We start from the raw sequence: 54,280 nt of genomic DNA on the forward strand, positions 1-54,280 counted from the left end.
GCCTCGTTCAACTGTTGCTCCTCCTCGGCCGTGACCGCGCCCGGCGGGGGCGGGTCACCCGAGCAGGCGGCAAGCGCCGCCAGCGCGGGGAGCAGCAACAAGGGGAGCGCGAACCGCGCCCCCCTCATGTCTCCTCGCATCAACGCTTGATCGCGTTGCCGGCGTCGGTCAGCGCGTCACCGGTCGCCTCACGGGCGTCTTCGGTGGCGTTGTCAATCGCGCGGCCGGCGCGATCGGCGTCACGCTCTGCCTTCGCACCGGCACGGTCGGCACCGCGCTCGATATCGTCGCCGGCGTTCTCGATCGCACGCTCGGCCGAGCCAAGCGCCTCGTCCGTTGCCCGGTCGACGTCGTTCACCGCATTGCTGGTGGTGGCGCTGACATCGGCGCCGATCGCATTGGCGGCTTCGGCGCTTTCATTCTGCGCCTGCGGGCTGCACGCCGCGAGGGCGGCTGCGGTGGCGATGCCGGCGGTGATGGCGAGAAACTTCATAAACACTCTCCCTGTCATGGACCCTGGCCGACGCGCGGCGTTAGCGGCAGAAACGTGCATAAGGCGTTTTGGCTCCGCAACGATCGCGGTCGTGCTTGGTCGCCCCGCTCCGGCAATCCATCGTTTGACGACATATAAAGATATCTTTATATCTTGTCCTTGTGACCCAGGCGCTCGAGATATTCCGTGCATTGGCCGATTCCTCCCGGCTGCGCATCCTGCGTCTGCTGCGCACGATGGAATTGTCGGTCGGTGAGCTTGCGCTCGTTCTGGGGCAAAGCCAGCCGCGTGTCAGCCGCCATGTGAAGATCCTTTGCGACGCCGGCCTGACCGAGCGGCGCAAGGAAGGCAGCTGGGTGTTCGTCGCGCTGGGTGCCCCCGCGCTGGTCGATCCGGTACTGGCAGCGATCGATTCATGGGAAGGCGACGTTCCGGATCGCGAAGGGGCGACCGACGCGGCGCGCCTTGCCGCGGTACGCGCCGACCGCGCGGCGTCCGCGTCGCAATGGTTCGAGGCGCATGCCACCGAATGGGATGCGATCCGCTCGCTCCACATTGCCGAAACCGATGTGGAAAAGGCGATGCAGCAGATGCTGGGCGATGCACCGCTCGGCCGGTTGATCGATATCGGCACCGGTACGGGGCGGATGATCGAGCTGTTCGCGCCGCGCGCCGACAGCGCGTTGGGGATCGATCGCAGCTCCGAGATGCTGCGTATCGCGCGCGCCAAGATCGGTGAGCGTGGCCTGGCGAATACCGAGTTGCGCCAGGCGGACCTGTATTCGCTGCCGCTGGGCGATGCCGCGGCCGATGTCGCGATCGTCCATCACGTGCTCCATTATGCGCAGCAGCCGGGCGCCGCGATCGTCGAGGCGGCGCGCGTGCTGGCGCCGGGCGGACGACTACTGATCGCGGACTTTGCGCCGCATGATCGCGAGGAATTGCGCACGCGCGACGCACACACGCGGCTCGGCTTTTCCGATGCGCAGATCAGCGGCTGGTTCGACGCGGCCGGGCTGGTCGCGGAACGGATCGAGACGCTGGAAGGCGGCGAACTGACGGTAAAGATCTGGCTGGGGCGAAAGCCGGCCGCGGCCCTCGGCAAGAAGCCGGGCACGACATTGCACGAGGTGAAGGCGGCATGACCCTATCGATCAATCAGCTGGAAGAGGCGCGCCGGGCGCTGGATGCGCCGCTGTTCGCCAATGTCGCCGGCGACGCGGAGGTCAGCTTCGAATTCTTCCCGCCCAAGACGCCGGCGATGGAAGCGACGCTGTGGAAGTCGATGGCGACGCTGGCGCCGCTCGCGCCGCGCTTCGTCTCGGTGACCTATGGCGCCGGCGGATCGACCCGCGAGCGCACCCACAACACGGTCGCGCGGATCGCGCGGGAAACCAGCATTCCCGCCGCCGCGCACCTTACCTGTGTCGAGGCGACGCGCGAGGAGATCGACGCGGTGGCCGAGCAATATTGGGCCGCTGGCGTGCGCCACATCGTCGCGCTGCGCGGCGATCCGCCGCGCGTGGGTGAGCGTTATGCCGCGCATCCGGGCGGCTATGAGAATGCCGCTGCGCTGGTCGAGGGGCTGCGCCGGTTGCACCCGTTCGAGATTTCCGTTGCCTGTTATCCCGAATGCCACCCTGATTCGGGCGATGCGGCGATCGATCTCGACAATCTGAAGCGCAAGATGGACGCTGGCGCCACGCGCGCGATCAGCCAGTTCTTCTTCTCGCCCGACGTCTTCTTCCGCTTTCGCGATGCGGTGGCGGCGGCCGGCATCGATGCGGAGATCGTGCCGGGCATCATGCCGGTCAGCAACTTCGCCGCGGTCCAGCGCATGTCGAAGATGTGCGGTACCGATGTGCCGGGTTGGATGGAGCATCTGTTCGCCGGGCTGGACGACCTGCCCGATGCGCGGCAGCTGGTCTCTGCCACGCTCGCCGCGGAATTGTGCCGCAAGCTGTATGCGGGCGGCGTGAAGCAATTCCATTTCTACACGTTGAACCGCGCGGAACTGAGCTTCGCGATCTGCCACTTGCTGGGCCTGCGCGCCCGGCCCGAGGTGGCGCGCGTCGCGGCCTGACGATGTCCCCCGGCGGCAGCGCCGGGGGCATCATCGGTAATCAGGCCAGTTCGGGCACCCGCATCGCTTCGGCGGCGATGGCGATGCTGCGCTTGCGCGCCTCATGGTCGTAGATGCTGCTGGTCAGCATCACCTCGTCGATCCCCGTCCGCTTGACGAAGGCAGCGATCCCCGCCGCCACATCGTCGCGGTCGCCGACCGCGCTGCACGACAGCACGGAATCGAGGATCCGCGCATGGGTCGGCGGCAGGCTTTCGCGATAGCCGCGCACCGGCGGCTTCATCTTGCCCGGATTGCCGGTGCGCAGCGCGACGAACTGCTGCTGCTGCGAGGTGGCGAGGAATTCCGCCTCGTCGCGCGTATCGGCGGCGAAGACGTTGAAGCCGGCCATCGCATAGGGCCGCTCAAGCTGCGCCGAGGGGCGGAAGTCGCGGCGATAGATTTCCATCGCCTGGTCGAGCGCATCGGGCGCGAAATGCGAGGCAAAGGCATAGGGCAGCCCGAGCATCGCGGCGAGCTGCGCCCCGAACAGCGAGGAGCCGAGGATCCACAGCTGCGGCTTGGCGCCAGCACCCGGGGTCGCGGTGATGCCGGTGCGGCCATCATCGGCAAGGTAGCTTTGCAGCTCCACGACATCGTTGGGGAAGGCGTTGGGATCGCTGTCCAGCGTGCGGCGGATCGCCCGCGCCACGCGCTGGTCGCTGCCCGGCGCCCGGCCCAGCCCCAGGTCGATGCGGCCCGGGAACAGCGCGTCGAGCGTGCCGAACTGTTCGGCGATCTGCAGCGGCGCATGGTTTGGCAGCATGATGCCGCCCGCGCCGACTCGGATCGTGCTGGTCGCCGCGCCGACATGCGCGATCACCACCGCGGTCGCGGCGGAGGCGATGCCCTCCATCCCGTGATGCTCCGCCACCCAATAGCGGTTGTAGCCATGCGCCTCGGCATGGCGGGCCAGATCGGCGGCATTGGCAAGCGCGTCGGCGACGGTACCGCCTTCGACGACCGGGACGAGATCGAGCAGCGAATATTTGGTCATGGCTGATGATGTGGGCGGAAGGGTTGCCGATCGCAACCATCCCCAGCTTCACCGTGCCCAAGCACGGCTTTGGCCGGATTGGCTTGCCCGTGCGCGCCGGCGTCCGTAACGCAGCGCCATGCCGCCGGGTCTAGACCATATCCGCGCCTGGATCTTCGATCTGGACAATACCCTCTACCCGTCGAGCGCCGATCTCTTCGCGCAGATCGACGCCAAGATGACGGACTATATCGCCCGGCTTCTCGGCACTGACCGGGGGGAGGCGCGGCGGATCCAGAAGGCCTATTTCCTTGGCCATGGCACCACGCTCGCCGGGTTGATGGCGGAGCATCACGTCGACCCGCACGACTTTCTCGATTTCGTCCACGACGTGGAGATGGACGTGCTGGAGGAAAACGTGCCGCTCGCCGCCGCCGTCGCAAAGCTGCCGGGGCGCAAGGTGGTCTTCACCAATGGCGACGCGCCTTATGCCGCGCGCGTGCTCGACCGGCTCGGGCTGGGCGAAAGCTTCGAGGCGGTGCACGATATTCACGCCATGGATCTGGCGCCGAAGCCCGCGCCGTCGGCCTATGCCGGCCTGTGCGAACGACTGTCGATCGATCCGACGACGGCGCTGTTCGCCGACGACATGGCGCGCAACCTGGCGCCGGCCAAGGCGATCGGCATGACGACCGTCTGGGTCGATAACGGATCCGAACAGGCGCATGACAGCGACCGCAGTTTCATCGATTTCACCACGCCGGATCTCACCGCGTGGCTGACCAGCATATTGGAAGGCAAATGACCGACATCGAAACCACGATCGACACCGCCTGGGAAAACCGGGCGGACATCGGCGTCTCCACCGCGGGCGAGGTGCGCGTCGCCGTCGACCGCGCGCTGGCGCTGCTCGATTCCGGCAAGGCGCGCGTCGCCGAACCGGACGGCGATGGCGGCTGGCGCGTCAACCAGTGGCTGAAGAAGGCGGTGCTGCTGTCGTTCCGCCTGAACGACAATGCGCTGATCGATAACGGGCCGGGCGCTGGTCATTGGTTCGACAAGGTGCCGTCCAAATTCTCCGGCTGGAGCGAGGCGGAGTTCCGCGACGCCGGCTTCCGCGCGGTGCCGGGCAGCGTGGTTCGCCGCGGCGCCTTCATCGGCAAGGGCGCGATCCTGATGCCCAGCTTCGTCAACATCGGCGCCTATGTCGGTGAGGGGACGATGGTCGATACCTGGGCGACCGTCGGCTCATGCGCGCAAATCGGCAAGAACGTCCATCTGTCGGGCGGCGCCGGTATCGGCGGCGTGCTGGAGCCGCTGCAGGCCGATCCGGTGATCATCGGCGACGGCGCCTTCATCGGGGCGCGCTCGGAGGTCGCGGAGGGCGTTCGCGTGGGCGAGGGCGCGGTGCTGTCGATGGGCGTCTATCTCGGCGCGTCGACCAAGATCATCGATCGCGCGACCGGCGAAACCTTCATCGGCGAAGTGCCGCCTTATGCCGTAGTCGTCCCCGGCTCGACCGGCGGTGGCAACCTTGGCCTCTACTGCGCGGTGATCGTGAAGCGCGTGGATGAGCGCACCCGGTCCAAGACCAGCATCAACGAACTGCTGCGCGACTGACCTGTTCCGCGCCGCGGGACCCTCGTTCCTGCGCCGGGCGGATTCGCCGCGCGACGTGCGCCAGGCGCAGCGCGAATATCGCCGCGACGTGCGTGACGCGCGCCAGGACTATCGCCGCGACGCGCGCAACGACTGGCGCCGCGATCGCAACCAATGGGGTCGCTACGACTATAATCGCCTGCCTCCGGGCCAGCAGCGTTATTACGCCGACAACTTTTATCGCGACGGCCAATATTATCAGACCCGTCGCCTCGGCCGGAACGACCGCATCTATCGCGGCAACAACGGGCGGTATTACTGCCGCCGCAATGATGGCACGACCGGCCTGATCATCGGTGGCCTGGGCGGCGGCGTGCTCGGCAGCCTGCTCGCCAATGGCAGCTCGAACACGCTCGGCGCGCTGATCGGCGCTGGTGCGGGTGCGCTGCTCGGCTCGCAGGTGGATCGTGGCAACGTGAGCTGCCGCTAACAGTTTTGCCGGAAGTAACGGCGCGTACCGAAGGGGCCCGGCGATCCGATCGCCGGGCCTTTTCTCCTTTGTGGTCGCAGCGGTTAGGGTGAGGTGATGACGACCAGCCAACCCATCCTCGGCGCCATCATGGCCGGCGGCGCGGCGAGCCGCTTCGGGTCGGACAAGGCGCTGGCCTTGTTCGAGGGGCGCCCGCTGATCGACCATGTGGCGCAGGCGCTGGCCGATCAGGCAGCGGCGGTGATCGTGGTCGGGCGCCAGCATGGCACGCTCACCAGCGTCGCCGACCGCCCGGCGCCCGGGCTAGGGCCGCTCGGCGCACTCGCGGGGGCGCTGGCCTGGGCGCGCAATCACGGCTTTGCCGCGGTGCTGAGCGCGCCATGCGACGTGCCCTTGCTGCCCGCCGACCTCGCGCGGCGGCTTGCCGGCGAGGGCCCTGCCTATGTCGAAGGCCTGCCGGTGGTCGGGCACTGGCCGAGCAGCCTTGCCGATCATCTGCAGGACTGGCTGGCCGCCGATCAGCCGCGCGCGGTGCGCCGCTGGGCGGCCGCGGTGGGCGCACGCGCGGTCACGCTCGATCACCTTCCCACCAATGTGAATACGCGCGCGGACCTCGATACGCTGCGGCGCTGATCCCCGTCGATCGGGCGAGGGAAGGGCTCAGCCGATCCAGCGCCAGATGCCGGCCGGCCAGCCGGACAGCGGAATATGCGCCCAGGTCGCCGCCAGCCATACGACGGTGCCGCCGCCCAGCGCATGGCCACCGATCCTGCCGATCCGCGCGCGCTTCGCGGCAATGGCAGCGAACGGCCAGAAGCTGGTCCGCCGCTCCCACTCGCGCCAGAATTCGGGCTGTAGTTTCTCTTTCTTGCGGTCCTGCATCCGCGCGCCGGCCAGCGCCAGGACGATGATCGACAGCGCAACGACGATATTGGCCGGATCGGGAAAGACCATGATGTGGACCGTGCCCCAGATGGCGAGGCTCCACATCATCGGGTGCCGGGTGATGGCAAAGACGCCCGCCGCGGTCGGCACGACATCGGTGTTCGCTTCCGGCAGCGCGGGGTTGCGGACCAAGGATCCCATGAACAGGATCGCCGCCAGCAGCATCAGGATGGTGCCGATCGCCCACAGGACATTGCCGACCGGCCATAGCAGGGCGGCGGCGGGCGCGGCGCGATAGGCGAGCACCAGCCAGATGAGCGTGGCGAGCGCGACCAGGCTGTAGAGGCCCAGAAAGCCCTTCTGCCCGATCGCGCGGATCAGGGGCGGGCGCAGCGGATGGGACAGAAGAAAGTGCGTTCCTGCGAACGCGATCGCGGCCGCCACGACGTTGCCCATCTTCGATCCTCCCCCGTTGTTGGTCCGTGCCGGCCCGTCACGCGCGATGCGTCCGCGGTGACAGGCCGGTATCGTGTCAGCGGCGCGTTTCTCCCGCCGTGTTCAGCCCCGTCGCCGCCGGTTCGGCAAGCTCCGGCTCGCCGGCCATCGCATGGTCGGTGTCGTCGTGCAGCGTGTCGAGGTGCATCATCCGCTTGACCAGCGGGCTCAGCACCAGGACGACCGCGGCGATGCCGATCGTCCACCAGCCGATGGTGGAATAGACCGCCAGCGTCGCCTTCTTGGTCATCTCGCCGCCTTCGCCGCCGGTCGCCTCACCGATCTTGCCGGCGACGAAATTGCCGACCGCCGTCATGTAGAACCAGGCGCCCATGATCAGGCTGGCGAGGTGCTTGGGGGCGAGCCGGTTCATCGCGCTGAGCCCCACCGGCGACAGGCACAGCTCACCGGTCGTCTGCAGGAAGTAGATGGCGAAGACGAAGAACACCGGCGTTGCGACTTCGACGCCGACGGTATGGGCGCCCCAGACGAACACCAGGAACGACAGGCCGACCTGCGCCAGCGCGAGGCCGAACTTGGCCGGCGCCGACGGCTCCAGCCCGCGCTTGCCCAGGAATACCCACAGGCCTGCGAAGATCGGGCCGAGCAGCACGATGTAGATCGGGTTGATCGACTGGAACAGCGATGCCGGCACCCCGCCACGATCGACGAAGCGATCGGTGTAGAGGTTGAGGCTGCCGCCCGCCTGTTCGAACAGGCCCCAGAACACCGGGTTCAGCGCGATCAGGAACAGCACCACGAACATCCGGTCACGGGCGTGCCGTTCCAGCTTCAGGCTCTCGAACAGCACATAGCCCAGCATGCCGATGCCCGAGATGATCAGCAGCGTCTGGATGACGTCCTGATACTGGACCAGCGCCCAGATCACGAGGACGGAGGCGAGGCCGACCGCATAAAGCGACCATTCGGTCCGCGCCTTCAGCGGCCGCGGTGCCTCACCCTTGCCCAGCAGCAGCGGCTTGCCGAGGATGAAGACGATGAGGCCGAGCAGCATGCCGACGCCCGCCGCGCCAAAGCCATAGGCCCAGCCATAGGTCTCGCCCAGCCAGCCGGCCATGATCGTGCCGATTGCAGCGCCAGTGTTAATGCCGATGTAGAAGATGGTGTAGGCACCGTCGCGGCGCGTGTCGGTCAGCGGGTAGAGCTGCCCCACGATCACCGAGATATTGGCCTTCAGGAAGCCGGTGCCGACGATGATGAAGGCAAGCGCCAGCCAGAAGACGTTGATTGCGGCCGATCCCTGGCCGCCGTCGCCTTCCACCGCCATCAGCAGATGGCCAAGCGTCAGCAGGACCGCACCGAAGGTCACCGCCTTGCGCTGACCCAGATAGCGATCGGCCAGATAGCCGCCGAGCACCGGGGTGATGTACACCAGGCTGGTATAGGCGCCGTAGATGAGGTTCGATTTGCTGTCGTCGAACAGCCAGTGCTTGGTCAGGTAAAAGATCAGCAGCGCGCGCATGCCATAGTAGGAGAAACGCTCCCACATTTCGGCGAAGAACAGCACGTACAGGCCTTTGGGGTGCCCCATGAACTCGGGGCCCTTCTTGACCGCGCCGGCGACACCGCCAGCGAGCAGGATCGCAAGGAATCCCAGTGCGATCGAGGGGATGATGGGCAAAATACGCTCCCTGGAAGTCAGGTGGGGATCATCGATATCCCGAATTGATTCAGCCTAGCGCGCAATTTCGCGATGCCCAAGCATTGTTGCGAACGAAACGTTTCGCGGTTGGACGCTCGACTTGCGAACGATTCGCGATAAAGAGGCGCATGTTCAATGACCTTTCCTCTCCTCTCGCGCTTCTGCGCACCCGCCGCTCGGGCAAGCCGCGCGATCTCGCCGGCCCGGGACCGAGCGACGCGCAGCTGCAGGAAATGTGCGCCATCGCCTGCCGCACGCCCGATCATGGCAAGCTGGCGCCGTGGCGTTTCGTCATCGTCGGGGCGGACCAGCGCGACGCCTTCGCCGAGGTGCTGCGGGCGGCGTATCTGGCAGAGCGACCGGAGGCGAAGCGGCTCGAGCTCGAATCGATCGAACAGTTCGCGCATCAGGCCGCGGCGCTGGTCGTCGCCCTGTCATCGCCGCGCACCGACAGCCAGATTCCCTTGTGGGAACAGGAATTGTCGGCGGGTGCGGCGTGCATGAACCTGCTCCATGCGGCGCATGCGATGGGCTTTGCCGGCGGCTGGCTGACGACGTGGGCGGCGTTTGACGACCGGGTGCGCGATGCCTTTGGCGCGGCCCCCGAGCGGATCGCCGGCTTCATCTTTATCGGCACGCCGTCGCGGCCGCTGGAGGAACGCCCGCGGCCGGATCTTGCCGACACGGTCACCCACTGGCGCCCTTGAGGCGTCAGCTTTTCCCGGCAAACATGAAGGCGGCGGCGCCGACCAGGCAGACGAAGGCGCCGGCGTGCCGCCAGCTCAATTGTTCGCCCAGCACAACGACCGCAAAGACGCCGAACACCAGCAGCGTGATCACCTCCTGCGCGATCTTCAGCTGCCCGCCGCTCCACCCGCTGGCATAACCCAGCCGGTTGGCCGGCACGGCGAAACAATATTCGACCAGCGCGATTGCCCAGCTCAACAGGATGACGGTGGGCAGCGGCTTCGCCATGCCGCCCTTCAAATGCCAATACCAGGCGATCGTCATGAAGACGTTGGAGATCAGCAGGAGCGCGAGCGTCGGCATGATTCCCGCCTAGTCGCGTCCGACGGCGGTTGGAAGCTGCCGGCCGCTTGGCCCCTTAATTGTCAAGATCACGGCATGCGTGCTGCTTTCCCGACGGCTCGGTCAGCGTCGCGTCGCGCCCCTTGCCGCGCAGTTCGTAGCCGCTTCCTTCATACCAGATGCCGGACGCGGCGCGCTGCGCGGGGATCTGCACCTTCGCGCCCGGCAGGGCCAGCGCCACGGTACCGGCGGCATTGTCGAAGACGGCGGTGAAGGCGAGGCCGTCGCGGCACCGGAACCGCGCCGTCACCTGGTCAGGCGTTGCGGGGGCAGCGGCGCCGGGGCGCGGCTTCAGCGCCGAAGCCGAGATATGCCATTGCCGCTGCTGCTCGGTGGCACCGTCGACGGGGCCGGTGCGATGAAGCGTGATCGGCCCGGCGAGCGTGAAGGGATCGCCATTCTTCAGCGTGCCGGTCACGCGCACCGGCACGGTGATGTACCGCTGCCCGGCGCCGGCATCGATCCGGCCCGGCTCGCCCACCTCGCCCTTGAAGCTGCGATAGCGTGCGAAGCTGGCGGCGAAATCCGCCTCGCTCATGCCTGACGCCGCGCCGCCCCGGTCCCATAGCGACCGGGCGGTGGCGAAATCGCGGTCGGCGATCAGCGCCAGGTAGCGGCGCACGACCGCCGCGGCCTCCGCGGCGCCGGGCTCCGCCACCGTTTCTGTCGCGCCCGCCACTGGCGCTGATGCGCTGGCAGATGGGGAGGCGAGGGGAGCGGGCCGGGCGCTCGCCGGGGCCGTCGATGCAGCCGTCGGACCGCTGCTGCTCGACCCGCTGGCATAGGCTCCGACCGATTCGTGCGCTGCCTGCGCGGCATTGCCGATATCGACCTGGCCCGACGGCTGCTGCGGCGAACAGGCGGTCGCCAGCAGCAGCGTTGCCGTCGTCAGGACGAAGCGCCGCCGCTGCCGGTCAGGGATTGAGCGCGACATCGTCCGGGTCGTCGAGATCTTCATCTTCGGCGATCGACCCGTCGTCGAATTCATCCTGGACGACGTCTTCATCGATATCGTCCTCATCCTGATCGGCATCGTCATCCTGCTCGGCGACCTGATCGTCGCGCATCAGCAGTTCGTCTTCCTGCTCGTCATCGTCGTCGTTGGCGTCGGTATCGGGATCAAGATCGGTGATGATCGTGCCGTCGCCCGGCCCGTCCCGCGTCGCTTCCAGGATTTCGGCACGCTGGCTTTCGTCATAGCCATCCTCGTCAAAACCGTCGTCACCCGAACCGTGGCTCGTCACCTGATGGCCGCCCATGATAATCCTCCTGATCGAGGATGCTGCAACGGCCGCACGCTACGCGCGGTTCCGGCGCATCGCGTGGGCCGCGCAGTGTAGCTCAGGCGGGGTGGAACAACCGCCCGCGCTCCGTCAGCCCGGCGGCGAGCAGCGCGGCAAGTCCCGCAAGCAGGAAGGCGATCGTCAGTGGCGCAGTGGTGCCGTCGAATGACTGGCCCACCACCATGCCCAGCCCCGACCCGATCGTGATCGCCAGGAACCCCTGCACGCTCGAAGCCGTGCCCGCGATATGCCCCATCCGCTCCATCGCCAGCGACGAGAAGTTGGACGTGGACAGTGCGAAACAGGCGAGCGTCAGTGCCTGCGCAAGGCCAAAGGTCCACAGCGTCTCGCGCCCGGTCAGCACCAGCGCGAGATGCGCCAGGCTGATCACCACCAGTGCCGCGACCGCGCCATGCCCCAGCCGGCGCATGCCCAGCCGCATCACCAGCCGCGAATTGGCGAGATTGGCCACCGCCATGGTTGCCGCGGTCGTCGCGAACACGACGATCAGCAGCTGCGGGCTGCCGAATGTCTCGGCCATGATCGGCTCGATCGTGCCGAGATAGCCGTAAAGTGCGCCGGTCAGCGCTGCGGCCGCCAGCGAATAGCCGAGCGACAGGCGGTCGGTCAGCGCGATGCGCCAGCCGGCCAGGATTGGTCCGGGCTCGATGGGGCGGCGATCCTCGGGATGTTGCGTCTCGGGCAGGCGGATCGCGATCCAGCCGGCGAGCAGCAGCGCTGCCCCGGCGATGATCCAGAAGATCGTCCGCCAGTCGCCGAACAGCAGGATGCCGGCGCCCAGCGCCGGCGCCGCGACCGGCACCGCCATGAACACCATGAAGGCCAGCGACATGATCCGCGCCATCGACCGGCCGGAAAAACAATCGCGCACCATCGCGACGGTCGCGACGCGGCACCCGGCGACGCACGACCCGCCCAGGAAGCGCGCGACCAGCAGCAGGGGGAAGCTTTGCGCCAGCGCGGCAAGAATGTTGGTCGCGGCATAAAGCGCCAGCACGACCAGCAGCAGGCGCCGCCGCCCGAACCGATCCGTCAGCGGTCCGTGCAGCAGCTGCGCGACGCCAAAGCCGACACTGAAGATGGTGATGACATATTGGCGATCGGTGACGTCGGTCACGCCCAGCGCGTTGCCGATGTCGGGCAGCGCGGGCAGCATCGTGTCGATGCCCAGCGCCGCCATCGCCATCAGCGACGCGGTCATGGCGATGAATTCGCCGATGTGGATCGGGGCGCCGCGATCGACGTTGGCGACGGGAAGGGGCGCGGACATCGCGCCGCCCTAGGCGGGAACGGTCGTCGTGTCAGCCGGCTTGACGGGCAGGCTTGCCGGAACCACCCGCTTGGTTAGTGTGTTATCGAAACAGTACACGAAAGGTCTGCCATGCGTTCGCTCCTGCTTCCCGTCGCGCTCTGCGCGTTTGGCCTCGCGGCCTGCGATCGCCAGGATGGGCAGGGCACAACCGTGTCGATCGATGCTGGCAACGGCGCCGCGTCGATCAATGGCGCGACGGGGGAGGTGAAGCTCGACACGCCGCTCCTCAAGGGTTCGATCAAGCTGCCGCGCATGCAGTTCACCGGCGACAATTTCGAGATCAACGGCGTTCACCTCTATCCGGGGACGAAGATCGGCGCGATGAACGTCAACGCCGGCGGTAATGAGGGTGACGGCGTGGTGCGCATGTCGTTCGAAAGCCCCGCGGCCGTCGACACGGTGCGCGACTGGCTGGCCGGCGAGTTCGCCAAGGCCGGGACAACGGTGAAGGTCTCGGGCAACACGCTGAGCGGCGACACCGATGGCGAACCGTTCCGCATCGACCTGCAACCAGCCGGCGACCGCGCCGCCGGCACGGTGACGATCGGCGGCTGAACACCCGCTCGCCAGGACGCGCGGGCGGCCCCGCGCACTGGCGGGCGAACCGTCGGATGACTATGTGGCGCCTTTCATTATTTCGTGATTGAGGCGTTTGTGATGCTTGATACCCCGCTGGCGAAGGTGCCGACCCTGAGCCTTGCCGATCAGGCGCGCGATCCCGATCGCTTCGCGGCCGATCTGGGCGGGTCGTTCCGCCGATTCGGGTTCGCGATCGTCGCGGATCACGGCGTGCCGCAGGATCTGATTGCGCGCGCCTGGCGTCAGACGGAGGCGCTGTTCGCGCTCCCGGAGGTGGAGAAGCGCGGCTATTTCGTCGAAGGCGCCGGCGGCGCGCGTGGCTACACGCCGTTCAAGACCGAGATCGCCAAGGACGCCAAGCACGTCGACCTGAAGGAATTCTGGCACGTGGGGCGCGAACTGCCCGCCGGCCACCCCTATGCCGACGAAATGCCCGCCAATGTCTGGCCGACCCGGCCGGAGGGTTTCCGCCACACGTTCCTCGAGCTGTTCCAGGCATTCGACACCGCGGGCGACAAGCTGCTCTCCGCCATCGCGCGTGACCTGGGCCTCGCCCCCGACTGGTTCGATCCGGCCGTGAAGGACGGCAATTCGGTGCTTCGCCTGCTCCACTATCCGCCGATCCCGGCCGATGCGGAGGGGGTTCGCGCCGGCGCGCATGAGGATATCAACCTCATCACCCTGCTGCTCGGCGCCGAGGAATCGGGGCTCGAACTCCTCGACCGGGATTCGGGCCAGTGGCTCGCGATCAAGCCGCCGGAGGGCGCGATGGTCGTCAACGTCGGCGACATGCTGCAGCGGCTGACCAACCATGTCCTGCCGTCGACCACCCACCGCGTCGTCAATCCGCCGGTCGAGCGTCGCGGTCATTCGCGCTATTCGATGCCGTTCTTCCTGCACCCCGCGCCCGATTTCATGATCGAAACGCTGCCGCAGACGATCACGGCCGAAAACCCGAACCGCTATCCGACGCCGATCACTGCCAACGGCTATCTGCATGAGCGGCTGGTCGAGATCGGCCTGATCAAGAAGTAAGCAGGAAGGAGATCCGCGGGTGCCGCCACGTGCGCGGCACCTGCCGATCGTTGTGCGCGGACCTCAGCGGCTGGCGATTTCCGTCGCGCCGCCCTTGATCGCCGCCTCATTGGCCGCGATCGTCATCTGCGCATCGCTGCGCGGCGCGGGCATGTCACCCGAGTAGGAAACGTCGGTCACCTCGACGGTCGCGCCCATCTCGGTTGCGGCGAACAGCTTCTTGGCGAAGCTTGCCGGCACGCGGATGCAGCCGTGCGAGGCGGGGAAGCCCGGGTTCTTGCCGGCATGAATTGCGATCCCGTCCCACGTCAGGCGCTGCATGAACGGCATCGGCGCATTGTCGTAGAGGTTGGAGCGGTGCATCTCCTTCTTCTGGAGGATGGTGAACACGCCGACCGGCGTTTCCTTGCCTTCCTTGCCCGTCGACACGGTCGACACCGCGACCAGCGCATCGCCGCGATACACATAGGCCTTCTGGTCCGGGATGCTGATGAGGATGCTCACCGGCCCGGCCGCGACGTCATTTTCCCACAGATACTTGCCGGGTGTCAGCGTCGCTGCGGCTTCGACCAGCGCAACGGCAGAGGATGTGACATGGCTCGCCGACCCGGCGGTCGCCGTCGCAGTCGACGTTGACGTTTCCGCCAGAGCGGGCATAGACGTGATGGCTGCCAGTCCAAAGGCAGCCGGCAGCAAGGCGCGAATCATGCGCATGGTGCGACCCCATTTTGTTGTGGTGGCCCGATCGTCGGGCCGTCGCATCAGTAAACGCGCGCTATTGACATTTGTGCCATACGATGAGCCGCGCGATTTGCGCGGTGGACGCACGCGAATCCGGCAGATTGGTTCCCGCTGCTGAAGATTTTTCACCTTTTCCCTGCTATACAGTCGCTTAGCGGGAAGGGACTGTAAGATTGATGGCGAAGATGGGTGACACGGTGCCGACGCGCCGCGGATTGTTGAAGACGGCGGGTGCTCTGGCGGGGGCAATGATTATTCCGGACGCGGTGTCTGCCGCGATGCGCGCGGCGGAGCCCAAGCAGGTGCCGCTGACGTCCTCCGGTCTGGCGCCGGTGCGCCCTGCGCCCCGCGTCGTGCCCAGTTCGCCGCGCGTCGTCCGCCCGGAATTGATGCGCGAGGCGCTCGCCGCGCTGGAGCGTCACGGCAACACGATCAAGCTGCGCGACCGGATTGTCATCGCGGATTTCTCAGCACCTTCGTCGCAGCCGCGCTTCCACTTCATCGATCTGGTCAGCGGCAAGAGCGTGTCGAAGCTGGTCGCGCATGGCAGCGGCTCCGATCCGGGGCACACCGGCTTCCTGCAGCGCTTCTCGAACAAGAACGGCTCGAATGCGTCGTGCGAAGGCGCCTTCCTCGCCGACAATTACTATGTCGGGAAGCATGGCAAGTCGCAGCGGCTGATCGGCCTCGATCCGACCAACGACAATGCGCTCGCCCGCGCGATCGTGGTGCATGGCGCCTGGTATTCGAACCCGGACATGGTCCGCACGCACGGCCGCCTTGGCCGCAGCCAGGGCTGTTTCGCGGTCGGTGAGCGTGAACTGGCGGAAACGTTCGAGCGGCTCGGCCAGGGCCGGATGATCTACGCCGCGAAGGTCTGATGGCGGCCGGCCGCGCGTCGCGCGCGGCCGATCAGCCGGGCCCAGAGCAATTCTTCCAGCCCTGCATGACCAAGGCCCAGGTGCGGCGGCCGGACGCGCAGCGCCTCCGCCAGCGTCAGCGTCCCCGACCGCAGCGAGGCGCGCGCCACGTCGGCCCAGCGCCGCGCCGTGGTCCAGCGGACCAGCCGGACATTCGCCGCCTCGCACGGCTGCTCCAGCAAAAACGCCTCCTGCAATCGCACCAGCACATCGCCGAGCCGGGCCAGCGTCGCGCGGTCCGGCACGGGTTGGCGGTGCATCAGATGCTCGACCACCAGCGCCGCCGCGGCATCCGCGTCCTCGCCCAGCACCGGCGCATAGGCCCCTGCCAGCACGCGCCGCGCGCTCGTCAGCATGATATCCTCATAGCGTTGCGACGCTCCGCCGGCGTGACGGCGATAGGCGAGCAGCGGGGTGTCGATCCGGGCGATCGGGCCCAGCGCCGACAGGCGATGATAGAGGTCGAAATCCTCGGCATAGAGGATCTCCGGCCGGGTGAATGGCGTCAGCCGGCGCGCGGCGTCCGCACGCACCATCACCGACGACCAGACAAACGGATTCTCGATCCGGATCAGCCAGCGCAGCAGCGCGGGCGAGGTATAGGCGACGTGCGGGGAGGGTAGCAGGCGCGCGCCGTCCAGCACCTCCGTCGCGCTCGCCACCATCACCATTTCCGGATGGGCATCGAGATAGGCGACCTGTCGCGCGAACCGTTCCGGCAGGCAAAGATCGTCCTGGTCCAGCCCGGCAATATAGCGGCCGCGTGCCTCGGCGACGGCACGGTTGCGCGCACGCACCGGCCCGCCATTCTGCTCCAGCGCGATCACCCGCAGCCGCGGGTCGGGCCATGATCGCAGCACGTCCAGCGTATGGTCGGTCGAACGATCGTCGACGACGATGATCTCGAAATCGCCACGGGTCTGCTTCTGCAGCGTCGCCAGCGTGGCGGGCAGGAACTCGGCGCCATTATACGCCGCCATGATGACGCTGACGGCGGGCATCAGCGTCATGCCGCCGCGCGCGTCCGCCCGGCGAGAAGCTGGTCGACGATCATCATGCCCACGTCATTCTGCCACAGCCACAGGCCGTTTGCCTGGCCGACGAAGCTCGACTCGCCGCCCAGCCGCCCGTGCGGGACGAAGCCGGCGGCCAGCCCGATGCCGTAAAGGCCGGGGACCGGCGCCCCTGCCGCATCGCGCACGCGGCAGGCGTCGTCGACCATCGGCGCACCGCTGTGCGCGGCGATCGACAGCGGGCGCCCGTCGGCATCCTCCAGCGGCAGGGCGCGCGGGCGATAGCCGAGCGCCGCGATGACCAGATCCGCCCCGGCCAGGATGTCGCGCGCGGCCGCATCCTCGTCACCGGCCACCCGGTGCAGCGCCACGCGCGGCTCGGGCGTACGACCGTCGATCCCCAGCATCCGCAGCACCAGCTCGCGCGCCTCCAGCCGGAAGCCGGCGAGGCGATAGACGAAGCCCGATACCGGGCAGATGTCGCTCGGGCCGAAATCCGTGAAGCCCTCGCCATGGGCGGCATCCACCGAATGGTAGAAGGGGCGCAGCGGCCGGCGGTGCAGCAGCGTGATCCCGCCCGCGCCAAAGGGCAGTGCGGGTCGCTCGCGCAGCAGCAGCGCCACGGTGGTCAGCGCGCTGGTCGATCCGCCGATCACCGCGACCCGGGGGCTGCGCTTCTGCGACAGGAGGTCGGCGACCATCTCGAACCCGCCGCGCGCCAGCACCGAATCCGACTGGAGCAGCCGGTTGCCGGCAATCTCCATCAGCGGCACGCCGGCCACCTCCTGCGTCACCAGCCGGTCGAGCGGCTGATGCCCGCCGGTCGCGATCACCAGGTTGCGCGCCACCCGCTCGCTGTCGTTGTGGGTTGCGCCATCGCGCAGGCGGACGTGCCACAGTCCGTCCTTGCGCCGCGCGCCCAGCGCCTCGGTATTGGTCAGGACCGTTCCGCCCTGCGCGGTGACGCCGGCGTGCAGCCGCTCGCCGACCGCACGCAGCAGCGGGCCGACCTCGGCTAGCGGCACGCCGAGCGAGGCGCGATGCCGCGCCACTGCCAGCGCCGCGGGATGATCGACCAGCGACGCGATCGCGCCGTCGGGATTGTTCTCGATCGCCGACAGGAAGGTCTGCGCAGTCGAGTCCGACGTGATGGCATAGCGGCCAAGCTGCCCGCCGCCGATCGCGCCGTCACGCTCGACGATCACCAGCCCGCGCGACAATTCGGGCAGCAGGCCGTGGCGGCTCGCCGCGGTCAGCATCGCGGTGCCGGCCGGGCCGCCGCCGATGATCATCGTTTCCGCAACCGGCGGTGCGGAGACGGCGATCGGACGGCTGCGCCGCGCCACCACCCGGTCGAGCGTCGCGACGACATGGTGGACGTCGTCGGGCGTCATGGTGTCGGACAGCGGCAGCGACAGCAGCCGGCCGCCCACCATGTCGGCGACCGGCGTCTGTTCGATATGGCCGATGCTGCGGATCCACGGCTGTTCGCCGAGGTGCGGGCTGAAATACTTCCCCGCGCCAATCCCTTCCTCGCCGAGCCGCGCGATGATCGCGTCGCGCTCGTGCGTGCGCTCGGACGGCAGCAGCAGCGGGAAGAAACCCAGCGCCTGCTGGCCGGGCCGGCGCGCCTGCGTCACGTAGCGACCGGCCACCGCGCTGCGATAGCTGCGGGCCAGCTGCTCGCGGTGGCGTGACACTGCGTCGAAATCCTCCAGCCGTGCCTGCGCCACCAGCGCCATCGCTTCGGGCAGCTTGGCGTTCAGGCCAGGCAAGGTTGCGGTGCGCGGCGCGGTGAAGCCGAAATTGGCCATCGCGCGCAGCCGCTCGATCCGGTCCGGGTCGGCGCAGTGGATCAGGCCGCCTTCCTGGGTCGCGAACGGCTTGGTCGCGTGCATGGAGAATACGATGGGGAAGGGCGCGCCCGCGCCAAAGCCGAGCCCCGCGGCATCGGTCGTGCCCAGCGACGCCGCCGCATCCACCACCACCGCAACGCCATAGCGGTTGGACAGCCAGCGATACCGGTCGAGGTCGATGCCATAGCCGAAGGTCGCATAAGGAACGATGGCGGCGATCTGCGCCCCGTGCCGCTCCAGCAGCTCCTCTTCCTCATTGGCCGCGGCGGACCAATTGTCCGCATCGATGTCGCAGACGAGGGGGGTCAGCCCGGCCCACCATGCCGCCTGCGCCGTGGCGGCAAAGGTCAGCGCCGGCATCAGCGCGAACCGCCCCGCCGGCCCGTCGCTCACCGCATCGCGCAGCGCGATCATCAGCCCCAGCGTCGCATTGGCAACCGCAAGGCAAGCGCCCTTGCCGCCGAACAATTGCTCGGTGGCACTGGCCTCGAATGCGCGCAGCACCGGTCCGTTGTTGCTGTAGATCCCCGCCTCTTCGATCCGGGCGAGACCCTCGGCAAGTTTGCTCAGCCGTGGCGGATGCGGCGTGATCAGCGGCAAGCGTTTCATCGGACGGTGTTTCCTCCCGTCCGTGATTGTGCCTGATGCGACCTAAGACTTTGTTACCCGTCGATCATAGGCATCAAGTTCATAAGCGATCGATGCTTCGACCAGCGCGTCCCACAATTGCGCGATTGCTTGTTCAGGCAGGCCAAGCTCGGCGGCATAAGCGCTGGCATTGGCGATGACCTGCGCCTTGCGGCCCTCGTCGCGCACATGGCCACGCTCCGGCTTGATGCGGGCGGCGGCGTCCATATAGTCGAACCGGCGGCGCAGCAGGGCGACCAGCTCGCGGTCCAGCTGGTCCACGCCGGCGCGTACCTCGGCCATGGTGGTGCATTCTTGTCCGGGAAGGATCGTCATGGCGGCGCCTTGGCCGCCCGGCACGGGCCTGTCCAGCTTGACTTGAAACAGGTCTGCGGCTAGGCGCGCCGCTTCGCGATCGCCCCTGCATCCCGGTGAAGCAGGCGGCCTGCCCGTGCCCGGCACGGATGGTGCGATACCGGGACCAACGTTGTTAGCAAATCGAAGGAAAGACGATGTCGAAGCGCCATAGCGCCAAGCACAAGCTCGATCGCCGTTTGGGCGAGAACATCTGGGGTCGCCCGAAGAGCCCGGTCAACAAGCGTGAATACGGTCCGGGCCAGCACGGCCAGCGCCGCAAGGGCAAGGTGTCGGACTTCGGCATCCAGCTGCGCGCCAAGCAGAAGCTGAAGGGCTATTACGGCGACGTGACCGAGAAGCAGTTCCGCCACTGCTACGACGAGGCTGCCCGGATGAAGGGCGATACCTCGCAGAACCTGATCGGCCTGCTCGAGCGTCGCCTCGACATGATCGTGTACCGTGCGAAGTTCGCGCCGACGATCTTCGCCGCGCGCCAGCTCGTCAGCCACGGCCACGTCTATGTGAACGGCGTGAAGTGCAACATCGCGTCGCGTCGCTGCGCGGTGAACGACGAGATCACGCTGGGCAAGAAGGCGCAGGAAATGGCGCTGGTGCTCGAGGCGCAGAGCCTCGCCGAGCGCGACGTGCCCGACTATGTCGTTCAGGACGGCACCACCAAGGTCACCTTCATCCGCGTCCCGACGCTGGACGAAGTGCCGTACCCGGTGAAGATGGAACCGAACCTGGTCGTCGAATACTACAGCCGCTGATCTGTCGCTCCGGCACGTGCCGGAGCCACGATGGCCAGAAAAAGGGCGGTCCTGCGGGGCCGCCCTTTTTCGTTCGGGTCACATCTTCATGGACGTGCGCAGGAAGGCATCGGCCTTCTCCAGCATGTCGGCGCGAGCCGATCCACTCTCGATCGAATGGGCCTCGCCGTCATATTCGACCAGCTGGACCTGCTTGCCCGCGCCGCGCAGCCGGGCCTGCATCAGGCGCGATGCCTCGATCCCGACGTTGAGATCGAGGTCGCCGTGGAACAGCAGCACCGGGGACTTGATCGCGGCGGCATTCTGCGCCGGCGATCCCTCGCGCAAATGCGGGCCGGACCCGATCATCGCCGCGACCTGCGGGTAATAGCGATTGTCGAGATACTGATCCTTCAGCGACACCAGATCGGTGACCGGCGCGATCGCCACCACCGCGCGGTATAGGTCCGGATCGAGCACCTGCGATTGCAGCGCCGCATAGCCGCCGTACGACCAGCCGACGATGCCCAGCCGTGATGCGTCGGCGATGCCCTGCTTCACCAGCCATCGTCCGGCGTCGTTGACGTCGCCCACCGCGGTGCGCCACGACTGGAAGCCATTGTTGCGGAACCACTCGCTGCCATAGCCGGCCGAGCCGCGGAAATTGGGCTGGAGCACCGCATAGCCGCGCGCCGCGAAGAACTGGACCAGCCAGTCGAAGCCCCATTCGTCACGCGCGCTCGGCCCGCCATGCGGCATCACGATCGCGGGCAGGTTCTTGCCCGAATGACCGACCGGCAACGTCAGATAGCCGGGGATCATCGTGCCGTCCGCCGCCGGGAAGGACACCGGCTTCATCGGCGCAAGCTTCATCGTCGCCAGCTCGGGCCGTGCCGGCGCGATTTCGGTCAGCCGCTTGGTTGCCTTCTGGAACACATAATAGCGCCCCGGATCGATATCGCTGTGGGTGTAGAGCAGCAGCGTATTCTCGTCCGCGCTCGCGTCGATGAACGATACCACGGGCTGGTTCGGCAGCGCCTTGCTCAGCGCCGTGGAGAGCGCGTGCAGCTCCTTGTCGAAGAAGACGGCGGTGCGCTTGTCGGTGGCGAAGCTGCCGCCGACGACGCGCTGCTGCCGACCGACACGCATCAGGCCGTCGACATCGACCTCTGGGTGCGACAGCACCAGTTCGCGTTTCATCGACCCGTCCAGCGCCACCCGCCACAGGCCCTTGCGGCCGCCGGCATCCTCGAAACCGTAGGCGACGTTCAGCTTGGGGTCGACGGCATAGGGATTGAACCCCTTCCACGTCGCTCCCGCCATCTCCAGCTTGCTGAGCGGTTCCCAGTCGGTCGCGTCCGACCGCCGATAGAAATAGTTGATGACGTTGCTGGAATAACCCGTGCCGGCGATCGGCCGTACGCCCATGATGCGGATCGTGCCCATGCCGTCGGTGATATATTCCACCGCGTCGCGGCGCGGTCGCACGGTCGGCCTGCGCTCCAGCGTGGACAGGTTCACGCGTTCGACGCCCAGGCCATAGGCATCCTTCTGCACCAGCCGCCCGATCGACGTTTCCGGCACATAGGTACGCAGCAGCAGGATATTGCCCTTGCTGTCGCCGGTCAGGTCGATGACGTCGCCGCCGTAACGGCTGCCGAACAGCGATCGATCGTTCGCGCGCGCCGTTACGATCTTGAAGTTCTTCCCGTCGACATCGATGGAGACCAGCCGTGAAAAGGCCTCGACCGCCCCGGCATGGCGCAGCATGACCTGGATCTTGCAGATCAGGCGCGTGTCGGTCGCCCAGTTGCACCATTTCAGGTGATCGCCTTCGCCGCTCGATCGCATGATCGATGCCGGCTCGCCGCCCTTCAGCGGCTCGGCGATCAGCAACGCCGTTTCGCGGTTCTTGCCGGGCACCACCATGGCGATCTTGCTGCCATCGGGCGACAGGCTGATATCCGCCATCGAATATCGGGCGCCAAAGGCTCGCGCAGTGGCGGTGGCATCCTGCGCCTGCGCCGTCATCGGCAGAAACGTCGTCAGCAGCGCCGTCGCGAGAACGCGGCGCGTCCATCCTCTCATCATGTTTTATTCCCCCTTCTCAGAATCCTGCCGCGGGATCGTTACGCTGGCAAGCCACCATCGCGGCGGGGCAGCGGGCCTTGCGTTGCGGGGCTGCGATGAAGTTGTAAGGGGGATGGGTGCATGTTGCTGATGAGGTCGCCTTGATGCGTTCGTTGCTTGTCTCCTTCCTCGCCCTGACGATCGCTACGCCCGCGCTGGCGCAGACCGTCCCCGCCATTTCCGTCGATACGCTGAAGACGGTGACTGAGGTCCTGTCCTCCGACGCGTTCGAGGGCCGCGCGCCGACCACGGCGGGTGAGGAAAAGACGGTCGACTATCTGATCAAGCGTTTCTCGGCCGCCGGGCTGAAGCCGGGCAACAAGGGCCAGTGGACGCAGGACGTGCCGATGGTGGAGCTTACCGCGAAGAACGTCACCCCCTTCACCGCGACCGGCGGCAAGGCGCCCGTTACCTTCAACTATCGCACCGACATGGTCGTCGGCACGTACCGCGTCGTGCCTGAGGTCAGCCTGAAGGACAGCGATCTGGTCTTCGTCGGCTATGGCATCAACGCGCCGGAAAAGGGCTGGAACGATTATGCCGGGCTCGACGTGAAGGGGAAGACGGTCGTCATCCTCGTCAACGATCCCGACTGGGAAGTGAAGGAGGCGGGTGCCGCCGCCGGCCCGTTCGAGGGCCGCGCGATGACCTATTACGGCCGCTGGACCTACAAGTTCGAGGAAGCGGCACGGCAGGGCGCAGCCGGGGCGATCATCGTCCATGACACCGCGCCTGCCGCCTACGGCTGGTCGGTCGTCCAATCCTCCTGGACCGGCCCGCAATACGGGCTGGACGAGGCCGGCAACCACATGGACCAGAGCCAGGTGATCGGCTGGATCCAGCTGCCCAAGGCGAAGGAGCTGTTCGCCGCCGCGGGCAAGGATTTCGACCAATTGTCCGCCGCCGCCAAGCAGAAGGGCTTTCGCGCCGTGCCGCTCGGCCTGAAGCTGTCGGGCAGCTTCTCGAATGACATCAAGCGCAGCACGTCGAAGAATGTCGTCGCGGTGCTGCCGGGCACGCAGGCGCCGGACGAGGTCGTGCTCTATTCGGCGCATTGGGATCACCTCGGCCGCTGCGACGCGGTCGACGGCGATGACATCTGCAATGGCGCGGCCGACAATGCGACCGGCACGGCCGGCCTCGTTGCCATGGCGGAGGCGTTCGCCAAGGCGGGCCCCGCGCGCCGCTCGGTTGCCTTCGTCGCGGTCACGGCGGAGGAAAGCGGGCTGCTCGGCTCGCGCTATTATGCCGAAAACCCGGTCTATCCGCTTGGCAAGACGGTCGGCGGCGTCAACATGGACGTGCTGAACGTGCTGGGCGCCACCAAGGATTTCGAGATCACCGGCGCCGGCAAGTCGGAGCTGGAGGACATGGTGAAGCCGCTGCTCGCCGCGCAGGGCCGCCGCGTCTCGCCCGAATCCGCGCCGCAGGCGGGCGGCTATTACCGCTCGGACCATTTCAGCTTCGCCAAGCTCGGCGTGCCGATGCTGTCGGCGGGCAGCGGCGAGGATCTGGTGAACGGCGGCGTGCTGGCCGGAAAGGCCGCGGCCAAGGACTATAATGTGAAGCGCTACCACGGCCCGAAGGACGAATATGATCCCAACTGGAACTGGGACGGCGCGCTTCAGGACATGACCATTTACTATCAGCTCGGCCGGCAGCTCGCCGATGGCACGATGTGGCCGAACTGGTATCCCACCGCAGAGTTCAAGGCGATCCGCGATGCATCGCGGCAGGAGACGAAATGACCCGCGCACCCCGTCCCGAATGGGCCCCGCACAAGGCCGTCTGGATCGGTTTTCCGAGCCACCCCGAATTGTGGCAGGAGGATCTCGATCAGGCGCGTGACGAAGTCGTCGCCTTCGCCGCCGCCGTCCATGCCGATGGCAAGGGCGAACAGGTGCTGCTCGTCGCCGCCAATGACGAGGCGGCCGACGCCGCGCGCGCCATGGCGCCTTTCGCGACGGTGATCGTCGAGCTGTTCGGCGACATCTGGCTGCGCGACACCGGCCCGATCATCGGCGCCGACGGCACCGCCAACAGCTTCCTCTTCAACGGCTGGGGCGGCAAGTACGATCTGCCCGGCGATGACGACATCGGCCTTCGCCTCGCCGCCGAGCGTGGCCAGACGCCGGCGCGGCACGATTGGGTGCTGGAGGGCGGGGCGATTGACGGCGATGGCACCGGCCTCGTCGTCAGCACCGAACAATGTTTGCTCAACCCCAACCGCAACCCTGCGCTGGATCGAACGCAGATCGAACAGCGGCTGCGCGACGACCTGGGCTATGATCGCGTGCTGTGGCTCGGTGACGGGCTGCTCAACGACCACACCGACGGCCATGTCGACAATCTGGCGCGCTTCGTCGGCGAGGGCCGCCTGGCGCTTCCCGTCGCGGCGGAGAACGATCCCAATTGGCAGGTCTATCAGCAGGCCGCCGATCGCGCCCGCGCGATTGGCGTGGAGGTCGTGCCGATCCCGTCGCCCGGCCGCGTGCTGCGCGATGATGAGGTCGTGCCGGCGAGCTACATGAACTTCTACATCGGCAATGCTGCGGTCGTGGTGCCGCTCTATGGCGCCGCCAATGACGATTCGGCGGTGGCCGCGATCCAGGCGATCTTCCCCGATCGCCAGGTGGTCGGCCTGCGCGCCGATGCGATCCTGACCGGGGGCGGCAGCTTCCACTGCATTTCGCAGCAGATCCCGGCCTGATCCGGCGGCGCCCCTCCCGCGCACGATGCGGGGGAGGGGCGCCGGTCGGTCAGTCGCCGAACACGCGGGCGAAGATCGTGTCGACGTGCTTGTGGTGATAGCCAAGGTCGAACTCGGCATCGATCGCCTCGGGTGACAGCACCGCGGTCACGTCGGGATCGGCCTTCAGCAGCTCGTTCAGCGACAGCGCGCCGTCCGATTCCCACACCTTCATCGCATTGCGCTGCACCAGCCGGTACGCATCCTCGCGGCTGACCCCCGCCTGCGTCAGCGCCAGCAGCACGCGCTGCGAATGGATCAGGCCGCCCATCCGGTCCATGTTGCGCTGCATCCGCTCAGGGTACACCAGCAGCTTGTCGATGACGCCGGTCAGGCGGGCGAGCGCGAAGTCGAGCGTGATCGTCGCATCCGGGCCGATATAGCGTTCGACCGACGAATGGCTGATGTCGCGCTCATGCCACAGCGCGACATTCTCCAGCGCGGGGGTGACATAGCCGCGCACCATGCGGGCAAGGCCGGTCAGGTTTTCGGTCAGCACCGGGTTGCGCTTGTGCGGCATCGCCGACGAGCCCTTCTGCCCCGGCGAGAAATATTCCTCCGCCTCCAGCACCTCGGTACGCTGCAGGTGGCGCACCTCGGTCGCCAGCCGCTCGATCGAGCTCGCGACGACGCCCAACGTGGCGAAGAACATCGCGTGGCGATCGCGCGGGATGACCTGGGTCGACACCGGCTCCACCGTCAGCCCCAGCTTGGCGGCGACATGCGCCTCGACGCGGGGGTCGATATTGGCAAAGGTGCCGACCGCGCCCGAAATCGCGCAGGTCGCGATTTCCGCCTTGGCGGCGAGCAGCCGCACGCGGCAACGATCGAATTCGGCATAGGCCTGCGCCAGCTTCAGGCCGAACGTCACCGGCTCGGCATGGATGCCGTGGCTGCGGCCGATCGTCGGCGTGAACTTGTGCTCCTCGGCGCGGCGGCGGATCACCGCCAGCAGCGCGTCGAGATCGGCGATCAGGATGTCGCTCGCCCGCGCCAGCTGCACGGCAAGGCAGGTGTCGAGCACGTCGGAGCTCGTCATCCCCTGGTGCATGAAGCGGGCCTGATCGCCGACCTGCTCCGCCACCCACGTCAGGAATGCGATCACGTCATGCTTGGTCACCGCCTCGATCGCGTCGATCGCGGCAACGTCGATCTCCGGATTGGTCCGCCACCACGCCCATAGCGCATCGGCGGCTTCCTTCGGCACCACGCCCAGTTCAGCGAGGGCCTCGGTCGCATGCGCCTCGATCTCGAACCAAATGCGAAAACGGGCTTCAGGCGTCCAGATCGCCGTCATGTCGGGCCGGGAGTAGCGCGGAACCATGTGAATTTCCTCGGTCGTGCTGGGGCAACGCCTCATGGTTGAGTCGTTGCAAAAACAGGGCTGGGTGCCGGTAGCAGGCTAGCGCAATCGCTTCAAATGCCCGGCGAGGAACCGTACATCCAAGTTATCGGTTTATTGCGCCCAGTTGTTGTCCGAACCGCAAGGTTGAAAAGTGAAATACGCGACACGACATGGAATAGTATAAAGGAGAGAGATGATGCTGAAGAGCTTCATTCTGGCTGGTTCGATGATGGTTGCTGCCCCGGTGCTTGCGCAGGACGCGGCCGGGACTCAGCCGATGGCGCCGAGCGCTTCGCCCGCCCCCTCGACAACGCCGCAAGGTGCTGCCCCGGCGCAGCCCGCCGCGCCCGCGCAACCGGGTGGCGCCGCGACGGAGAGCGCCGCGGCGACTGGCGCCGATCAGGTCGCAAGCATCGTGAACGCCGAATTCGCCAGCTACGACAAGGACCGCAACGGCACGCTCGACAAGACCGAGTTCGCCGCCTGGATGGACGCGCTGAAGGCAAAGGCGCCCAATGCCGCGGACAAGCCCGCCGATCCGAAGTGGAACGACGCGGCCTTCGCCCAGGCGGACAAGGACAAGTCGGCCTCGCTCACCAAGGATGAGCTGAGCGGCTTCCTTGGCAGCCCGGCCACTGCTGGCAGCCAGTAAGGCACAATTCTAAATTTCAGGGGGCGCGGCTCACCCCATGCCGCGCCGGCATCGCGGGCGGTCACCGGATCATCGGTGGCCGCCCGTTTGCCATTCCGGCGTGAACATTGGCGGAATCTTTACGGCGTGATGGTACAGCCGGTGCATGACCCCGGTCTTTCTCACCATCGATACCGAGATCGCGTGGCGCCACCATGCCGCGGGGCTCGCACCCGATGCGGTGGAGGCGCGATCGATCGAGCCGGGCGGCGTCGGCCTCGCCTGGCAGCTCGCGATGCTTAAGCGGCATGCGCTGAAGGCGACCTTCTTCGTCGATCCGATGCCGGCGCGTGTCTATGGTCTCGATCCCTTCCGGCGCATCGTCGCGGCGGTGCGCGACGCGGGGCAGGAGGTTCAGCTCCATCTCCATCCCAATTGGGTCGGTGCCGGCCTTGCGGATCGCGGCGCGCACGGAAAGTTCGAGCTGATCGACCTCGCCGGCGAGGAGCAGCAGCGCCTGCTGGCAGAGGCCGCCGCCCTGCTGGTGGAGGCGGGGGCACCCGCGCCGGTCGCCTTTCGCAGCGGCAGCTATTCGGCCAATGATGCGACGCTCGCGGCGCTCGCCGCGATCGGCATCGCCTATGACAGCAGCCACAATGGCGCGCACCATCCCTGGCCCAGTGCGATCGGCCTCGCGCCGTCGCAGATCGCCCCCGTCGAGCATGCGGGCGTGGTCGAGGTGCCGGTGACCGTGATCGAGGACCGCCCCGGCGTCTGGCGCAATGTCCAGATCTGCGCGCTGTCCGCCGCTGAGATGAGCGCGGCGCTCGATCACGCCATCATCGCCGATCATGCCGCGCTGACGATCGTCGGCCACAGTTTCGAACTCGCCAATCGCGCCGGCCTCGCGGCCAACCGCGTCCATGTCCAGCGGTTCGAGGCTTTGTGCCGGATGCTCGCCGCCCGCCGCGGCAAGGCGCCGACGACGCATTTCGCCGATCGCCCGAGGCTCCGGCTCGGCCGCGACGATCGCCCGCTCCCCGCCAGCCGCTGGCGGCGCGGGCGGCGCCAGGCGGAGCAGCTCTGGTCCAATCTGGTGGCCGAGCGGCGCGCGTGACGACGGCCGCCCTGCGCCTGCAGATCGGCGCCCGCACCTTCGCCACCATCCCGCGGCGCCTGACCCGCGTCGCGCTATCGCTCGATCAGGCGCTCGATCAGGCGCTCAATCAGGCGCTCGATCGGAAACTGGGCGGGGCGCTGCCGCCGCTGCCGCCGCTCGATCCCGCGGCGCACGGCTATCTCGTCACCTCGCTGCCACAGGCGCTGGCCCCCGACTGGCCCGGCGTGCTGTTCGAACGGTGGGTGATCTTCGAACGACAGCGTTACACCCGTTATTATGTCGATCTCGCCGCGGGGGAGGCGGCCTGGCGCGACGGCCTGTCACGGCAGGCGCGTTCCACCATGAAGCGCAAGGCGAAGAAGCTTGCCGCTGAATCGGGCGGCGCGCTCGATATCCGCCGCTTCCGCAGCGCTGCCGATCTCGCCGCCTTTCACCCGGTGGCGCGGCGGCTGGCGGAAAGGACCTATCAGGAACGGCTGATGGGGGCCGGTATCCCCGACGACCCCGCCTGGGTGCGCGCAATGCTGGCGCAGGCGGGCGAGGATCGGGTGCGCGCCTGGCTCCTTTATGTCAGCGATACGCCCGCCGCCTATCTGTGGTGCGGCGCCGACGGTGCGACGCTGCGCTATGATTATGTCGGCCACGATCCCGCCTTTGCCGCATTGTCGCCGGGCAGCGTCCTGATGGAAGCGGCGCTGGGTGACCTCTTTGCCGATCGCTTCGCCCGCTTCGATTTCACGGAGGGGAAGGGGCAGCACAAGCGCGGCATGGCGACCGGCGGGGTGGCATGCCGTGATCTGCTGCTGCTGCGCCCCTCGCTCGCCAATCGCGGCGCGGTCGCGCTGGTCGGCGGCTTCGATTCGGCGATGCGCGTGGCGAAGCGCCTGTCCGGCACCCCGCTGCTGCGCGGGGTCGCGCGCCGGATTCGTCGCGCAGGCTGAGCGACGGGGCGCGCGGCCGGCGCGGCGACATGCTATGGCGCTGCGATGACATGGGAACGACGCACCTTTCTGTCCGGCACGGCTGCAGCGGCGGTGGTCGGACCCTTTGAGGCAATGGCAAAGGGGACGGGGATGTACGGGCTGATTGGAAAGATGACCGCGCAACCCGGCAAGCGCGCGGAGTTGACTGCAATCCTGCTCGACGGCGTCGCCGGCATGCCCGGCTGCCTCAGCTATGTCGTCGCCGATGATCCCGCCGAGGCCGACACCATCTGGATTACCGAGGTGTGGACCGATCAGGTATCGCATGTCGCCTCGCTGCAGATGCCCTCGGTCCGCGACGCCATCACGCGCGGTCGCCCGCTGATCGCGGGGATGGAGCGGATTGCCGAGACACGGCCGCTCGGCGGCACCGGGCTTTCGGCGCGCTGATCCTCTCCGGCGGCATGACGCGATTTTTGCGGGCGGGCGCATCGCCTTTGCGGCGCCTCGCCATTGATGCCCCGCGCGCCAGCCGCTAAGCGCTGGGACGACATGGGCATCAACCTCAATCCCTTCACCTGGTGGAATGGCGCCACCATCGGCACCTGGTTCGGCCTGCGCGGCATGACGCGCGTCGGCGAGGACTCGCTTGGCAACGTCTATTACCAGGGCGGCAAGGACACGGCCGGCAACCCGCGGCGCTGGGTGATCTACAACGGCTCCAACGATGCCAGCCGCGTGCCGCCCGAATGGTTCAGCTGGCTGCACAAGCATGTGGACGATGCGCCCACCCAGGCGCTGCCGCCGCCCCGCCCCTGGCAGAAGCCGGCGAAGCCGAACATGACCGGCACGCCCGAGGCTTATCGTCCGTCGGGCGCGCTCGAAAAGGGTGGTCGCCGCCAGGCCGCCACCGGCGATTATGAGGCGTGGAGCCCCGACGCGTGAAGCCTGCGGTCGCGGCGGCCGCGATCGGCGGCGCCGCCCTGCTCGGCGTCGGCGTCTGGTATGTCGCCAGCGACGGCGATGACGCCGGCTCGCGCCGCGCGCCGGCCGCGAGCCAGCAGCTTCCCGAGGCGGCCGAGAATGTCCCGTCCGACGTCGTGACGGTGGAGGGGGATGCCGCCCCGGTCGATGCCGGCAGCACCCCGATGGCGCAGCGCAGCGCGGTGATCGGCCTCCTCAACAAGCGCAATGGCGTCAGCCGCGACGTGCCGATCAAGCCGGGCCAGGCGGTGCGCGTCGGCGACACGATCATCCGCCTGCGCGCCTGTGAGCGGACCGCGCCGTGGGAGCAGGAACAGCTCACCGGCGCCTTCGTGCAGCTCGATGTGCGCGGCAGCGACGACAAATGGCGCCGCGCCTTTTCGGGCTGGCTGTACAAGGAACGCCCGGCGCTGAACGTCGTCCAGCACCCGATCTACGACGTCTGGCCCAAGAGCTGTACGATGGCCTTCCCGGACAAGGGGCCGGATACCGATGTGATCGCCGCGCCGTCGACCGCGCGGAAATCCGCTGGCGCTGCGACGGACAGCGGGTCGACTCCCGCACCCTCGACGCCCGCCGCGGCGGCGCCATCCGCACCCGCCGCACCCAGCACGTCGGCCAGCGCCTCGCCCAGCAACGCGATGTAATCGTCCCGGTCGATCTCGATCGCGCCCAGCGATGCGAGGTGATCGGTCATGAACTGGCAGTCGAGCAGCGTGAACCCGCCGTAGCGCAGCCGCGCGACCAGTGCGGCGAGCGCGGCCTTGGACGCGTCGGTCGCGCGGCTCACCATGCTCTCGCCAAAGAACGCGCGGCCCAGCGCCAGGCCGTAGAGGCCGCCGACCAGCTCGTCACCTTCCCAGCATTCGATCGAATGCGCGAATCCCGCCTCGTGCAATTGCAGAAAGACCCGCTCGATCGACGGGTTGATCCACGTCTCCGGCCGGTCGCTCGCCGACTCGGCGCACAGCGCGATGATCTGCGCAAAGGCGGTGTCGCTGGTCAGGCGGAAGCGTTCGGAGCGCAGCGTGCGGCGCAGCGATCGCGACAGATGGAACTGGTCCAGCGGCAGGATCGCGCGGTGGCGCGGCTCGACCCAATAGACGCCGGGGGCGTCGCGCGCGTCCGCCATCGGGAACACGCCGACCGCATAGGCGCCAAGCACCGTCGCGGGGTCGAGGATTTCGAAGGGGCGATGGCGCGTCATGGTCGACGCGCAAGATAGAAAGCCGTCGCCGCTCCTGCAAAGGGGCGGCGACGGATCATCGATGGGTTAGCCGCGGCAGGTGAGGGCCTTCTGGCCCGGCTGCTCGATCGTCACGCTCTTGGTGTCGCCGGTCAGCTTCCAGCCGCCCTCGGCGGTCAGCGGCTCACCCGCGTTCGGGGCGGTCAGCGTGGTCGACGGGCCATCCTTGGCAGTCTTCACGACGACCTGCTTGTCGCCTTCGAAGAAGGTCACGTACACAAGGCTGTTGTCGCCGCAGCGCATCGACTTTTCCGCCTTGATCGACGGCGGAAGCTCGATCGCGCCGGCGTTGGCGAGTTCGCCCGCCATCGGATCGGGGTTCGAGTCGAGCACTTCCGGCACGGTGGGTTCGGAATTGCAGGCAGCGAGCGCGAGGAGCGCCGCGGTGGCGAAAAGGAAGGGGCTCTTCATAGCGGCCCGCGACTTCGCGCATGCAGCACAGAGCGTCAAGGCAAAGGCGGTGAGCCGCGATACTTTATTTCGATAAAAGCGGCCGGAACGGAAGGATCATCGCCTTTTCGCCCGCTTCACTCATGGAATTCGTCCAGTTCCGGGATTCGGCCAAAGGCGATCTTGCTCCCCACCCGGTCCGCCCGCCCGCCGCCCAGCGGGCCGAGCGATACCGCATGACGGCCGAACCGCTGGTTGATCCGGTCCATCGCGCGGCTCAGCGCCAGCCCGCGAGTCTCGCGCGCCAGCGGGTCGGCGGGGTCGAGATGCGCGAACAGGCTTGCCTGCTCGCCCGCCACCGGCACGATCTCGGCCAGCGTCACGCCGATCATGCGCAGCCGGAACCCGCCCGGCCGCCCGCGCCCTGCCTCCCGCAAGCGCGGGAACAGCGCGTCCAGCCGGTCGAGCACGACGAAGCTGTCCTGCGTCTCGGGCAGCCGGATCGACGTGCGCCACGCGCTCTTGTCGTCCTCGAACCGGACATGCAGCACCAGCAGCCGCGCGCGATAGCCCTTGCGCCTGAGCCGGCTCGCCGCCTTCAGCGCCAGCCGCCGCGCGGTCAGCCGCGCCGGCTCATAGCCGCGCTTGCCCGGCGACAGGACGTGGCTGTGCCCGATCGTCCGGCTCTGCGTCGGCTTCTCGGGCAGGTCGACGCCGTGCAGCAGGTAGCACAGCCGGTCGCCGTCGGTGCCGCCCCAGGCGTGGCCGGCGTCACGCGGCCGCCGCGCGCACAGTTGCGCAATGTCGTTCACCCCGTCACGCGCCAGCCGCCGCTCCATCTTCGCGCCGATCCCGGCGATGTCGGTCAGCTTCAGCCGGAACAGCGCGTGCGGCAGGTCCTTGTCCTCTAACACCACCAGCCCGTCGGGCTTCTGCAGGTCGGAGGCGAGCTTCGCGAGCAGCCGGTTGGGCGCGATTCCCACCGACGACGTCAGGCAATCGCCCACCCGCCGGCGGATCCCCCCCTTGATCCGCTTGGCCAGCGCCATCGCCGCGTCGCGATCATTCTCATTGTCGAGCAACCGGCATGCCACCTCGTCGATCGAGCACACCCGCGTCACCGGAATGTGGCGCCAGATCTCCGCCACGATCGCATCGTGAAACTCGACATAGCGCCGGTGCCGCGCAGGGGTGACGACAATGTCCGGGCAGCGCTGCTTCGCCTCCCACACCGGCGTCCCCGTGGCGATGCCATGGCGTTTCGCCTCCACCGACGCGGCGATCGCGACCGTCGTATCGCTCCCCACCGGCGCGACGATCACCGGCCGCCCGCGCAGCGACGGCTGCAATTGCTGTTCGACGCTGGCGAAATAGGAATTGAGGTCGAGGAACAGCCAGCGCAGCGGCCGCCGCGGCAGGTCGTGCCGCGGCGCGATCGAAGGGAAGGGCGACTCGGCCGGCATCATGGCTACGGCAGGATAGCGAAGCGCGGGATTGTTCTCCAGTTGTTCTCACGATAGGACAGGCGGCGATGCTCCCGCCGCGATCCCGGAACCCCCATGGCTAAGATCCAGAAGCGCTTCGTCTGCCAGTCCTGCGGGTCGGTCTCGTCGCGCTGGCAGGGGCAATGCGTCGACTGTTCCGAATGGAACACCCTGGTCGAGGAAACGCCCGCGATCGTCACGCCCTTCCATGCCAAGCACAATCTGCAGGGCGGCGGCCGTACCGTGACGATGGTCGCGCTCGATGCCGAGATCCCGTTGCCGGCCCGCCGCGCCAGCGGCATCGCGGAGCTTGATCGCGCGCTCGGCGGCGGTTTCGTGGAGGGCAGCGCCACGCTGATCGGCGGCGATCCCGGCATCGGCAAGTCGACCCTGCTGCTGCAGGCGGCGGCGTTGATGGCGCTCGCCGGCGCCGACGTCGCTTATGTCTCGGGTGAGGAGGCGGCCGATCAGGTCCGGCTGCGCGCCCGCCGCCTGGGGCTGGGGGAGGCGCCGGTGCGGCTCGCTTCCGCCACGTCGGTGCGCGACATCCTGACCACGCTCGGCAGCGGCCGTCCGCCCGAATTGCTGGTGATCGATTCGATCCAGACGATGCATTCCGACCTGATCGAGGGCGCGCCCGGCACCGTCAGCCAGGTGCGCGCCTCCGCGCAGGAGCTGATCCGCTTCGCCAAGGAACGCGGCACCGCGCTGGTGCTGGTCGGCCATGTGACCAAGGACGGGACCATCGCCGGTCCCCGCGTGCTCGAACATATGGTCGACACCGTGCTCAGCTTCGAAGGCGAGCGCAGCCATCAATACCGCATCCTGCGCGCGATCAAGAACCGCTTCGGCGGCACCGACGAAATCGGCGTCTTCGCGATGGAGGCGCAAGGGCTGACCGAGGTGTCCAACCCGTCCTCGCTGTTCCTGACCCAGCGTGACGAGGGCGTGACCGGCACTGTTGTCTTTCCGGCGCTGGAGGGGACTCGCCCCGTGCTGGTCGAGATCCAGGCGCTGGTCGTCCGCCTCGCCAGCGGCGCCACGCCGCGCCGGGCGGTGGTCGGCTGGGACAGCGGCCGGCTGGCGATGATCCTCGCCGTGCTGGAGGCGCGCTGCGGGCTCAGCTTCTCCTCGGCGGAGGTCTATCTCAACGTCGCCGGCGGCTACCGCGTGCAGGACCCCGCCGCCGACATGGCGGTCGCCGCGGCGCTTGTCTCCGCGCTGTCGGAACGCCCGGTGCCGACCGACGCGATCGCCTTTGGTGAGGTCGCGCTGTCGGGTGAGGTGCGCAGCGTCGCGCACGCCGCGCTGCGTCTGAAGGAAGGGGCAAAGCTCGGTTTCGGGCAGGCGCTCGTCCCCGCGGCTTTGGCCCGGGAGAAGGCGCCGATGCGCCCCTCCGGCTTCCCCACGCTGGCGCGGCTGGTGGATCATCTTCTCGGCCGCGGCTAAGGGCCCGCCAACGCCCCGCCGCATGGCTGGGTGACGTTGCAACCGGCGGACCCTAGATAAGCGACAATGAACCTGAACGGACTCGATATTGCGGTGCTCACCGCCGTTGGCGGCAGCGCCCTCCTGGGGCTGAAGCGCGGGTTCGTGACGGAGGTGCTGGCGCTGTTCGCCTGGGTCGCGGTGGTCTTCGCGATTAAGATCTTTCACCTGCCCGTGTCGCAGGCGCTGGCCGGGCCGATCGGCACCCCCTCGGGCGGCGCGGCCTTGGCCTTCGTTCTGGTCGGCGGCATCACCTATTTCCTTGGCCGCATCGTCGCGCGCGCACTGGGCGACCGGGTGCGCAAGTCGGTGGTCGGCCCGGTCGATCGCGCGATCGGCTTCGGCTTCGGCGCGTTGAAGGGGCTGATCCTCGCCAGCCTTGCCTTCCTGCTGGCATTGCTGGTGCTCGACACGATCGGCGGCGGCCCGCGCAGCCGCCCGGCGTGGATGAAGGACGCGCGCACCTATCCGTTGCTCAACGCGACCAGCAGCGCGATCGCCGATTTCGTCGATCGCCGCCGCCGGGGTGAGCCCGTGTTCGGCCCCGACGGCCCCTTCGGCGGTGCCACGCCCACCCCCTCCAGCAGCAGGACGCCGGCATGAGCGACACGCTGTACAATGATGCGATCCTTCGCCTCGCCACTGACAATCCGATCGACGAACGCTTGCCTGATCCGATGGGCAGCAGCGAGAAACGCTCGCCGATCTGCGGCAGCCGGGTGACGGTGGACGTCAATCTCGGCCCCGACGGACGCGTGAGCGAGGCGGGGATGCTGGTGCGCGCCTGTGCGCTGGGCCAGGCATCCTCCTCGCTCCTCGCCGCGCAGATCATCGGCCGCTCGCCGGAGGAACTGGCCGCGGCGCGCGACGCCTTGACCGGCTGGCTTGCGCGGACCGGGAACATCCCGGATTGGCCCGGGCTCGACGTGCTGACACCCGCGCTCGACTATCATGCCCGCCACGCCTCGATCCGTCTCGCCTTCGAGGCCGCGGCGGAGGCGGCGGAGCAGGCGACGCACGCAGCCGCGAGGAACTGATGGAACACGGTGCCACTGGATCACTGCTTCGCGATGGGGTGATCCTGCTCGGTGCCGGGCTCGGGTTCGTTCTTCTCTTCCGCCGGCTGGGGCTGGGCGCCACGCTCGGCTATCTCGTCGCCGGGGCCGTCGTCGGCCCCCATGTGCTGGGGCTGGTCGGTGATGCCGATGCCAAATTGGGTGTCGCCGAACTCGGCATCACCTTGCTGCTGTTCGTCGTCGGGCTGGAACTCAAACCGTCACGCCTGTGGCAACTCAAGCAGGATATCTTCGGCCTCGGCCTGCTTCAGGTCGTCGCCTGCGGTATTGCGATCACCGCCATCATCGCGGTGTTTGCGCATTTCTCCATTCCCGCCGCGCTCGCGCTCGGCCTGCCGCTGGCGCTGTCCTCGACCGCGCAGGTGCTGCCGCTGCTGCAATCCTCCGGTCGGCTGCGCACCCCCTTTGGCGAACGCGCCTTTTCGGTCCTGCTGTTCCAGGATCTCTCGATCATCCCGCTGATCACCATCATCGCCGCGCTGAGCCGCAATCCCGCCGATGCCGGCGGCCCGCCGGGCTGGCTGCTGATCCTCTACACGATCGCCGCCGTCGTCGGGCTGATCGCCGCCGGACGCTTCATCCTGTCGCCCTTGTTCCGCCTGATCGGCAACATGGGCGAACGCGAGATGTTCGTCTTCGCCGCGCTGTTCACCGTCATCGCCAGCGCCGCCTTGATGGAATCGCTCGGCCTTTCCACCGCGCTCGGCGCCTTTGTTGCCGGCGTGATGCTCGCCGACAGCCCGTACCGGCATGAGCTGGAGGCCGACGTCGATCCCTTCCGCTCGATCCTGCTCGGCCTGTTCTTTCTCACCATCGGCATGATGCTGAACCTGACGGCGATTGCGGAGCGGCCGCTCTTCGTCGTGTCGATGGCGCTGGCGCTGATCGCCACCAAGACGCTGGTCATCTTCGGCCTCGGCCTCCTGTTCAAGATGAACTGGCGCTCGGCGCTCGGCCTTGGCGTATTGCTCAGCCAAGGCGGCGAATTTGGCTTCGTCCTGTTTGCGCAGGCCACCAAGGCGTATCTGATCGCGCCGGAGGCCGCCTCGCTGTTCGGCGCCATCGTCACCTTGTCGATGGCGACCACGCCGTTCCTGATGAGCGCCACCAGGCGGCTGCGCGAGGCGCCGATCATCGCCGAGGAACGCGAGGGACCAAAGGCGGAGGGCGCGAATGCGATCATCGTCGGCTATGGCCGCTTCGGCCAGACGGTCGGACAGATGCTGCTGACGCAGGACATTCCCGTCACGCTCATCGACACCGATATCGAGATGATCGACATCGCCGGGGAATTCGGCGCCAAGGTCTATTATGGCGACGGCACCCGGCTCGATCTGCTGCGCCAGGCCGGCGCGGCGGAGGCGGAGCTGATCCTGTTCTGCATCGACGACGAACAGGTCACCGCCGAAGTGGTCGAATCGGTGCATGAGGCATTTCCCCATGCCGCCATCTATGTGCGCGCCTATGACCGCCGCATGCTGATCAAGCTGAAGGGCAGCCCGGCCAAGCTGGTGGTCCGTGAAGTGCTCGAATCGGCGGTGAAGATGGCGCGCGGCGCGATGGCGGATCTTGGCATCGACCGCGGCGAGATCGACCGGTCGGAGGCGATGTACCGCGCCAGCGACCGCGAACGGCTGCGCATCCAGCTGGAGGCTGGCGATATCTATGCCGCCCGCGCGATCGTCGCCGCGGAGCAGCCATGGGGCAGGGGGAACGACACATGAACTGGTTGATGGTTCTGGCGGGTCTGTCGGGCGCGCTGGCGGTCGGCGCGGGTGCATTCGGCGCGCATGGCGCCAGCGGGCAGGCGGCCGAATGGCTGCGCACCGGCGGCCAGTATCAGTTGATCCACGCGGTCGCGGCTCTGGTCGCGCTTCGGCTCGACCTGCGCGGCCCCGGATGGCTGTTCGTCGTCGGCGCCGCGATCTTCGCCGGCACGCTCTATCTGATGGCGATGGGCGCCCCGCGTTGGCTCGGCGCGATCACGCCGATCGGCGGTACGTTGCTGATCGCCGGGTGGCTCTGGCTCGCCTGGGCGGGTGTTCGCGGCTGATGGCCAGCGGCCGCGTGTTCGAGGCCGGATTTCTCCGCAGACAGGCCGGATGCATCACGTCTTCTGCCGGCACGCGGCCGAACAATAGACCACCGCGTCCCAGTCGCGCGCCCACTTCTTGCGCCAGCTGAACGGCCGCTGGCACACCGGACAGGTCTTGGTCGGCAAGTCGCGCTTGGCAACGCCGTTGGGCATCAGCGCGGCTGGATCGCCAGGAAATCGCGCACATCGTCCAGCGACACCTGCTTGTCGAGGTAGGTCTGTCCGATCCCGCGCGCCAAAAGAAACGGGATATTTCCGCCACTTGCCTTCTTGTCGTGGCGCATGTGCTCCACCAGCCGCTCGGCCGGCGCATCGATCCCCGCCGCCGCCAGCCCGCTCGGCAACCCCGCCGCCTGCCAATGCGCCGCCACCCGCACCGCATCCTCGATCGGGCACAGCCCATGCGCCGCGGAATAACCAAACGCCAGCGCACACCCCGCCGCCACCGCTTCGCCATGCAGCAGCTTGTCGGAAAACCCCGCTTCCGCCTCCAGCGCATGGCCGAAGGTGTGGCCCAGGTTCAGCAGCGCTCGGCGCCCCAGCGTCTCGAACTCATCCTCACCCACGATCCGCGCCTTGGCCGCGACCGAATGGGCGATGGCATATTCCCTCGCCGCCGGGTCGCCCGCGAGCAGCTTCTCGCCGTTTGCCTCACACCAGGCGAAAAAGTCCGCATCGTCGATCAGCCCGTATTTCACGACCTCCGCATAGCCGGCGCGCAACTCGCGCAGCGGCAGCGTGTCGAGTACCGACGGGTCGATCAGCACCACCTTGGGCTGGTGAAAGGCCCCGATCAGGTTCTTGCCCGCGCGCGTGTTGATCCCGGTCTTGCCGCCCACCGACGAATCCACCTGCGACAGCAAGGTGGTGGGGATCTGCACGAAGCCGCACCCGCGCTTCAGGATCGCGGTGGCGAAGCCGACCAGGTCACCGATCACCCCGCCGCCCAGCGCCACCACATGGTCGCCGCGCTCGACGCCCATCGCCAGCAGCTGGTCGGTCAGCGATTCCAGCGTCCCCCAGCTCTTGGATTTCTCACCGGCCGGGATGATGATCGCCTCGCTCTCGATCCCCGCCGCGGTCAGCGACGATCGCAGTGTGGCGAGATGGGGCCCGACATTGGCGTCCGCGACGATCGGCACCCGCCGCTTGCCGACCAGCGGCGCGAGGCGCTCGCCGGCGCGAGTTAGCAGCCCCGCCTCGATCACCACGTCATAGCTGCGCGTGCCCAGCGCCACCTGCACAATCGTCATGCGTTCCCGTACCCAATCGCTTTCAGGATCGCGCGCACGGTCGCTTCGTGCGGCGCATTGTTGCTCGTCACATGGATGTCGGCCTGCGCGTAGAGCGGATTGCGCACCTCGGCGAGCTCGCGCAGCACCTTCGCCGGGTCCTTGCCGCGCAGCAGCGGCCGCGTATCGCGCCGGCGCACCCGGTCGACCAGCACGTCGATATCCGCGTCCAGCCACACGGACAGCGCATCGGACAGGATCAGCTGGCGTGTCGCATCATTGATGAACGCGCCGCCCCCGGTCGCGATCACCTTGGGCCGCCCGTCGATCAGCCGCTGGATCACCCGTCGCTCGCCATCGCGAAAATAAGGCTCGCCGAATTGCGCGAATATTTCCGCGATCGACATGCCCGCGGCTTCCTCGATCGCATTGTCAGCGTCGACGAAGGGCAGGCCAAGCCGTTGCGCCAGCCGCTTGCCCACGGTGGATTTGCCCACGCCCATCAGGCCGACCAGCACGATCGGTTCACGCTGCCAGCGGCTCTTGCGGTCGCGGTTGGATGGGGCGGGGCTTTGCAACATGGGTCTGCGGGCTATACAGCGCGTCGGCGCCCCGGGCACAAGGCTCGCGGAAGGTTAGGCTCGACGCTGGCGGGTTTTGCCGGCGTCGTACAGGGTGTGGAACATGTCGCGGTTGATCGTCTCGCTGGTGGTACTCCTGGTCGTCGTGATCGGCGGGTTGTTCTTCCTCGCGGGCAGCGCGACCGAAAAGCCCACCACGCGTGTCGAGAAGGCGGTCGAGCTTGGCAACCTCGCGGGTTAGGCTGCTGGCGGCGCTCGCCGCAGCAGGATCATTGGCAGCAGCGGCGGTCGCACAGAACGCGCAGGCGCCCGAATCACTCTTGCCGCCCGGCTTCGGCGAGCCGGTTGCGCCGCCCCCGGCCCAGGCGCCCAGCAACCAGACGGTTCAGCCGCTGCCACAAGCGCCGCTAGACCTGCCGGCGCCGGAGGCAAGCCCGTCGCCCACCCCGACGCCGACACCGCCGAGTGCCGCGGAACTGGCGAAATATGAGATGCCGCTGTTCGCGCGGCGCTCGCTGTCAATCGTTGGCCCCATCGGTCAGCCGGAGGGAGGCGTTGCGCCGAACGCGTTCGGCGACGCCGACGGCGGCTACCTCCAGGGGCTGATGCGCCGCCTGTCCGCGCCGCTGCCGTCGCGCTGGCTGTCGATCGCGCTTCGCCGCGCGTTGATGTCGCGCATCGATACGCCCGCCGGCCTCAACGGCGCCGATTTCGCCGCAGAGCGCGCGTGGCTGTTGCTCCGGATGGGCGAATCGGTCGCGGCGCGCAGCGTGATCGAGAGCGTCGACACGATGAACGCGACCCCCAAATACGAACAGGTCGCGATGCAGGCGATGCTCGCCAATGGCGACCCGGGCGGCCTGTGCACGCTGGCAGAGGCGCCACAGGATCGGGCGCGTGGCTGGGTCCTCGCGCGGGCCATGTGTGCGTCGCTCGGCAATGAGGAAGGCGCCGGGCGCGCGCTGATCGATGCCGCGCGTCGCCAGCGGGTGGCCAGCGGCATTGACCTGGCGCTTGCCCGCAAGGTCGTCGGCGCAGGGCTGGGCAGCCGCCAGGCGGTGACGATCGAATGGGATCCGGTGGTTCAATTGACCACCTGGCGTTTCGGGCTGGCGACGGCGACCGGAGTCGCCGTGCCAACCGAACTATATGAGACCGTCGGGCCGCAGGTGACCGGCTGGCGCGCGCTGGCGCCGGCCATCCCCATCGCCGATCGCGCCGCCGCCGCGGAAACCGCCGCTGCAATGGGCGTGCTGTCCAGCGCGGCACTGGTGGATCTGTACGCAGCCCTTGATGCTGGCGAGGATACGCCGGCGGCGCTCGGCGCGATCGCGTCGGACCTGCGCTCGGCCTATGTCGGTGCCGACATCGCCACGCGTCTGGGTGCGCTGCGCCAATTGTGGGATGGCGTGGAAACGCCGCAGGCCCGCTATGCGCGCTACATCCTGACGGCGCGCGCCGCCGCGCGGATCCGCCCGGTCGACGGTCGGGAGGAGGCCAATCGCATCGTCGCTTCCATGTTGTCGGCGGGGCTCGACCGTACCGCGCAACGCTGGCGCGGCCAGGTCGACGAGGGCAGCGATGCCTGGGCCATGCTGGAATTGTCCGATCCGGACGCCAGGACTCGGCTCGGTTATGGCGCGGTGGGCAAATATGCGGGCAGCGGCAATGCGACGCTGAAACGGCAGTTGTTCTTCGCTGGTCTGGCCGGTCTCGGCCGTCTTTCCCCGCAAGAGGTCGAAAGCGGCGCCGAGTCGCTGGACGTGCCGATCGGCGTGCAGAACAGCTGGACGCGCGCGCTCGATCGCGCCGTGCGCGACCGGCAGCCCGCCACGGTGCTGCTGCTGTCCGGCATCGGCATGCAGGCGGATTCCTGGCGGGCAATACCGCCGGCCGCGCTCTATCGGATCGTCGCTGCGCTGCGCGCGGTGGGGCTGGATGGCGAGGCGCGGATGATCGCCGTCGAGGCGCTCACGCGGGTCTGACCGGATGGGCGATGCGGCCCTCATCGACCGCTTTCTGGAGATGATGGCGGCGCAGGCGGGCGCCGCGCGCAACACGATCGCCGCCTATCGCAGCGATCTCTTGCTTGCGTCGGAGGCGCTGGACGGCCGCCTGGCCGAGGCGGATGCCGACATGATCGGGCGGCTTGCAAGCGGCTGGTCCGCGCTGGCCCGATCGACCGTGTCGCGCAAGGCATCAGCGCTACGGCGCTTCTTCACCTTCCTCGCGGAAGAAGGGTTACGGGCGGACGATCCGGGCGCGGCGCTGCCACAGCCGGCACGCCGTCGTCCGCTTCCCCGCACGCTCAGCCATGCCGACGTCGATCGGCTGTTCGCGGTCGTAGCGGCGCGACTCGCGCGTGATCCGCCGCTCGCTCCCGATATGCGCAACGCGGCGCTGCTGGAACTGCTGTACGGTTCGGGCCTGCGCGCGACCGAGCTCGTGTCGTTGCCGCGCAATGCCATTCATCCCGATCGGCCCTTCATCATCCTCTCGGGCAAAGGCGGCAAGGAACGGCTGGTGCCGATATCAGACCGCGCCCGTGCCGCCGTCGCGCAATGGCGCGATCATGTCCCCGCGGACGACAAGTTCCTGTTTCCGTCCGGCGCCACGCACATTTCGCGCGTGCGGCTGTTTCAGATCATCCGGGCGCTTGGTGCCGAAGCCGGTATCCCGCCCGATCGCATCAGCCCGCATGTGCTTCGTCACGCCTTTGCCACCCACTTGCTTGAGGGCGGCGCAGATCTTCGCGCGTTGCAAGCAATGCTGGGGCATGCCGACATTGCGACGACGGAAATCTACACGCACGTCGATCGTGCCCGGCTGGTCACGCTCGTCAATGAACGGCACCCGCTCGTTGACGTGGCGAAACCGCGCGCCTAGCTCCGCGCGATGGCGACTTTCCTCGACTTTGAAAAACCCATTGCCGAACTGCAGGCACGGATCGACGAACTACGCGATACCGGCGCCGAGGGCGGTGTCGACATCGCGGCAGAGGTCGCGAAGCTTCAGGCGAAGTCCGATCGGCTCCTGAAGGAAACCTTTTCCAAGCTGACGCCGTGGCAGAAGACCCAGGTCGCCCGGCATCCCGAGCGGCCGCACTTCAAACATTATGTTGCCGGGCTGTTCGACGAGTTCATCCCGCTCGCCGGCGATCGCGCCTTTGGCGACGATCAGGCCATCATTGGCGGGTTCGCCAGTTTCCGCGGGCAGCGTGTGCTGGTGATGGGGCATGAGAAGGGTGACGACACCACCTCCCGGCTCCGTCACAATTTCGGCATGGGCAAGCCGGAGGGCTATCGCAAGGCGGTGCGCCTGATCTCGCTCGCTGATCGCTTCAACCTGCCGATCGTGACCCTGGTCGACACCTCGGGCGCTTTCCCGGGCCTGCAGGCAGAGGAGCGTGGCCAGGCCGAGGCGATCGCGCGCTCGACCGAGGCGTGTCTCGCCGCCGGCGTGCCCTTCGTCTCGGCGGTCGTGGGCGAGGGCGGCTCTGGCGGCGCCGTTGCGCTGGCCAGCGGCAATCGCGTGCTGATGTTCGAACACGCCGTCTATTCGGTCATCTCGCCGGAAGGCTGCGCCTCGATCCTGTGGCGTACGGCGGACAAGGCGGCCGACGCTGCCGAGGCGATGAAGGTCACGGCGCAGGATCTGAAGGCGCTTGGCGTGATCGACACGATCGTGCCGGAGCCGCTGGGTGGCGCGCATCGCGGCCCCTCGGCGGCGATCGGCGCACTGGGCGACGCGATCGAATTGGCGCTCGGTGAATTGCGCGGCATGGATGCAGCCGCGCTGCGGCGCGAACGGCGCGAGAAGTTCCTCGCCATGGGCCGCGCGCTCAGCTGACCTTGGACAAAAGAAAAGGGCGGCGAGCCGAAGCCGCCGCCCGCGTTTGAAACCGATGCTAAAGCGTCAGTCGGTGCTGCGCTGAGCCATGCCGGTGTTCACATCTCCGAAGGTGTCTTTGATGGTGTTGCCCAGCGTGCCCATGGCGGCAATGGCGGCAACGGCGATCAGGGCGGCAATCAGGCCGTATTCGATCGCGGTGGCACCCTTGGAATTCTTGAGGAAGGCGCGCATCTTCTGCATGTTCGGTCTCCAGTGGTTGTCTAAAGCTACAGTCACCCGACCGGATGAAGGTGCCCCCCGCTCCGGTACCCACCTCGATTAACGCGGCGAGGTTGAAAAACATTTAAGGCTCGTGGCGGTCCGGCGGGTTGACCACACCGCTCACGCTGTCGCTGACGTTGTTCCACATGCTTGTCGTTTCGTCAGCCACGCCAGCCACACCAGCGATGATAACAATCACGATCAGCGCGACGATCAGGCCATATTCGACCGCGGTGGCACCACGCTGATCGCCTGCAAGCCGCAGGGCCGCGGCAAGCGCGCGTTTGATCGCTGAAGGGCCTCGGTGCATGCGCTGCTGATCGCATGGCTGTGTTAAGGAAAGGTCGACATGCCCCATCCCGCCGGCGCGCCTTCTCTACCGATGCTGGTGGTCGCCGCAGCGCTGATCGCGGCGGATGGCCGGATCCTGGTTCAGCAACGCCCGCTCGACAAGCATCATGGCGGCCTGTGGGAGTTCCCGGGCGGCAAGGTGGAGCCAGGCGAGACACCCGAGGCGGCCTTGGCTCGTGAGCTGGCGGAGGAACTCGGAATCGGGGTTGAAGCTGCGGACCTTTACCCCGTCGCCTTTTCGCGCGGCAGCGCTGGCGATCGCCCGATGGTCCTGCTCCTCTATCGTGCCGAACGGTGGGAGGGGACTGCGCAGGCAATCGAAGCCCCGGCAATCCGCTGGGTCGCGCCCGAGGAACTGGCCGCACTGGCCATGCCGCCCGCCGACCGGCCGCTCGCCGAGGCGCTGATGGCGCTGCGCTAACGCCTATCGCGCGGACGCGACGCCCGGCAAGTCACAGCATCAACAGCGTCCCCGTCCCGCCAAGGACGAATGCCAGCACCAGCCAGTAATGCGAGCGGACGAGCCAATCGGAATCGCCGTCAAAGATGCGCATGAGGTCCCTCGACTCTTCGAGAACGGGCAAGCCGCCGGCGCCCGCCAATCTGCCAGCGGCCTTATCGCACGCGCGACCCGTAGCGACCTAGAAATGGCACCGAACCGGAGCAACCAGGCTTGCGGATAAGAAGGGGATACCACGCTGGAGGCCCGACCGGGAATCGAACCCGGGTGCAAGGATTTGCAGTCCTCTGCGTCACCACTCCGCCATCGGGCCTCGATCGCGTGGAGGCGGGCTGATGGGGCGGCGCGCCAGCCATGTCAAGTTTCGACATTGGCGCATTTGCCGCGACAGGATAAAGCGCCACTTCGATGGTAAGTGTATTGCCATGCTAAAACAGCCGTGCGACAGGTGACAGAATGACGATGACCATGGAACGCCAACCCGATTTCGCCGCCCTGCGCACCGCGATGGTGGCCAGTCAGCTGCGCACCAATGCGGTGTCGGATGCACGCGTGGTCGCCGCCATGGCCAATGTGCCGCGCGAGCGCTTCGTGCCCGCCGATCAGGCGCCGTTCGCCTATCGCGACGGGCTGGTGGAGCTTGGCGGCGGTCGTTCGCTCAACCTGCCGATCGCCACCGGCCGCTTGCTCACCGAGGCGCGCCTCACGTCGTACGACCGCGTGCTGCTGATCGGCGCAGCGTCGGGATATACGGCCGCGGTTCTGGCGGAACTGGTGGCTGCGGTCGTCGCGGTCGAATCGGATCCCGCGCTGGTCGCCATGGCGCGCGCGGCGCTTGGCGGCGAAGATCGCGTGACGATCGTCGAGAGCCCGCTGGAACATGGCCATCCTGCCGATGCACCGTATGACGTGCTCATCATCGACGGCGCGGTCGAGCAGGTGCCGGAGACGTTGGTGACTCAGGTTCATCCCGCCGGCCGGGTGCTTGGGGGCCTCGTTGATCGCGGCGTGACCCGGCTTGCGGCTGGTCGCCGAAGCGAAGGCGGCTTCGCGCTGCTCGATTTTGCCGATGTCGAATGCTGCCGGTTGCCCGGCTTCGCCAAACCGGCACGTTTCACCTTCTGAGCAAAGGCTGCAATGACCCGCGTTCGTTCCCTTGCCATGCCGCTGACGATCGCGGCCGTGATTGCGGTATCTCCGGCGCGGGCGGACACGCTGCGTGAGGCGCTGGCGCGGGCCTATCAGGATAATCCGACGATCACCGGCGGCCGCGCGCGGCAGCGGGCGATTGACGAGACGGTGCCGATCGCGCGCGCTGCGGGCCGTCCCACGCTGGGCAGCAACGCGGGGGTGACGGAAAATTATCTGCGCAGCGGCAATTCCTTCACCACGCCGGAGAAGGTGGCGCAGGCGCAACTGGCACTGAACGTACCCTTCTATTCCGGCGGCGCGGTGCGCAATTCGGTGCGCGCGGCCGAAACCCGGGTGGAGGCAGGGCAGCTTGGCCTGCGCGGGACGGAGGCGGGGCTCTTCACCGAAGTGGTCGGCGCCTATAACGACGTACTGCGTGACGAGGCGATCGTCGGCCTCAATGCCCAGAATGTGCGCGTGCTGGAAACCAACCTTCAGGCCAGCCGCGATCGCTTCCAGGTCGGCGACCTGACCCGCACCGATGTCGCCCAGTCGGAGGCGCGGCTCAGCCTCGCCCGCGCGCAGCTCGACCGGGTGCGCGCCAATCTCATTGCCAGCCGTGAGAATTATGTCCGTCTGGTCGGCGGCGCCCCCGGCGCGCTCGAGCCGCCGCCGCCGCTGCCCAATCTGCCGTCCAATGCGGATGCGGCCGTCGATGTTGCGCTGCGCGACAATCCGACTTTGCTGTCCGCCCTGAAGGAGCGTGACGCCACCGCCTTCGACGTGCGCGTCGCCCGCGCCAGCCGTCTGCCCACGCTCGGCATCGGCGCCACCGGAAATTATGTGAACTATCTCGGCTCGCTAGGCTCAGGCACCGGGCTCGGCGTCGGCCAGAGCGGCACCTCCGCCGGCATCGGGCTCAATGTCAGCCTGCCGTTCTTCCAGGGCGGGCGCCCCGCCGCGCTGGTGCGCCAGGCGCAGGCGCAGCGATCGCAGGCAATCGAAAATGCAACCGCGGCCGAACGTCAGGTGATCGCCTCGACCCGGTCGGCCTATGCCGTGTGGCAATCCTCGCTTCAGGTGATCGCCTCGTCGGAACAGGCGGTGGCCGCCAACCAGCTCAGCCTGGAGGGCGTTCGCGCGGAAAACAGTGTCGGCACCCGCACCATCCTCGACATCCTCAATGCCGAGCAGGAATTGCTGAACAGTCAGGTGACCTTGGTGACGGCCCGCCGCGACGCATATGTCGCCGGCTTCGCCTTGCTCGCCGCGATGGGGCAGGCGGAGGCGCAGGACCTCGGGCTGGAAGCAGGGCCGCTCTACAATTCGGCCGACAATTACCGTTCGGTGCGCGGCCGCTTCTCCGACTTCTCGGACGGGCCGGCGCCACAGGCCATCGCACCGTCGACCAGCACCGTCCCGCCGCAGAACGCCACCGTCACCCGTCCGCTCGATCCCGCGCTCGACAGCAGCAAGGTTGACAGGAGCCCGGCGTTGACCACAGGTGAGAACGCACCGAACCGCTGATAGTCAGCCGTTTTTGGGACGAGGTGGACTGCGCGCATGGGGGATGTCAGCGCCGAGCCGTCGATGGAAGACATTCTGTCCTCCATCAAGCGCATCATTGCGGAGGAGGGCGATGACCGCCCGATCCGGCCGCGCCGCAGTGGCGCGGTGCGTGCCATGCCGGCCGCCCCGATCGCTGATGACGACGACGAGCCGGAAGAAGTGCTTGAGCTGAGCGATCCGATGCCGCCGTCGCGCGCGCCGGCCAGCGGCGCGGCGGCCGCAGATGCGCCCGTTGCTTCTCCCGCACCAAACACCGCTTCGGCCAGCATGTCCTCGGCGCAGGCCGCCGCCGCTTTGCTGTCCGAACAGACGACTCAGGCGACTCGCGGCGCGCTCGATGCGCTCTCGCGGCTCATGGTGAAGCCGGAACCGGGCAGCGACGGTACGCTGGAGGGGCTGGTGCGCGACATGCTGCGCCCGATGCTGCGCGAATGGCTCGACGCGAACCTGCCGGCACTGGTCGAAACGCTGGTCGCGCGCGAGATAGCGAAGATCACGCGCGGTTCCTGATCGCCTGTCCCGGCACCTGGCCGGGAATATGACAAGATCATTGTCGCGCCTGATACGATCTGCTTTACCGCAGGGCCATGAGGATGCTCCTGTCCGCGAGCTTCGTTGCGCTCGCCGTCGCCGCCGCTCCGGCCTTTGCCCGCCCGCTGACGATCGAGGATCTGACGATGCTCAGTCGCATCGGCACCCCGACCGTCTCCAAGGACGGCCGCTGGATGGTCTGGGCGCAGCGGGAGACCGATCTCGACGCCGATCGCGGCCGCTTCGATCTGTGGCGGCTAGATCTGACGAAGCCCGGCGCCGCGCCGGAGAGGTTGCTCGCCGATCCGCAGAAGGACGAGAATGATCCGCAGATCGTCGGCAACACCGTCTATTTCGCGATGGACGATGCGGTCTGGGCCGTCCCCGTCACCGGCGGCACGCCGCGCCGGCTGACCGACTTCAAGGGCGGCTTCAACGGCTTCAAGGTTGCGCCGACAGGTGACAAGATCGTGGTCTGGGCGGATCGCCTGCCGGGCGCGCCCAGCCTCGAGGAACCGATGATCCGCAAGCTGGCGGATGCCGGCTCGGGCCGCACCTACGACCAGCTGTTCGTCCGCCACTGGGATACGTGGGGCGACGGCAAAAGGTCGCAGTTGTTCGTCCTGCCGCTGACCGCCGCCGGCGCACGCGGCAACGGCAAGGCAGTGGTCGGGAGCCTCGTCGGCGACACTCCCTCCAAGCCGTTCGGCGGCGCCGAGGAAGTGGCGTGGAGCCCCGACGGTAAGACGCTCTACTTCGCCCTGCGAGAGGCGGGGCGGATCGAGCCGACCTCGACCAATCTCGACATCTTCGAGGTGCCAGCGGACGGCAGCCGTGCGCCGGTGAACCTCACCGCGGACAACAAGGCGACCGACAATCAGCCGGTCGTCTCGCCCGATGGCCGGACGCTCGCCTGGTTCGCGATGCGCCGTCCCGGCTACGAGGCCGATCGCCAGGTCCTGATGCTGCGCGATCTCGCCACTGGCCGCATGACGTCGCTCACCGAAAAGTGGGACCGTTCGGTCGGCTCGATCGCTTGGGCGCCCGACTCGCGCTCGCTTTACGTGACGGCGGATGACACGCAGGAAACCCCGCTGTTCCGCGTCGATGCGACGACCGGTCAGGTCACGCGGCTGACCCAGCAGGGCCATGTCGGGGCGGTCGCCGTGACGCCGAGCGGGCCGGTCATCGCGCTCGATTCGCTCACCGCCCCGGCCGATTTCTACCGCGTCGCCGCCACCGGCACGCCGCAACGGCTGACCAACGTCAACGCCGCCAAGCTCGCCGGCATCGACATGCCGACGGTCGAACGGTTCAGCTTCACCGGCGCCAACAACGACACCGTCTGGGGCTATGCGGTGAAGCCCGCCAATAGCACCGGCAAGGTGCCGATCGCGTACATGGTCCATGGCGGGCCGCAGGGGTCGAGCAACAACAGCTGGTCCTACCGCTGGAACCCGGCGGTGTTCGCTGGTGCGGGCTACGGCCTCGTCGCGGTCGATTTCCACGGCTCCACCGGCTACGGCCAGGCCTTCACCGACAGCATCCGCAACAATTGGGGTGGCTGGCCGCTGGAGGACCTGAAGAAGGGCCTCTCCGCCGCGACCACCAGGTTCACCTGGCTCGACGCGGACAATGCCTGCGCGCTCGGCGCTTCCTACGGCGGCTATATGATGAACTGGATCGAGGGGCAGTGGCCCGATCGCTTCAAGTGCATCGTCCAGCACGATGGCGTCTTCGATGCGCGCGCCATGGCCTACGAGACCGAGGAACTGTGGTTCGACGAGTGGGAGCATGGCGGGAAGACCTATTACGAGGACCCGCAGGCGTTCGAGAAGTGGAACCCGGTCCACCACGTCGCGAAATGGAAGACGCCGCAACTCGTCATCACCGGCGAAAAGGATTTCCGCATCCCCTACACCCAGGGGCTCGCCGCCTTCACCGCGCTCCAGCGCCGCGGCATCCCCTCGCGCCTGCTCGTCTTCCCGAACGAGAACCACTGGGTGCTGAAACCGAAGAACTCGCGCCAATGGTATCGCGAAGTGATCGGCTGGATGGACAAGTGGACCGGCAAGGCGCCCGCTAACCAATAACACCTCGTCATCCCGGCCTGGAGCCGGGGTGATGGTGTGAGGAGGGGGGGACTTGGGTTCCCCCCACCGCCTCGCTATGGCCGCTCCATGAGCGAGCTGCCGAAAACCTTTGACCCCGCCGCGATCGAATCCCGCTGGTACAGCCATTGGGAGGAGAACGGCCTGTTCCGCCCCGAGCGTCCCGGCGCGGAGCCGTGGACGATCGTCAACCCGCCGCCCAACGTCACCGGCTCGCTCCACATCGGCCATGCGCTCGATAACACGCTGCAGGACATCCTGACGCGCCACGCGCGGCTGAAGGGCAAGGACGCGCTTTGGGTCGTCGGCACCGATCACGCCGGCATCGCGACGCAGATGGTGGTCGAGCGGCAGATGGCGCTCAAGCAGCAGAAGCGCACCGATTTCACCCGCGACGAATTCGTCGCCAAGGTGTGGGAATGGAAGGCGGAGAGCGGCGGCCAGATCACGGGCCAGCTCCGCCGCCTCGGCTGCTCGATGGATTGGGCCAATGAGCGGTTCACGATGGACGAGGGCTTCTCGAAGGCCGTGCTCAAGGTCTTCGTCGAGCTTCACCGCCAGGGCCTGCTATACCGCGACAAGCGCCTGGTGAACTGGGATCCGGGCCTCGGCACTGCGATCAGCGATCTCGAGGTCGAGACGCGCGAGGTGAAGGGCAGCTTCTGGCAGATCCGTTACCCGCTCGCCGACGGATCGGGCACGATCACTGTCGCCACGACGCGCCCCGAGACGATGCTCGCCGACATGGCGGTCGCGGTGCATCCCGAGGACGCGCGCTACAAGGACATGATCGGCAAGCAGATCCGCCTGCCGATCACCGGCCGCCTGATCCCGGTGATCGCCGACGAACATGCCGATCCCTCGCTCGGCACCGGCGCGGTGAAGATCACGCCCGGCCATGACTTCAACGATTTCGAGGTGGGCAAGCGCGCCGGCATGAAGGCGGGCGAGATGCTGAACATGCTCGACGCAAAGGCCAACGTTACGCAGACCGCGGACGGCCTGATTCCGGCCGAATTCCTGGGCCTGTCGACCGCAGACGCGCGCAAGGCGGTCGTCGCCCGGCTGAAGGCCGATGGCGTTCTCGTCCCCCATGTCGACAAGGAAGGCGTCGAGCATGATGCCGAGCCGCGCACGATCCAGACGCCGTTCGGCGATCGCTCGGGCGTCGTCATCGAACCGTGGCTGACCGACCAATGGTATGTCGACGCCAAGACGCTGGCGCAGCCCGCGATCGAGGCGGTGAAGTCCGGCGCGATCCGCCTCGTCCCCAAGACGTGGGAGAAGACCTACTTCAACTGGATGGAGAACATCCAGCCGTGGTGCGTCAGCCGCCAGCTGTGGTGGGGCCACCAGATCCCGGCGTGGTTCGATGCCGAGGGCACGGCCTATGTCGCCGAGACCGAGGCGCAGGCGCAGGCGCAGGCGGGCGAGGGCGTTGCCCTCACGCGCGATCCCGACGTGCTCGACACCTGGTTCTCCTCCGCGCTCTGGCCCTTCGCCACGATGGGCTGGCCGGAGAATAGCGATCCCACACTCGGCGGGCGCTACCCCAATGACGTGCTGATCTCGGGCTTCGACATCCTGTTCTTCTGGGATGCCCGCATGATGATGCAGGGCATGCACTTCATGAAGGACGTGCCGTTCCGCACGCTCTACCTGCACGGCCTTGTCCGCGCGGCGGACGGCGCGAAAATGTCCAAGTCCAAGGGCAATACCGTCGATCCGCTCGGCCTGATCGACAAATACGGCGCCGACGCTTTGCGCTTCTTCATGGCGGCGATGGAAAGCCAGGGCCGCGACATCAAGATGGATGAGAAGCGGGTCGAGGGTTACCGCAACTTCGCGACCAAGCTGTGGAATGCCAGCCGCTTCTGCCAGTCGAACGGCATCGGCGGATCGACCACGCTGGAACCGCCGGCGGCGACCCATCCGGTGAACAAGTGGATCATCGGGGAGGCGATCAAGGCGATCCAGTCGGTCGACCTAGCGCTTGGCGAATATCGCTTCGATGCCGCGGCGAACGCCATCTACCAGTTCGTCTGGAGCCAGTTCTGCGACTGGTATCTCGAACTCATCAAGGGTTCGATTGATGACGAAACGAAGGCGGTTGCCGGCTGGGTGCTCGACCAGATCCTGGTCGTTCTCCACCCGTTCATGCCGTTCATCACCGAGGAACTGTGGCACGCGCTCGCACCCCGCGAGCATGACCTGATCGTCGCGCACTGGCCGATGGCGGACGCGCGCGCGATCGACCCGGCGGCGGCGCAGGAGATCGACTGGCTGATCCGCCTCGTCAGCGAGGTTCGCTCCAGCCGTACCGAGCTGAACGTGCCGCCGGGTGCACGGCTGCCCTATGCGGTGGCGGATGCGAACGCCGACACCCGGGCGCGCCTTGCCCGCAACGCCGCGACGATCGCCCGCCTCGCACGGATCGATCCGGGCGAAGTCTCTGGCGGCACTGCGCAGGTCGTCGTGGACGAGGCGACCTTCCGCCTCGCGTTGGGTGACGTGATCGATCTCGCCGCCGAACGCACCCGCCTCGCCAAGGCGATCGCCGCGGCCCAGAAGGAGCGCGATGGCCTCGCCGGGCGCCTCAACAACCCGAGTTTCGTTGAACGGGCGAAGCCGGAGGCGGTCGAGAAGGCCCGCGCCGATCACGCGGAGAAAGCCGCGGAGGCGGAGCGGCTCGCGGCCGCCCTGGCGCGGCTCGGCTGATCCCGTCCGTCGAGGGCATTTCCCTGAATGGGACAGGTGCCGCCGACGAAAACTGGCGGCATTTGTGTCGTGGTCGTAACGGACCCCCGGTTTCGCTGGAGTTGAAATGACGCGCGTAAAGGTTTCGGTTATCGCCATGGTCGCCGCGCTCGCTGCGGCCACGCCGGCGAGTGCCCAGTCGATCGTCGGCCTTGATGTCCTGCGCACCTGGAACCTCGTGGTGCTGGGTGATCTCACCTCCTCGTCCGAGGTCGAGGGCCGCACCTTTGTTGGCGGCAACCTCAACGGCAGTTCGTCCAACTATCAGATCCGCACGCCGGAGCCGTCGCCCTACAACGTCACCGGCCTGACGGTGGTCGGCGACGTCAATGGCTCGCACAAGAACCTGAACGGTGGCTCGGGCGCGGTTGTTGGCGGCAACGTCAACAGCGGCTTCAACCTGAACGGCGCGCCGCAGACGGTAAAGGTCGGCGGCACGATCGCCAACACCAACGTCAACCAGAACACGGTGACGTCGGGCCTCGCCGCGAGCGATCCCTCCTTCCTCGTCAACCTGAAGCAGCAGGGCAGCCTGATCGCCAGCAGCATGGGCGAGCTGTCGCGCACCTTCGGCGGCATGTCCTCGAACAGCAATCTGACGATCAGCGGCAACCGCGGCACGTTCGATGCGAAGCCCGATGCGCAGGGCGTGGCGGTGTTCAACATCACGAGCGCCGATCTCGATCGGATTGGCGAGATCAAGTTCAACCTCAACGGCGCCGATACCGCGATCGTCAACGTCACCGGCGCGAACGTGACGCTCAACGACAATTTCCTCGGCGGCACGACCGGGCTGGGCAAGCACGTGATCTGGAACCTGGTCGACGCGCAGAAGGTCGATGCCACCACCGCATGGGGCGGGTCGGTGCTGGCACCGGGCGCCGCGGCGACGACGGGGAATTACATCGAAGGCTCGGCGGTGTTCGGCAGCCTGGTGCAGAACGGCGAGTTCCACCTCGGCACCTTTGTGGGCGGCTATAACCCGCCGTCGGGCCCGCCGGTCAACGGTGGCGGCTCGCCCACGCCGATCCCGGGCGAGGCAGCAGGCCTGTTCGCGCTCGGCGCCATCGGCCTGTGGATGATGCGCCGCCGCCGCCACGCGGCGGCCTGACGACCCTCCCACCGACGACGGATAAGAAAAAAGGGCGAGGCGTCCAGAACGCCTCGCCCTTTTTCATGCCTCTCTCCCTTCCCTAGGGGAAGGAAGCGAAACCCTGCCCTCCCGCGCGGGGAGGGCAGGGGCCGCGATTACGCGGCCAGGTTGCGCAGCACGTACTGCAGGATGCCGCCGTTCAGGAAGTACTCCAGCTCGTTGACGGTATCGATGCGGCACAGCGTCTCGAACGTCTCGGTCGAGCCGTCCTTGCGGGTCAGCGTGACAGTCACCGTCTGGCGCGGGCGCAGGCCCGAGACGTTCTGGATCGTGAACGTCTCGTCCCCGGTCAGCTTCAGCGTCTCGCGCGTCACGCCCTCGGCGA

General features: G+C 67.7%; 58 protein-coding genes, 1 tRNA gene and 1 pseudogene (2 of these 60 cut by a window edge). 35 read left to right on the top strand and 25 right to left on the bottom strand.

What is annotated here, in order from left to right:
- On the bottom strand, positions 1–128 hold the 5' portion of the coding sequence (locus tag CA236_RS01430) for a hypothetical protein (protein ID WP_125944249.1). 70 nt of this gene lie to the left of the window's left edge; only the first 128 of its 198 coding nucleotides appear in the window; it begins with the start codon at positions 126–128; its stop codon lies off the left edge, out of view.
- 11 nt (positions 129–139) lie between these two features.
- Positions 140–493: a hypothetical protein gene (locus tag CA236_RS01435; protein WP_046409177.1), complete on the bottom strand. Its 354-nt coding sequence runs from the start codon at positions 491–493 to the stop codon at positions 140–142.
- Positions 494–654: 161 nt separating this feature from the next.
- Between CA236_RS01435 and CA236_RS01440 the strand changes: the two genes are divergently transcribed.
- Both CA236_RS01440 and metF read left to right on the top strand, forming a co-directional pair.
- Positions 655–1,638, top strand: coding sequence for a metalloregulator ArsR/SmtB family transcription factor (locus CA236_RS01440; RefSeq protein WP_125944250.1), 984 nt, complete (start codon positions 655–657; stop codon positions 1,636–1,638).
- The gene (gene metF / locus CA236_RS01445; protein ID WP_046409179.1) at positions 1,635–2,576 is read left to right on the top strand and encodes a methylenetetrahydrofolate reductase [NAD(P)H]; all 942 of its coding nucleotides are present in this window, start codon (positions 1,635–1,637) and stop codon (positions 2,574–2,576) included. The genes CA236_RS01440 and metF overlap by 4 nt, the downstream gene beginning before the upstream one ends.
- A gap of 40 nt (positions 2,577–2,616) precedes the next feature.
- Here the strand turns inward: metF and CA236_RS01450 are convergent, their stop codons facing one another.
- Entirely contained in the window at positions 2,617–3,612 is a 996-nt protein-coding gene (locus CA236_RS01450) for an LLM class flavin-dependent oxidoreductase (protein WP_125944251.1), read from the bottom strand.
- A gap of 118 nt (positions 3,613–3,730) precedes the next feature.
- On the opposite strand from CA236_RS01450, the gene CA236_RS01455 reads away from it, so the two are divergent.
- From CA236_RS01455 to CA236_RS01470, 4 genes are all read left to right on the top strand, one after another.
- Complete coding sequence (locus CA236_RS01455; RefSeq protein WP_046409181.1) at positions 3,731–4,396, top strand: pyrimidine 5'-nucleotidase; 666 nt, start codon at positions 3,731–3,733, stop codon at positions 4,394–4,396.
- Positions 4,393–5,211: a 2,3,4,5-tetrahydropyridine-2,6-dicarboxylate N-succinyltransferase gene (dapD, locus tag CA236_RS01460; protein ID WP_125944252.1), complete on the top strand. Its 819-nt coding sequence runs from the start codon at positions 4,393–4,395 to the stop codon at positions 5,209–5,211. The genes CA236_RS01455 and dapD overlap by 4 nt, the downstream gene beginning before the upstream one ends.
- Positions 5,162–5,680 carry a glycine zipper 2TM domain-containing protein gene (locus CA236_RS01465; protein ID WP_125944253.1) on the top strand — a complete coding sequence of 173 codons (519 nt, stop codon included), beginning with the start codon at positions 5,162–5,164 and terminating at the stop codon, positions 5,678–5,680. The genes dapD and CA236_RS01465 overlap by 50 nt, the downstream gene beginning before the upstream one ends.
- Before the next feature lie 96 nt (positions 5,681–5,776).
- Entirely contained in the window at positions 5,777–6,313 is a 537-nt protein-coding gene (locus CA236_RS01470; protein ID WP_125944254.1) for an NTP transferase domain-containing protein, read from the top strand.
- 27 nt (positions 6,314–6,340) lie between these two features.
- On the opposite strand, the gene CA236_RS01475 is transcribed toward CA236_RS01470, so the two are convergent.
- Positions 6,341–7,021 (bottom strand): NnrU family protein, encoded by a 681-nt coding sequence (locus CA236_RS01475; RefSeq protein WP_125944255.1) that lies wholly within the window; start codon positions 7,019–7,021, stop codon positions 6,341–6,343.
- 76 nt (positions 7,022–7,097) lie between these two features.
- Positions 7,098–8,612, bottom strand: coding sequence for a peptide MFS transporter (locus CA236_RS01480; RefSeq protein ID WP_125944346.1), 1,515 nt, complete (start codon positions 8,610–8,612; stop codon positions 7,098–7,100).
- Positions 8,613–8,851: 239 nt separating this feature from the next.
- Between CA236_RS01480 and CA236_RS01485 the strand changes: the two genes are divergently transcribed.
- Positions 8,852–9,430 (top strand): nitroreductase, encoded by a 579-nt coding sequence (locus tag CA236_RS01485; protein WP_125944256.1) that lies wholly within the window; start codon positions 8,852–8,854, stop codon positions 9,428–9,430.
- 4 nt (positions 9,431–9,434) lie between these two features.
- Here the strand turns inward: CA236_RS01485 and CA236_RS01490 are convergent, their stop codons facing one another.
- The 4 genes from CA236_RS01490 to CA236_RS01505 form a co-directional block, all read right to left on the bottom strand.
- On the bottom strand, positions 9,435–9,773 hold the full coding sequence (locus tag CA236_RS01490; protein WP_046409190.1) for a DMT family protein: 339 nt from the start codon (positions 9,771–9,773) through the stop codon (positions 9,435–9,437).
- Between the two features lie 55 nt (positions 9,774–9,828).
- On the bottom strand, positions 9,829–10,746 hold the full coding sequence (locus tag CA236_RS18920) for an MliC family protein (RefSeq protein ID WP_206430485.1): 918 nt from the start codon (positions 10,744–10,746) through the stop codon (positions 9,829–9,831).
- The gene (locus CA236_RS01500) at positions 10,727–11,071 is read right to left on the bottom strand and encodes a hypothetical protein (protein WP_046409191.1); all 345 of its coding nucleotides are present in this window, start codon (positions 11,069–11,071) and stop codon (positions 10,727–10,729) included. Before CA236_RS01500 ends, CA236_RS18920 begins: the two co-directional genes overlap by 20 nt.
- Before the next feature lie 82 nt (positions 11,072–11,153).
- The gene (locus CA236_RS01505; protein ID WP_125944257.1) at positions 11,154–12,386 is read right to left on the bottom strand and encodes a multidrug effflux MFS transporter; all 1,233 of its coding nucleotides are present in this window, start codon (positions 12,384–12,386) and stop codon (positions 11,154–11,156) included.
- Between the two features lie 111 nt (positions 12,387–12,497).
- Here CA236_RS01505 and CA236_RS01510 point away from each other — a divergent pair, with 111 nt between their 5' ends.
- Complete coding sequence (locus CA236_RS01510; RefSeq protein WP_125944258.1) at positions 12,498–12,983, top strand: hypothetical protein; 486 nt, start codon at positions 12,498–12,500, stop codon at positions 12,981–12,983.
- Positions 12,984–13,085: 102 nt separating this feature from the next.
- Positions 13,086–14,042 (top strand): 2-oxoglutarate and iron-dependent oxygenase domain-containing protein, encoded by a 957-nt coding sequence (locus CA236_RS01515; protein ID WP_125944259.1) that lies wholly within the window; start codon positions 13,086–13,088, stop codon positions 14,040–14,042.
- 63 nt (positions 14,043–14,105) lie between these two features.
- On the opposite strand, the gene CA236_RS01520 is transcribed toward CA236_RS01515, so the two are convergent.
- Positions 14,106–14,756: a L,D-transpeptidase family protein gene (locus CA236_RS01520; RefSeq protein WP_052742528.1), complete on the bottom strand. Its 651-nt coding sequence runs from the start codon at positions 14,754–14,756 to the stop codon at positions 14,106–14,108.
- Positions 14,757–14,959: 203 nt separating this feature from the next.
- On the opposite strand from CA236_RS01520, the gene CA236_RS01525 reads away from it, so the two are divergent.
- Complete coding sequence (locus CA236_RS01525) at positions 14,960–15,664, top strand: murein L,D-transpeptidase catalytic domain family protein (RefSeq protein WP_125944260.1); 705 nt, start codon at positions 14,960–14,962, stop codon at positions 15,662–15,664.
- On the opposite strand, the gene CA236_RS01530 is transcribed toward CA236_RS01525, so the two are convergent.
- From CA236_RS01530 to CA236_RS01540, 3 genes are read right to left on the bottom strand one after another with little or no spacing between them, the layout of a single operon-like run.
- The gene (locus tag CA236_RS01530; protein ID WP_241212460.1) at positions 15,646–16,713 is read right to left on the bottom strand and encodes a glycosyltransferase family 2 protein; all 1,068 of its coding nucleotides are present in this window, start codon (positions 16,711–16,713) and stop codon (positions 15,646–15,648) included. The two genes, CA236_RS01525 and CA236_RS01530, sit on opposite strands and share 19 nt — an antisense overlap.
- Positions 16,710–19,181 (bottom strand): DegT/DnrJ/EryC1/StrS family aminotransferase, encoded by a 2,472-nt coding sequence (locus tag CA236_RS01535; RefSeq protein WP_125944261.1) that lies wholly within the window; start codon positions 19,179–19,181, stop codon positions 16,710–16,712. The genes CA236_RS01530 and CA236_RS01535 overlap by 4 nt, the downstream gene beginning before the upstream one ends.
- A 42-nt stretch (positions 19,182–19,223) precedes the next feature.
- Positions 19,224–19,535 (bottom strand): chorismate mutase, encoded by a 312-nt coding sequence (locus tag CA236_RS01540; RefSeq protein WP_046409195.1) that lies wholly within the window; start codon positions 19,533–19,535, stop codon positions 19,224–19,226.
- Positions 19,536–19,711: 176 nt separating this feature from the next.
- On the opposite strand from CA236_RS01540, the gene rpsD reads away from it, so the two are divergent.
- On the top strand, positions 19,712–20,326 hold the full coding sequence (gene rpsD / locus CA236_RS01545; RefSeq protein WP_125944262.1) for a 30S ribosomal protein S4: 615 nt from the start codon (positions 19,712–19,714) through the stop codon (positions 20,324–20,326).
- Between the two features lie 78 nt (positions 20,327–20,404).
- Here the strand turns inward: rpsD and CA236_RS01550 are convergent, their stop codons facing one another.
- Positions 20,405–22,393, bottom strand: coding sequence for a S9 family peptidase (locus CA236_RS01550; RefSeq protein ID WP_241212461.1), 1,989 nt, complete (start codon positions 22,391–22,393; stop codon positions 20,405–20,407).
- A gap of 146 nt (positions 22,394–22,539) precedes the next feature.
- Between CA236_RS01550 and CA236_RS01555 the strand changes: the two genes are divergently transcribed.
- Positions 22,540–24,183, top strand: coding sequence for a M28 family metallopeptidase (locus CA236_RS01555; RefSeq protein ID WP_125944263.1), 1,644 nt, complete (start codon positions 22,540–22,542; stop codon positions 24,181–24,183).
- Positions 24,180–25,145 (top strand): agmatine deiminase family protein, encoded by a 966-nt coding sequence (locus CA236_RS01560; RefSeq protein ID WP_125944264.1) that lies wholly within the window; start codon positions 24,180–24,182, stop codon positions 25,143–25,145. Before CA236_RS01555 ends, CA236_RS01560 begins: the two co-directional genes overlap by 4 nt.
- Positions 25,146–25,194: 49 nt before the next feature.
- Here CA236_RS01560 and purB read toward each other — a convergent pair whose 3' ends face one another.
- A complete protein-coding gene (gene purB / locus CA236_RS01565) occupies positions 25,195–26,508 on the bottom strand; it encodes an adenylosuccinate lyase (protein WP_125944265.1) in 1,314 nt (437 codons plus the stop codon).
- A 217-nt stretch (positions 26,509–26,725) separates the two neighbouring features.
- On the opposite strand from purB, the gene CA236_RS01570 reads away from it, so the two are divergent.
- The 6 genes and pseudogenes from CA236_RS01570 to CA236_RS01595 all read left to right on the top strand — a co-directional run.
- Positions 26,726–27,181, top strand: a complete 456-nt coding sequence (locus CA236_RS01570) for an EF-hand domain-containing protein (RefSeq protein WP_125944266.1) — start codon at positions 26,726–26,728, stop codon at positions 27,179–27,181.
- A gap of 145 nt (positions 27,182–27,326) precedes the next feature.
- On the top strand, positions 27,327–28,277 hold the full coding sequence (locus tag CA236_RS01575) for a polysaccharide deacetylase (RefSeq protein WP_125944267.1): 951 nt from the start codon (positions 27,327–27,329) through the stop codon (positions 28,275–28,277).
- Positions 28,274–29,221, top strand: a complete 948-nt coding sequence (locus CA236_RS01580; protein ID WP_241212462.1) for a GNAT family N-acetyltransferase — start codon at positions 28,274–28,276, stop codon at positions 29,219–29,221. Before CA236_RS01575 ends, CA236_RS01580 begins: the two co-directional genes overlap by 4 nt.
- 45 nt (positions 29,222–29,266) lie before the next feature.
- Positions 29,267–29,653 (top strand): putative quinol monooxygenase, encoded by a 387-nt coding sequence (locus tag CA236_RS01585; RefSeq protein WP_206430486.1) that lies wholly within the window; start codon positions 29,267–29,269, stop codon positions 29,651–29,653.
- Positions 29,654–29,755: 102 nt separating this feature from the next.
- Positions 29,756–30,148, top strand: coding sequence for an NADH:ubiquinone oxidoreductase subunit NDUFA12 (locus CA236_RS01590; protein WP_046409201.1), 393 nt, complete (start codon positions 29,756–29,758; stop codon positions 30,146–30,148).
- A 203-nt stretch (positions 30,149–30,351) separates the two neighbouring features.
- Positions 30,352–30,585: pseudogene (locus tag CA236_RS01595) on the top strand (DUF2155 domain-containing protein); the annotation flags it as partial.
- 35 nt (positions 30,586–30,620) lie between these two features.
- On the opposite strand, the gene aat reads toward CA236_RS01595, so the two are convergent.
- The 3 genes from aat to CA236_RS01610 form a co-directional block, all read right to left on the bottom strand.
- Entirely contained in the window at positions 30,621–31,394 is a 774-nt protein-coding gene (gene aat, locus CA236_RS01600; protein ID WP_125944268.1) for a leucyl/phenylalanyl-tRNA--protein transferase, read from the bottom strand.
- 66 nt (positions 31,395–31,460) lie between these two features.
- Positions 31,461–31,844 (bottom strand): hypothetical protein, encoded by a 384-nt coding sequence (locus CA236_RS01605; protein WP_046409204.1) that lies wholly within the window; start codon positions 31,842–31,844, stop codon positions 31,461–31,463.
- A 116-nt stretch (positions 31,845–31,960) separates the two neighbouring features.
- Entirely contained in the window at positions 31,961–33,289 is a 1,329-nt protein-coding gene (locus CA236_RS01610; protein ID WP_125944269.1) for a type VI secretion protein ImpB, read from the bottom strand.
- A 93-nt stretch (positions 33,290–33,382) separates the two neighbouring features.
- Between CA236_RS01610 and radA the strand changes: the two genes are divergently transcribed.
- The 5 genes from radA to CA236_RS01635 all read left to right on the top strand — a co-directional run bounded on the left by radA (position 33,383) and on the right by CA236_RS01635 (position 37,924).
- Positions 33,383–34,756: a DNA repair protein RadA gene (gene radA, locus CA236_RS01615; RefSeq protein ID WP_125944270.1), complete on the top strand. Its 1,374-nt coding sequence runs from the start codon at positions 33,383–33,385 to the stop codon at positions 34,754–34,756.
- Between the two features lie 66 nt (positions 34,757–34,822).
- The gene (locus tag CA236_RS01620) at positions 34,823–35,398 is read left to right on the top strand and encodes a CvpA family protein (protein ID WP_046409206.1); all 576 of its coding nucleotides are present in this window, start codon (positions 34,823–34,825) and stop codon (positions 35,396–35,398) included.
- Entirely contained in the window at positions 35,395–35,832 is a 438-nt protein-coding gene (locus tag CA236_RS01625) for an iron-sulfur cluster assembly scaffold protein (RefSeq protein WP_125944271.1), read from the top strand. The genes CA236_RS01620 and CA236_RS01625 overlap by 4 nt, the downstream gene beginning before the upstream one ends.
- Positions 35,832–37,595: a cation:proton antiporter gene (locus CA236_RS01630; protein WP_125944272.1), complete on the top strand. Its 1,764-nt coding sequence runs from the start codon at positions 35,832–35,834 to the stop codon at positions 37,593–37,595. The genes CA236_RS01625 and CA236_RS01630 overlap by 1 nt, the downstream gene beginning before the upstream one ends.
- Positions 37,592–37,924: a DUF423 domain-containing protein gene (locus tag CA236_RS01635; protein WP_046409209.1), complete on the top strand. Its 333-nt coding sequence runs from the start codon at positions 37,592–37,594 to the stop codon at positions 37,922–37,924. Before CA236_RS01630 ends, CA236_RS01635 begins: the two co-directional genes overlap by 4 nt.
- A gap of 54 nt (positions 37,925–37,978) precedes the next feature.
- On the opposite strand, the gene CA236_RS01640 is transcribed toward CA236_RS01635, so the two are convergent.
- The 3 genes from CA236_RS01640 to CA236_RS01650 are packed head-to-tail and all read right to left on the bottom strand — an operon-like array spanning position 37,979 to position 39,779.
- Complete coding sequence (locus tag CA236_RS01640; protein WP_082102957.1) at positions 37,979–38,119, bottom strand: DUF2256 domain-containing protein; 141 nt, start codon at positions 38,117–38,119, stop codon at positions 37,979–37,981.
- Positions 38,119–39,219, bottom strand: a complete 1,101-nt coding sequence (aroB, locus tag CA236_RS01645) for a 3-dehydroquinate synthase (protein ID WP_125944273.1) — start codon at positions 39,217–39,219, stop codon at positions 38,119–38,121. Before aroB ends, CA236_RS01640 begins: the two co-directional genes overlap by 1 nt.
- On the bottom strand, positions 39,216–39,779 hold the full coding sequence (locus CA236_RS01650) for a shikimate kinase (protein ID WP_046409211.1): 564 nt from the start codon (positions 39,777–39,779) through the stop codon (positions 39,216–39,218). Before CA236_RS01650 ends, aroB begins: the two co-directional genes overlap by 4 nt.
- 103 nt (positions 39,780–39,882) lie before the next feature.
- Between CA236_RS01650 and CA236_RS18655 the strand changes: the two genes are divergently transcribed.
- The 4 genes from CA236_RS18655 to CA236_RS01665 are packed head-to-tail and all read left to right on the top strand — an operon-like array spanning position 39,883 to position 43,628.
- Positions 39,883–40,020 carry a hypothetical protein gene (locus CA236_RS18655; RefSeq protein ID WP_164518820.1) on the top strand — a complete coding sequence of 46 codons (138 nt, stop codon included), beginning with the start codon at positions 39,883–39,885 and terminating at the stop codon, positions 40,018–40,020.
- A complete protein-coding gene (locus tag CA236_RS01655; protein ID WP_125944274.1) occupies positions 40,001–41,764 on the top strand; it encodes a hypothetical protein in 1,764 nt (587 codons plus the stop codon). Before CA236_RS18655 ends, CA236_RS01655 begins: the two co-directional genes overlap by 20 nt.
- 4 nt (positions 41,765–41,768) lie before the next feature.
- Positions 41,769–42,665 carry a tyrosine-type recombinase/integrase gene (locus CA236_RS01660; RefSeq protein WP_125944275.1) on the top strand — a complete coding sequence of 299 codons (897 nt, stop codon included), beginning with the start codon at positions 41,769–41,771 and terminating at the stop codon, positions 42,663–42,665.
- A 9-nt stretch (positions 42,666–42,674) separates the two neighbouring features.
- Entirely contained in the window at positions 42,675–43,628 is a 954-nt protein-coding gene (locus CA236_RS01665; RefSeq protein WP_125944276.1) for an acetyl-CoA carboxylase carboxyltransferase subunit alpha, read from the top strand.
- Between the two features lie 66 nt (positions 43,629–43,694).
- Here CA236_RS01665 and CA236_RS01670 read toward each other — a convergent pair whose 3' ends face one another.
- Both CA236_RS01670 and CA236_RS01675 read right to left on the bottom strand, forming a co-directional pair.
- Positions 43,695–43,871, bottom strand: coding sequence for a Flp family type IVb pilin (locus CA236_RS01670; protein ID WP_125944277.1), 177 nt, complete (start codon positions 43,869–43,871; stop codon positions 43,695–43,697).
- Between the two features lie 103 nt (positions 43,872–43,974).
- On the bottom strand, positions 43,975–44,202 hold the full coding sequence (locus CA236_RS01675; RefSeq protein ID WP_125944352.1) for a Flp family type IVb pilin: 228 nt from the start codon (positions 44,200–44,202) through the stop codon (positions 43,975–43,977).
- Between the two features lie 39 nt (positions 44,203–44,241).
- On the opposite strand from CA236_RS01675, the gene CA236_RS01680 reads away from it, so the two are divergent.
- The gene (locus CA236_RS01680; RefSeq protein ID WP_241212464.1) at positions 44,242–44,664 is read left to right on the top strand and encodes a (deoxy)nucleoside triphosphate pyrophosphohydrolase; all 423 of its coding nucleotides are present in this window, start codon (positions 44,242–44,244) and stop codon (positions 44,662–44,664) included.
- 278 nt (positions 44,665–44,942) lie between these two features.
- On the opposite strand, the gene CA236_RS01685 is transcribed toward CA236_RS01680, so the two are convergent.
- Positions 44,943–45,016: transfer RNA gene (locus CA236_RS01685), tRNA-Cys, on the bottom strand.
- A 143-nt stretch (positions 45,017–45,159) separates the two neighbouring features.
- On the opposite strand from CA236_RS01685, the gene CA236_RS01690 reads away from it, so the two are divergent.
- The 6 genes from CA236_RS01690 (at position 45,160) to CA236_RS01715 (ending at position 53,913) form a co-directional block, all read left to right on the top strand.
- On the top strand, positions 45,160–45,828 hold the full coding sequence (locus tag CA236_RS01690; RefSeq protein ID WP_125944278.1) for a methyltransferase domain-containing protein: 669 nt from the start codon (positions 45,160–45,162) through the stop codon (positions 45,826–45,828).
- Between the two features lie 12 nt (positions 45,829–45,840).
- The gene (locus CA236_RS01695; RefSeq protein ID WP_125944279.1) at positions 45,841–47,361 is read left to right on the top strand and encodes a TolC family outer membrane protein; all 1,521 of its coding nucleotides are present in this window, start codon (positions 45,841–45,843) and stop codon (positions 47,359–47,361) included.
- A 36-nt stretch (positions 47,362–47,397) separates the two neighbouring features.
- Positions 47,398–47,913, top strand: a complete 516-nt coding sequence (locus tag CA236_RS01700) for a DUF2497 domain-containing protein (RefSeq protein WP_046409220.1) — start codon at positions 47,398–47,400, stop codon at positions 47,911–47,913.
- Between the two features lie 77 nt (positions 47,914–47,990).
- Positions 47,991–50,027 carry a S9 family peptidase gene (locus tag CA236_RS01705; RefSeq protein WP_125944280.1) on the top strand — a complete coding sequence of 679 codons (2,037 nt, stop codon included), beginning with the start codon at positions 47,991–47,993 and terminating at the stop codon, positions 50,025–50,027.
- 87 nt (positions 50,028–50,114) lie between these two features.
- Positions 50,115–52,763, top strand: a complete 2,649-nt coding sequence (locus tag CA236_RS01710) for a valine--tRNA ligase (RefSeq protein WP_125944281.1) — start codon at positions 50,115–50,117, stop codon at positions 52,761–52,763.
- Between the two features lie 106 nt (positions 52,764–52,869).
- Positions 52,870–53,913, top strand: a complete 1,044-nt coding sequence (locus tag CA236_RS01715; RefSeq protein ID WP_125944282.1) for a choice-of-anchor A family protein — start codon at positions 52,870–52,872, stop codon at positions 53,911–53,913.
- Between the two features lie 137 nt (positions 53,914–54,050).
- On the opposite strand, the gene acnA is transcribed toward CA236_RS01715, so the two are convergent.
- Positions 54,051–54,280, bottom strand: the 3' portion of a protein-coding gene (gene acnA, locus CA236_RS01720) for an aconitate hydratase AcnA (protein ID WP_125944283.1). The gene runs 2,455 nt beyond the window's last position; the window shows 230 of its 2,685 coding nt (coding positions 2,456–2,685); the start codon falls outside the window, past its right edge; the stop codon is at positions 54,051–54,053.

It is taken from the genome of Sphingomonas sp. ABOLG, from assembly GCF_003950435.1.
Lineage (GTDB): Bacteria > Pseudomonadota > Alphaproteobacteria > Sphingomonadales > Sphingomonadaceae > Sphingomonas > Sphingomonas panaciterrae.

Excerpts from the sequence above, each read along its gene's own strand:
- CA236_RS01700 (WP_046409220.1), top strand. The coding sequence starts at position 47,398 with ATGGGGGATGTCAGCGCCGAGCCGTCGATGGAAGACATTCTGTCCTCC.
- CA236_RS01525 (WP_125944260.1), top strand. The coding sequence starts at position 14,960 with ATGGCGAAGATGGGTGACACGGTGCCGACGCGCCGCGGATTGTTGAAG.
- CA236_RS01470 (WP_125944254.1), top strand. The coding sequence starts at position 5,777 with ATGACGACCAGCCAACCCATCCTCGGCGCCATCATGGCCGGCGGCGCG.
- CA236_RS01680 (WP_241212464.1), top strand. The coding sequence starts at position 44,242 with ATGCCCCATCCCGCCGGCGCGCCTTCTCTACCGATGCTGGTGGTCGCC.
- CA236_RS01590 (WP_046409201.1), top strand. The coding sequence starts at position 29,756 with ATGGGCATCAACCTCAATCCCTTCACCTGGTGGAATGGCGCCACCATC.
- CA236_RS01465 (WP_125944253.1), top strand. The coding sequence starts at position 5,162 with ATGAGCGCACCCGGTCCAAGACCAGCATCAACGAACTGCTGCGCGACT.
- CA236_RS01695 (WP_125944279.1), top strand. The coding sequence starts at position 45,841 with ATGACCCGCGTTCGTTCCCTTGCCATGCCGCTGACGATCGCGGCCGTG.
- CA236_RS01665 (WP_125944276.1), top strand. The coding sequence starts at position 42,675 with ATGGCGACTTTCCTCGACTTTGAAAAACCCATTGCCGAACTGCAGGCA.
- CA236_RS01715 (WP_125944282.1), top strand. The coding sequence starts at position 52,870 with ATGACGCGCGTAAAGGTTTCGGTTATCGCCATGGTCGCCGCGCTCGCT.
- CA236_RS18920 (WP_206430485.1), bottom strand. The coding sequence starts at position 10,746 with ATGTCGCGCTCAATCCCTGACCGGCAGCGGCGGCGCTTCGTCCTGACG.
- CA236_RS01675 (WP_125944352.1), bottom strand. The coding sequence starts at position 44,202 with ATGCACCGAGGCCCTTCAGCGATCAAACGCGCGCTTGCCGCGGCCCTG.
- CA236_RS01560 (WP_125944264.1), top strand. The coding sequence starts at position 24,180 with ATGACCCGCGCACCCCGTCCCGAATGGGCCCCGCACAAGGCCGTCTGG.
- CA236_RS01555 (WP_125944263.1), top strand. The coding sequence starts at position 22,540 with ATGCGTTCGTTGCTTGTCTCCTTCCTCGCCCTGACGATCGCTACGCCC.
- CA236_RS01455 (WP_046409181.1), top strand. The coding sequence starts at position 3,731 with ATGCCGCCGGGTCTAGACCATATCCGCGCCTGGATCTTCGATCTGGAC.
- CA236_RS01640 (WP_082102957.1), bottom strand. The coding sequence starts at position 38,119 with ATGCCCAACGGCGTTGCCAAGCGCGACTTGCCGACCAAGACCTGTCCG.
- CA236_RS01475 (WP_125944255.1), bottom strand. The coding sequence starts at position 7,021 with ATGGGCAACGTCGTGGCGGCCGCGATCGCGTTCGCAGGAACGCACTTT.
- CA236_RS01620 (WP_046409206.1), top strand. The coding sequence starts at position 34,823 with ATGAACCTGAACGGACTCGATATTGCGGTGCTCACCGCCGTTGGCGGC.
- CA236_RS01480 (WP_125944346.1), bottom strand. The coding sequence starts at position 8,612 with ATGGGGCACCCCAAAGGCCTGTACGTGCTGTTCTTCGCCGAAATGTGG.
- aat (WP_125944268.1), bottom strand. The coding sequence starts at position 31,394 with ATGACGCGCCATCGCCCCTTCGAAATCCTCGACCCCGCGACGGTGCTT.
- CA236_RS01625 (WP_125944271.1), top strand. The coding sequence starts at position 35,395 with ATGAGCGACACGCTGTACAATGATGCGATCCTTCGCCTCGCCACTGAC.
- CA236_RS01660 (WP_125944275.1), top strand. The coding sequence starts at position 41,769 with ATGGGCGATGCGGCCCTCATCGACCGCTTTCTGGAGATGATGGCGGCG.
- CA236_RS01635 (WP_046409209.1), top strand. The coding sequence starts at position 37,592 with ATGAACTGGTTGATGGTTCTGGCGGGTCTGTCGGGCGCGCTGGCGGTC.
- CA236_RS01485 (WP_125944256.1), top strand. The coding sequence starts at position 8,852 with ATGTTCAATGACCTTTCCTCTCCTCTCGCGCTTCTGCGCACCCGCCGC.
- CA236_RS01515 (WP_125944259.1), top strand. The coding sequence starts at position 13,086 with ATGCTTGATACCCCGCTGGCGAAGGTGCCGACCCTGAGCCTTGCCGAT.
- dapD (WP_125944252.1), top strand. The coding sequence starts at position 4,393 with ATGACCGACATCGAAACCACGATCGACACCGCCTGGGAAAACCGGGCG.
- CA236_RS01510 (WP_125944258.1), top strand. The coding sequence starts at position 12,498 with ATGCGTTCGCTCCTGCTTCCCGTCGCGCTCTGCGCGTTTGGCCTCGCG.
- CA236_RS01435 (WP_046409177.1), bottom strand. The coding sequence starts at position 493 with ATGAAGTTTCTCGCCATCACCGCCGGCATCGCCACCGCAGCCGCCCTC.
- CA236_RS01550 (WP_241212461.1), bottom strand. The coding sequence starts at position 22,393 with ATGAGAGGATGGACGCGCCGCGTTCTCGCGACGGCGCTGCTGACGACG.
- CA236_RS01505 (WP_125944257.1), bottom strand. The coding sequence starts at position 12,386 with ATGTCCGCGCCCCTTCCCGTCGCCAACGTCGATCGCGGCGCCCCGATC.
- CA236_RS01575 (WP_125944267.1), top strand. The coding sequence starts at position 27,327 with ATGACCCCGGTCTTTCTCACCATCGATACCGAGATCGCGTGGCGCCAC.
- CA236_RS01535 (WP_125944261.1), bottom strand. The coding sequence starts at position 19,181 with ATGAAACGCTTGCCGCTGATCACGCCGCATCCGCCACGGCTGAGCAAA.
- rpsD (WP_125944262.1), top strand. The coding sequence starts at position 19,712 with ATGTCGAAGCGCCATAGCGCCAAGCACAAGCTCGATCGCCGTTTGGGC.
- CA236_RS01690 (WP_125944278.1), top strand. The coding sequence starts at position 45,160 with ATGACGATGACCATGGAACGCCAACCCGATTTCGCCGCCCTGCGCACC.
- CA236_RS01520 (WP_052742528.1), bottom strand. The coding sequence starts at position 14,756 with ATGCGCATGATTCGCGCCTTGCTGCCGGCTGCCTTTGGACTGGCAGCC.
- metF (WP_046409179.1), top strand. The coding sequence starts at position 1,635 with ATGACCCTATCGATCAATCAGCTGGAAGAGGCGCGCCGGGCGCTGGAT.
- CA236_RS01705 (WP_125944280.1), top strand. The coding sequence starts at position 47,991 with ATGAGGATGCTCCTGTCCGCGAGCTTCGTTGCGCTCGCCGTCGCCGCC.
- CA236_RS01710 (WP_125944281.1), top strand. The coding sequence starts at position 50,115 with ATGAGCGAGCTGCCGAAAACCTTTGACCCCGCCGCGATCGAATCCCGC.
- aroB (WP_125944273.1), bottom strand. The coding sequence starts at position 39,219 with ATGACGATTGTGCAGGTGGCGCTGGGCACGCGCAGCTATGACGTGGTG.
- CA236_RS01670 (WP_125944277.1), bottom strand. The coding sequence starts at position 43,871 with ATGCAGAAGATGCGCGCCTTCCTCAAGAATTCCAAGGGTGCCACCGCG.
- CA236_RS01490 (WP_046409190.1), bottom strand. The coding sequence starts at position 9,773 with ATGCCGACGCTCGCGCTCCTGCTGATCTCCAACGTCTTCATGACGATC.
- CA236_RS01500 (WP_046409191.1), bottom strand. The coding sequence starts at position 11,071 with ATGGGCGGCCATCAGGTGACGAGCCACGGTTCGGGTGACGACGGTTTT.
- CA236_RS01605 (WP_046409204.1), bottom strand. The coding sequence starts at position 31,844 with ATGAAGAGCCCCTTCCTTTTCGCCACCGCGGCGCTCCTCGCGCTCGCT.
- CA236_RS01585 (WP_206430486.1), top strand. The coding sequence starts at position 29,267 with ATGACATGGGAACGACGCACCTTTCTGTCCGGCACGGCTGCAGCGGCG.
- CA236_RS18655 (WP_164518820.1), top strand. The coding sequence starts at position 39,883 with ATGTCGCGGTTGATCGTCTCGCTGGTGGTACTCCTGGTCGTCGTGATC.
- CA236_RS01540 (WP_046409195.1), bottom strand. The coding sequence starts at position 19,535 with ATGACGATCCTTCCCGGACAAGAATGCACCACCATGGCCGAGGTACGC.
- CA236_RS01630 (WP_125944272.1), top strand. The coding sequence starts at position 35,832 with ATGGAACACGGTGCCACTGGATCACTGCTTCGCGATGGGGTGATCCTG.
- CA236_RS01530 (WP_241212460.1), bottom strand. The coding sequence starts at position 16,713 with ATGACGCTGATGCCCGCCGTCAGCGTCATCATGGCGGCGTATAATGGC.
- purB (WP_125944265.1), bottom strand. The coding sequence starts at position 26,508 with ATGGTTCCGCGCTACTCCCGGCCCGACATGACGGCGATCTGGACGCCT.
- CA236_RS01610 (WP_125944269.1), bottom strand. The coding sequence starts at position 33,289 with ATGATGCCGGCCGAGTCGCCCTTCCCTTCGATCGCGCCGCGGCACGAC.
- radA (WP_125944270.1), top strand. The coding sequence starts at position 33,383 with ATGGCTAAGATCCAGAAGCGCTTCGTCTGCCAGTCCTGCGGGTCGGTC.
- CA236_RS01570 (WP_125944266.1), top strand. The coding sequence starts at position 26,726 with ATGCTGAAGAGCTTCATTCTGGCTGGTTCGATGATGGTTGCTGCCCCG.
- CA236_RS01450 (WP_125944251.1), bottom strand. The coding sequence starts at position 3,612 with ATGACCAAATATTCGCTGCTCGATCTCGTCCCGGTCGTCGAAGGCGGT.
- CA236_RS01650 (WP_046409211.1), bottom strand. The coding sequence starts at position 39,779 with ATGTTGCAAAGCCCCGCCCCATCCAACCGCGACCGCAAGAGCCGCTGG.